Source organism: Ornithinimicrobium pratense, from assembly GCF_008843165.1.
Taxonomy (GTDB): Bacteria; Actinomycetota; Actinomycetes; order Actinomycetales; family Dermatophilaceae; genus Ornithinicoccus; species Ornithinicoccus pratensis.
The window spans coordinates 398,557-454,691 of record NZ_CP044427.1 but is presented as its reverse complement, the minus strand read 5'-3'; the positions used below and the strand labels follow the sequence as shown (position 1 = coordinate 454,691).

The following is a 56,135-nucleotide window of genomic DNA, read 5'->3' as shown; positions in this document are numbered from 1 at the left end:
GACGGGCCAAGGCGTCCCGGGCACGCTGGTGTCGCTCGCGGGCGTCACGTAGCGCTCCCTCCGCCACCCGGACCGCCACGCGCGCTCGCGCATCGTCGACGGGCAGCTCGCGGCCGGCACGGCGGGCGGCCAACCCGTGGGCCACCCGTGAGCGGGCCTGCTCGACCTCCTCCACGAGGCGGCGCGGCAGCACACCGGCGACGGCCTCGGCCGTCACGGTGGAGCCCCAGGGCCGCAGCAGCGCCTCCACGTCGCGGGTCGCCTCGCGCAGCCGGGTTCGGGCAGCCTCGGCGGTCTCGACGAGGGCGTCGACCTCGTCGACGTCGGCACAGTTCAGCTCCGTCAGAGTGTGACGCAGCTCGACCCTGAGCCGGTCGATCTCGGCGACCCGGTGCCGGGCCTCCTCGTGCAGACGCACCCGGATCCGGGCGTGCCCGGGGACCTCCACGGTGGTGTCGTGAGAGGCCTGGACCCGCACTCGCTCCCCGGGTCGCACCGAGTTGACCGCGGTCTGGTCCCCAGTGTCGACCTCGACGACAGAGTCCCACGCCTCGACCTCCACGCTCGGGGTGGCGCCGTCGTGCTGCAGCGTCATGGCGTCCAGCCGGTCCTGGAGGGCCCGTACCCTGCGGGCCAGCTCCCCCCCGACCGGTGGGCCGCCGGAGCCCTCCTGGGCGGCCACCACACCCCGGGCCGCGCAGACGGCCTTGATGAGCTCCTCCGCCCGGTCCAGCACGTCACGGCGAACCTCCAGCTCGCGGACCGCGGCGAGATGATCGGCGTCGGCGCGAGCCGCAGCGACATCGTCGGCCGCCTCCTCCACCTTCGTGGCGGCAGCCTCGGCCGCGGCCTCGGCCATCAAGAGAGCCTGCGCCTGCTCCTCAGCGGCCTCGAGGTCGGCCCGGTTGCCGTGCCGGGCCTGCTGCAGCTCGCGGGAGCACTCCTCGCGCTCGGCTACCAGCGCCTCGCGCTGCCGCAGCGCGCGGCGGGTGAGCCGTTGCCGGTCCTGCGCGTGCGCCAGCCGCTCGAGCGCGACCTCGTGCGCCGTCGCGACCGCCTCGGTCTGACCGGCCACACGCTCGGCCGCCGCGAGCCGCTCGGCCGCTTGGCCTACCTCGGAGTCGGTTGCGGCGGCCCGCTCGCGAGCCTGACCCAGCCGTTCCAGCAGGGCGGCACCCTCCTCGAGCCTGCGGTGCGCCTCGGCCACAGCATCCTGGGCCTCGGTGTGGCGGGTGAGCGCCTCGCGGTAGACCCCGGTGGCCCGGCCGGTCGCCGTGAAGTAGAGGGCCACCTCCGCGGCCACCTTGTCCAGCAGCGCGTCCGCACCGTCGGCGTGCTGCTGCGCTCCGGCCGCGGTGTCGAGCGCTGCGGTGAGCACCGCGCTCGACACCAGCGGGGCCACGCTGCCGTCCCCGGTCTGGGTCAGCCGCAGAGCGTCCCAAAGGGTGCGGTCCAGGTGCTGTTCCACCATCGCGTCCAGCCGCTGCTGGGCGGCGTCGCCGGTGAGGTGCTCGGGGCGGGCACCCAGGATGTCGAGGGTCGTGGAGGGCGTCCTGAGCCACCGCTTGGCGTAACGCACCCGTTGGCCGCCGATGGTCAGCTCGGCCTCGACGAAAGGGGCCACGTCGCGGTCGACCGGCGCCAGCGCCCGGACGGCGGCCGCCTTGGAGGTCGCCTTGAGCATCAGCAGGGCGTCGAACCCGTCGAGCAGAGTGGTCTTGCCGATCTCGTTGGGGCCCTCGATAACCAGCACGCCCCGGTCCGGGAAGTCCACGGTGCGCTCCCGCACCCCTTTGACGTCGCGCAGGGTCAGGCGGTGCAGCCTCATCGCGAACCTCCCCGCGTCAGCCGGTAGAGCAGGGAAAGAGCGTCCCGGGCGCTGGCCTCGTCGTCTGGTAGCCCTGGCCGGAAGGCTTCCTGCTCCGACGGCGGCCCGCTCGCCGCGGCAGCCTCTCCGCGGATCTCCTCCAGCGCGCTGGCCAGGAAACCGCCCAGCCCGAGCTCACCGAGGTCGTCGTCATCGACGAGCACGACGTCGTTGTGTTGCTCGGGCCGGTGCAGGGCCGCCAGCAGGTCGGCGTGCCGCTCGAGGATCTCCTCCAGCCGAGCGTGCTGGGCCAGGCCGAGGGTGCCGCGCAGACCGAGGCGCAGGACCGTGCGCTCCTTGCCCGGCAGCAACCCGAGCTCGCGGTCAAGAGCCTCAAGGTCGTCCTCGGAGTCGACCCGCCGCGCGAGCGCGAGGTAGGTCCATCGGGCGACCCGCTGCGGGCGCACCTCCACCGTCCCCCGGTGCCCGGGCGGGCCGGGCTCGACGTCCACGACCAGCACCTCGCCGGGGCGCTGCTCACGCCAGTCGGTCGGTTCGGGGGCGCCGGAGTACCAGATGGCCGGGTCCCCCACCTGGGTGCAGGAGTGTCGGTCGCCGAGCGCGACGTAGTGGACCCGGCCTCCCGAAAGGGCGCTCACCAGCGGCTCCACGGCGACCGGTACGGTGTTGTGCTGGTCGCGGTCGAGCAGGTCGACCCCGCCGTGACCCACGACGATGCGGACCGTGCCCTCGGGCGACGGCCCTTCGGGCAGCAGGTCAAGGGCGCCGGCCACCGGGTCGGACACCGGGTGCTTGCCCGTCCAGGGGGCCGCGACCAGCTCGACCCCCTCGGCCACCTGCACCACCCCGGCAGTGTCCAGAATGCGCACGTGCTCAGGCAGCTCCTCGCGCAGGAGCGGTGAGGACCAGACCGACATCGGCCCGAGGTGGTCGTGGTTGCCGGGAAGCAGGTAGACCGGGACCGGCACCTCCCGCAGCGCCTCAAGAGCCCGCCTGACGGTCTGCGGCGTCAGCTGGTTGTGCTCGAAGACGTCCCCCGCCACCACCACCAGGTCGCATCCCTGCTCGCTGGCCAGTGCACCGATCCGGCGCACCACCTCGGTGCGCGCCGTGGTGAGCCGCTGCTGGGCCTCCGGCGGCAGGTAGCTCCGGGTCATCCCGATCTGCCAGTCCGCCGTGTGCAGCAGCCGCACCATGACACTCACCTCCGCCTCGCGCCCGTCCCGGCCCGTATGCCGACCTGCCGATCAGGTCGTGGCCCCACCGTAAGAGAGCGCACCGACAGACCCGGGCAGCACGCGCCCAACCGTGTCGCCCACACCGACTGGTTCCTCGACATACCCGAGCCTGCGCATCCCGCAGCACGCCTGCGGCCGTTTACCATTGTGGGATGACTGCGAGTTCTGAATCTCCCTCTGACAGTCCCTGGCCGGGCAGTGCCCGGCTGCACAGGGGGACATCGCTTGGTGGTAGGGGCTGGCGGTGCTGATCGTGACCGGCATCACGGTCATCGTCCTCCTGACCCTGATGACCGGCTACTTCGTGGCCCAGGAGTTCGCCTACGTCAGTGTCGACCGGGGCAAGCTGCATCAGCTGGCCGCCCAGGGCGACGCCGCCGCCGAGCGCGCGCTCAAGGTCACCTCCCGCCTCTCCTTTACCCTCTCCGGGGCGCAGTTCGGCATCACCGTCACCGCCCTCCTTGTCGGCTTCCTCGGTGAGGAGCTGGTCGTCAACGGCCTGTCCGAGGGGTATGCGGACTCCGGCCCGCTGGCCCGGGCGGCGATGATCAGCCTGTTCTCCGCCGGCACCCTGGCCTTCTCGACGGTGCTGCAGATGGTCATCGGGGAGCTGGCGCCGAAGAACTGGGCGATCTCCCGTCCGGTCCCGCTGGCCCGGGCCCTGTCCCGCACGACCTTGCTCTACCTGACCATCCTCGGGCCGATCATCACCCTGTTCGACAAGGCCTCCAACGCACTGCTGCGCTCCGTCGGCATCGAACCGGTGCAGGAGCTGCCCCAGGGCGCCACCCCGGAGGACCTGACCCGCATCATCGCCGAGTCGCACAGCGGCGGGACCCTGGACGAGGAGCTGTCGCTGCTCCTGGGCCGCGGGTTGGCCTTCCGTGAGCGCGTCGCCGAAGAGGTGATGACGCCGCGGACCTCGGTGCAGACCATCCAGGCCGATGAGACCGCGGCCACGGTCCTGGCAGCCCTGAAGTCCGGGCACTCGCGGTTCCCGGTCGTGGGCCGGGACATCGACGACATCGTCGGGGTGGTCGGCCTGCACGACCTGCTCCAGGTGGACCCGGCGGACCGCGCGGACGCCCTGGTCCGTGACATCACGGACGAGGCGCTCATCCTGCCCGAGTCGCTCCCGCTGCCCAAGGTGCTGGAGGCGCTGCGGGAGAGCCACACCCAGATGGCGGTCGTGGTCGACGAGTACGGCGGCTTCGCCGGCGTCGTCACCTTCGAGGATGTCGCTGAGGAGGTCGTCGGCGAGATCTGGGACGAGGACGAGGACGATGAGGCCACCAGCGCTGCCCGCAGCGACGGCACCTGGGAGCTCTCGGCCCGCCTGCGCATCGACGAGGCCGCCGAGGTGACCGGGGTCGAGCTACCCGAGCACGAGAATTACGACACCCTCTCCGGGCTAGTCCTGGAGCACCTTGGCCGCGTCGTGGAGGAGGGGGACAGCGTGGTGGTCCGGTGGACCAGCCGTAACGGCGAGGGCGACGAGTACGCCCACCAGACCCGGATCGACGTGGTCAGCGCACAGCGGCACGTCCCGGACGTGGTCACCCTGCACCCCATGGTCACCCGCACCCTGGAGGAGTGGGCGGCCCTCTCCGAGGAGGAGCGGGACGCGCTCTCCCCGCCGGACGCCGGCCTGGTGATCCCCGCTCCGCGACCCGCCGCCCTCGCCGAGGGGAGTATCCGATGAGCACCGGTATGGCGATGCTGGTCAGCCTCGTGCTGCTCGTCCTCAACGGCTTCTTCGTCGCCGCCGAGTTCGCGATCGTGGCCGCCAAGCGGCACCGTCTGGAGGAGCGGGCTGCCGAGGGCAGCCGCCCCGCACGCGTCGCGGTCGACGCCTCCCGCCAGCTCTCCCTCATGCTGGCGGGTGCGCAGCTGGGGATCACCCTGTGCACCCTGGGGCTGGGCGCCATCGCCAAGCCGGCTGTCGCCCACCTTTTGGACCCGCTCTTCCAGCAGCTGGGTATGCCGGACCAGGCCGCCTACCCGGTCGCCGTGGCGGTCGCGGTGAGCCTCGTCGTTTTCCTGCACATGGTGGTGGGCGAGATGGCCCCCAAGTCGTGGGCGATCTCCCACCCGGAGTCCTCGGCCATGCTGCTGGCCATCCCCTTCCATGCCTTCACCGTCCTGGTCAAGCCGCTGCTGTGGGTGATGAACTCCTTGGCCAACGTGCTGCTGCGGATGGGCGGCGTCGACCCGGTCGACACCCTCGGCAACACCCACACGCCCGCGGACCTGCAGCTGCTCCTGGCCCAGTCTTACGAGCACGGGGTGCTGGAGGACGCGGACCACCAGATCCTCAGCGGCACGCTGCGCCTGGCGGAGGAGACCGTCGCCTCAGTGATGTTCCCCACCAGCGAGGCGGTCACGATCCCGCGGGCAAGCACCGCTGCGGACGTGGAGCGGATCAGCCAGGACAGCGGTCGGTCGCGGCTCTTCGTCGTCGAGCCGGTCGGGAGGTCCGGCCACCAGCGCATCCGTGGGATCGTGCACGTGCGCGAGGCCATCCTGGCCAGCGCCCAGGGGCGCAGCGGCGTTTCCCTAGGCGACCTGCTCCAGCCGGTCGGCTCGCTGCCTGAGTCGATGACCCTCATGGAGGCCGTATCCAGCCTGCGCCAGCAGCGCAGCCAGCTGGCCCTGGTCCGGGACGAGCAGGGCCGGGTCGTCGGGATGGTCTCGATGGAGGACATCCTGGAGCAGATCCTGGGCGAGTTCGACGACGAGTCGGACGAGGCCACCGCCGTGGCCACCGTCTCCTGAGTTCGTTGGCGTCCTGAATCCGTTGGCCTCCGCCATCAGTTGGCCTCCTCAATCAGGTGGTCACCTGGAGCCGTGTGCCCCCTGAGATTTCCACAACCACCCCGAAGACGACGAAGGCCCCCACCGCAACCGGTGGGGGCCTTCGCGCGTCTGGGTGCGCGGGTGTGGGTCAGAGCACCCGGCCGTAGCCGGACACGCCGGAGAACACGGCGCGGTAGACGACACCAGTGCCCGGGTTGCCCGAGTCGTACATCATGCCGCCGCCGGCGTAGATGCCGACGTGGTAGGCCGGGTAGCCGAAGAACACCAGGTCGCCAGGCTGGGGGCTGCTGACCGGGGCGGCCGAGGCCTGCTGAGCGGCCGCGGTGCGGGGCAGCGAGACGCCCACCTGGGCGAAGACGTACGAGGTGTAGCCGGAGCAGTCGAAACCGGTCGCCGGGCTGCTGCCCCCTCTGACGTAGGGGTAGCCGGTGTAGGCCGCTGCGACGCCAAGGACGCCGCCGCCGCCGGGAGCCGGGGCCGGCTCAGGCGCCGGGGCGGGCTCAGGCGCCGGGGCGGGCTCAGGCGCCGGAGTGGACGGAGCCGGGGCGGGCTGAGGAGCCGGAGTGGACGGAGCCGGGGTGGACGGAGCCGTGCGCACGTTGTCGCGGCTCGCGGAGGCCTCGGTCCGGGACTCCACCGCAGCAGCGGCCTGGGACTCAGCCGCGGACTCAGCCACAGCGGGCGCCTCCTCCACCGGGGCGGCCTCAGGCGCAGCCTCGGCGACGGGCTCGGGCGCCCGGGTCACGGCGGTGAAGCCGCTGGTGCCGAAGTCGACACCCTCGACGTCGTCCGGGGCGGCCACGGCGCGGGCCGGAGTGTCGACGGTGGTGGCCCGATCGGTGAGCAGGCCCGCGTCGATCAGGAGCTGCAGGCTCTCGGCCGGGGCCGTCGCCGGCTCCTGAACCCAGGAGACAGGCTCCTGGCCGACCTCAGGGGTCGCGCTCACACTCACGGCGGTGCCGGCGAGCAGGCCCGTCGACGTGGCAGCGATCGCAGCCGAGCGGGTCAGGTTGTTGGTGGCCGTGCTAAGACGACCGGGCCGCCGGTGACGGCCGGTGATGCGCATGGTCATGTGTTCCTCCAACGCCTACGGGGTGAGCTGTCGGGCTCGAGGTGGAGAACCTCTGGACCCGGTGGGCGCCGGATCACTTCGCCCCAAGGAGCCGGGACGGCTCCAAAGGTGGTTCCCCCGTTCCTGTCACGGGTCTGGTGAGTTGTTCTGCCCGGGCACGCCGACAGGATTCAGCAGTTGCGCACCTAGGTAGGTCTTCCAGGGGAGAAGGCCAAGGCTGACCATACACATGAGGCTCCGCCAATGTCACGTATCGATAACGAAACTGTGCACAACCACTAGGTGCCACACCTGTCACAAGGGGACTGACCTGCGACGATGCGGTCCGACTTGACCGAACTCCCAGCCTGCGGGTGACTCATCTCACATGGCGACACGCACCGCCGCAGGGCCGGGGACCGTTCAGTTGCAGAAGACGTGCGCGGCCACGTCGGGGGGCAGGGAGACTGCCGCGCCCCGGTCCGGCTCGATGATGGTCCGGCCCTCCTCACCCCATACCGTGACCGTGGCCCCGGGCCGCACACCAGACTCCATCAGCAGCCCAAGCACCTCCGGGTCGACCTGCACCGGCTCGCCGATGCGGGTCACCGTGGCCCGCAGGCGGCTGTCCTGCTCGGCCAGCTCGCTGCTGGGTCGCCCTCGTGCCGGGGGGGCCGCCGGGCGCCCGAGCTCCTCGAGACCGGGGACGGGGTTGCCGTAAGGCGAGGTGGTGCCGTCCCGCAGCAGGTTCAGGATCTTCTCCTCCACCTGGTCGCTCATGACGTGCTCCCAACGGCAGGCCTCCTCGTGCACGTAGGCCGGGTCGAGGCCGATGACGTCCGCCAGCAGCCGCTCGGCCAGCCGGTGCTTGCGCATGACCCGCACCGCGGCCAGCCGTCCCTCCTCGGTGAGCTCCAGACGGCGGTCCCGGGTCAGCTCCAGCAGCCCGTCCCGCTCCATCCGGGCCACCGTCTGGGAGACGGTGGGGCCGGACTGTCCCAGCCGCTCGGCGATCCGGGCCCGCATCGGCACCACGCCGTCCTCCTCCAGCTCCAGGACGGTCTTGAGGTACATCTCGGTGGTGTCGATCAGCTCGCTCACACCACTCATCCTAGGGGCGGGCCGGTCAGGGCCACCGGCGCGAGCGGCGCCAGGCCGCGGGCTCGTCCAGCCCGCCCGGCGCGACCCGCTCCCACACGATCCGGTCGTGCAGCCGGCTGCGTCGCCCGGCCCAGAGCTCGACCCGGTCCGCGACGACCCGCCAGCCACCCCACCGCGGCGGCAGCGGGACGTCGTCGGGTGACCCGGTGTCCGGCCACCGTCGTGCGCACTCCCCATAGGCCGCTTCGAGCGTCGCCCGATCGGCCAACGGCTCGCTCTGCGGCGAGGCGTGCGCACCGATCCGCGAGCCCCACGGCCTGGTCCGGAAGTAGGCCTCGACCTCCTGGCGGGACAGCTCCTCGGCCCCACCGCGCATCCGGACCGCCCGGAACATCGAGGGCCAGGTCAGCGCCACGGCAACCCGGGGCCGGGCGGCCAACTGTCGACCCTTGGCCGAGTCCAGCCCCCCGAAGAAGGAGGGACCACGTTCGTCAAGGTCGCGCATGAGGACCGTGCGCACGTCCGGGACGCCGTCGGCGTCGACCGTGGCCACCGACAGGGCGGTCGGCTCGGGCACGTCCCCGTGCGCGGCCGACCGCGCCACCGCGGCCTCGACCCAGGCGCGCACGATGGGCAACGGCGCACCCGGGCACCGGTCCTCGGACAGGCCCTCCCCGTCGTAGTCCACCCGGACCACCCCGAGCCGGTCGGCCATCACCGCTCAGCCCTTCTTGCGGCGGGGCACGTGGATCGTGCGCCGCAGGTCATCGGGCCGCATCCGGCGTGCGGGGTCGGCGTTGAGCAGCAGTGTCTCGAAGGGGATGTTGGTGTGCGGGTGCACGCCCACCGGCTCGCTGCGGGAGAACACCACCCAGTAGGGCCGTCCCGTGTGGAAGACCTGCTGCACCGCGCCCTCGATCACGCTGTCGGCGTGGGCCAGCGCGAGCTTGCGGGGGTTGGTGCGCACTCGGGCCTGTCGGTCCTGGATCAGCCGCTGCGCCGGGTCCCGCTGCCGCATGATCTGCTCGACGACGGTCGGACCGTACCTCTGCGCCAGGGCGTACACGACCGGGCCGTACTTGATCGCCAGCGTGGCGAGGTTGACCTTGCGGGGCACCGATCCTCCTGCGGGGTGTCTGCGGCGAACGTCGACGTGGGCATGTGCATGTCTCCGCTGCACCACGGTAGGCGATGTGGCGGGTCACCGTCCCACGGCATACCCCTGCATCCCCCGGGGGTTGGCCGCCGCGCTGAGCAGGCCGGTCCCCGGGTCGCGGGCCACCGCGCTGAGCCGGCCCAGGCTCCACGGGCCAGCATCGAGCACGTCATGGCCTCGGGCACGCAGAGCCTCCAGAACGTCCTGGCCCAGTCGCGACTCGGCCACCATGACGCCGGGCTCGCTGGCGCGCGGGTGGAAGCTGCTGGGGAAGCTGGTGGTGTGAAAAGAGGCCGCGTCGATCGCCTCCTGCAAGCTCAGGCCACCGACCAGGTGATGCAGCAGGAAGACACTCTGCCACTGGTCCTGCTGGTCGCCGCCCGGCGTGCCGCAGGCCAGGACGGGTATGCCGTCCCGCAGCACGAGCGTGGGGGCCAGGGTGGTGCGGGGCCGACGCCCGGGCACCAGGGAGCTGGCCAAGCCCTGCTCCAGCCACATCATCTGCAAGCGGCTGCCCAGCGCCAGGCCCAGCTCGGGCACGAACGGGCTGGACTGCAGCCAGCCCCCGCTGGGCGTGGCTGAGACGAGCATCCCCCACTGGTCGACGACGTCGACGTGGCAGGTGTCTCCCCGGGTGGCGCCGTCGCGGCGCACCGTCGGCTCCCCGGTAGTGGCGTCGGCTGCGCCGGCCCCGTCGGTCAGCAGGGCCTGCGCGGCGATCCTCGGCTCCCGCCCGCCCGGCGACCCGGGACGGAGCTCGCGAGAGGCCTGCTCGCCGATGAGCCCGGCCCGTTGGCGCAGGTAGCTCCGGTCGGTGAGCGCCGCGACCCCGACCGGATCCTCCAGGCTGTCGCCCAGCCAGGCCTCCCGGTCGGCCATCGCCAGCTTCCAAGCCTCGACCAGGGTGTGCACGCCTTCGACCGAGGAGGGGTCGGCCACGGCCGGCGCGGGGACCCGGACCCGTGTGCTGTCACCTGCGCCGTCAGCGGCCCCGGTGAGGTCGCCGGCAAGCTCCTCGACCATGCCCAACACCTGCAGCAGGCCCGGCCCCTGCCCCCAGACGTCGGTCTTGGCGATCGTGTGACCGGCGAAGTCCAACGTGGCGGCCGGCTCCCAGGTCGGCTCGAAGCCGGCAACGTCCTCGGCGGTCAGCACGCCTGGCAGCACGGGCCCGTCGCCGTGCCGGAAAGCCCGACGGGAGAAGACCTCCAGCGCCTCGGCTACGAAACCGTGGGACCAGGCGCGGCGGACGGCGTCGATCCCCTGCTCGCGGCTCCTGCCGTCCCGCACGGCCCCGTCCTCGGCGGCGAGCAGCCGCTCAAGAGTGTCGGCCCAGGCGGTGTTGCGCACGAGCGTGCCGGGGGGCGGGGCGGACCCGTCGACCAGCCATTGGTCGGCGGAGGTGGTCCAGTCCTCGGCGAAGAGGTCGCGCACCCGGTCGATCGTGGCGCTGGCCTGCGCCAGGAGCGGGTGACCCCGCCGGGCGTAGTGCAGGGCGGGCTCCAGCACGGTGCGCGCGCTCAGCGTGCCGCGGTCGCGCAACAACACCAGCCAGGCCTGCACGGCACCCGGGACCGCGGTCGCGAGCGGGCCGCTGCCGGGGACCCGGTCAAGCCCGACCGAGGCGAAGTGCTCGGGGGTGGCCCCGGCTGGGGCAGGGCCCTGACCGCAGAGCACCCGGGGCTCCGGGTCGTCGGCGGAGGCGACGATGATCGGCGCGTCACCGCCGGGGCCGTTGAGGTGCGGCTCGACGACCTGGAGCACGAAGCCAGCAGCCACAGCGCCGTCCGCGGCGTTGCCGCCGAGCTCGAGCATCCGCATCCCGGCCTGGGAGGCCAGCCAGTGCGTGCTGGAGACCATCCCCACGGTGCCGGTCAGGGTGGGTCGGGTAGTGAAGGTCATGGGCTCAACCCAGGGTGGCCAGCACGGGCACCAGGATCAGTGCGGCTAGGGCCAGCAGGACGACGACGCGGCGGGTATTGGCGCTCAACTAGTTCACCTTTTCGGGGACGGGCTCGTTGACGTCGCGCTCCAGGAAGAGCGGGCGTCGCCAGCTGCGGCGGATCCGCAACCGGATGTGGTCGTGGCGCATCAGGTAGATGATGACAAGGATGGCCGTGGCCCCGCACATCCCGGTCGCGATGAGCACGGTCCAGCGGGCCCCGAACTGGTCACCAATCCACCCGAGGAAGGGTGCACCCAGCGGCGTGCCGCCCATGAAGACCACCATGTAGAGCGCCATCACCCGGCCCCGCACGTGCTGATCGGTGGACAGCTGCACCATCGCGTTGGCGCTGACCATGACGGTGAGCGCGAACAGTCCCGTCGGGATGAGCAGCACCGTGTAGACCGTGAAGGTGGGCGCGAACGCCAGGGCCAGGGTGGTCAACGAGAAGAGCGCTAGCGAGCCGAGCAGCAGCCGCCACCGGGGGCGGTCCCGGCGAGCCGCCAGGAGGGCGCCAGCCAGCGAGCCGATAGCCATCACCGACCCGGTCACCCCGAAGTCCTGCACACCCTTGCCGAACACCTCGGTGGACATCAGGGCGTTGAACAGTTGGAAGTTCATGCCGAAAGTGCCGTGCATGAAGGCGATGACCATGACGAGCATGATGTCGGGACGACCCCGGACGTAGGCGATGCCCTCCCGGACCCGTCCTCGCGTCGCGGGCCGCGGTCGGGAGGTCAGCTCGGCCGGGTTCATCGCCAGCAGTGCCACGATCACGGCCACGAAGGTCAGGGCGTTGATGAGCAGCGTGGGGCCGGTGCCGAAGGCGGCGATGAGCAGACCCGCGACGCCGGGGCCGATCAGGCGTCCGGAGTGGAAGGACGCGGAGTTGAGGCCGACCGCGTTGGTCAGCTGGCCCCGGGGCACGATCTCGGAGACGAAGGCCTGGCGCGCCGGGGCGTCGAAAGCGGCGGCTGTGCCGGAGAGGAAGGCCAGCAGGAACATGTGCCACAGCTGCATGTGTCCGCTGAGCACAGCCACGCCCATGACGACGGCGAAGAAAGCCATGAACGACTGGGAGACCAGCATCACTTTCCGCTTGGGGAAGGTGTCGCTCATCGCGCCGGCAATGGGGGTGAAGAGCAGGATCGGCAGGAACTGCAGACCGGTGACGATCCCCAGCGCCTGGGCCGAGTTGTCGGTGAGCTCGGTGAGCACCACCCAGTCCTGGGCGACTCGCCCCATCCAGGTGCCGGTGTTGGAGACGATCGCACCGGTGGCGTAGATGCGGTAGTTGCGCACCGAGAGCGCGGAGAACATCGCGCTCACCGGCGCACCAGCTCCTCAAGCAGGTCGGTGGCGCGGCGCAGCAGGTCGCGGTCGGCCTCGGCGAGCCCCTCCAGCCGGGCGGTCATCCAGGCGTCCCGGTGGGCACGCTCGCGCTCCACGGTGGCCCGCCCCTCCTCGGTGAGGGAGAGCCGGACGAGCCGGCCGTCGTCGGGATCGGCGGAGCGCTCGACATACCCCTGCTCAACCAGTCGACCGACCGCCTTGCTCATGCTCGGCGGGCTGACCTGCTCGATGTCTGCCAGCTCCCCCAGGGTCCGCGGCTCGGGCAGGAGCCGGACCAGCACACTGAAGTGGTGCGGCGCGATGGTGTTGTCGGCGTCGAAGCGCACACGGCGCGCGACGCGCATGCAGGCGATGCGCAGGTCGTGCGCCAGCTCGGCCGTCTCCCGGTGGGGCATCAGCCCTCCCTTCCGCTCCCGTGTCCGCCGACCGGCGGGCACAACTCCTTAGCCTAACTCATTACCCAGGCTAACGATCCGCCACCAGATCGCTCGTTAAGGTGGACCCATGAGCACGCCGAGACCGTCGACGGGCAGCGGGGTCCGGCCCCCCGAGGTCACCCTGCGCACGATCACCCTCGTCGGCTGGGGGCTCCTCGCCTGGGCGGTGGTGCTGGCCGTGCTGCTGCTCGCGCCGTCCCTCCGGGCCGGGGAACGCTCGTGGTGGGTCTGGGTGCCCGTCGCCGGGATGGCGCTGGGCGCGCTCGGCTACGGCTACCTGCGCCGTGGGAAGGGCAACGCCTCGGAGGCGTGAGCAGCCGGCCGTCGGGCACGCCTCGCCCAGCACCCGGCGGGTGCGTGAGCCTCAGCGCTCGACGTAGATGACGTCGTTGTCGTCGTCCAGCACGGGCGGCTCCGTCCGCTCCGCCGGCGCCTTCTCGACGTCGACCTCGCTGTGCGCGCCACAACCAAAGGAGAGGGCCACCACGCTGCCGTCGGCCGGGGACCACTCGTTGGCGCACACGCCGAAGACCGATCGCAGAGCGCCGGACATCGGCACGAAGAAACCACAGGTAGAGCATGGCCTGGGCGCCTTGCGCGCTAGCTCGCTCTCCGGTCCGCGCTCGGCGATCCACCGGGTGGCCGCCGCGTCCCGACCTTCCGCGGAGAGGACGCGCTCGCGGCCCAGACCCAGCTCCCACAGCGCCATCTGGTCAACGTCTTCTTCGCCAGTGGCCTCGAAACCGGCCTCCAGGCGGGGGTCGTCCGCAACGAAGGGCGTCTGGTCGCCGGGACCGACGTCACCGGGGGCGAGCCGCTCGGCGTAGGGCACCCACTCCGGGGACAGCAGTGCCTCCTCCCCGGGCAGCAGGTGCGCCTCGCTGACGGTCGCCTTCCGGGCCCGCGGGGGCCGTGCGAGGGTGACCGCCCACCGCCAGCCGGGGTAGGCCGTCGCGGTGCAGGCGAAGGAGTGGGTCACCACGCGCTCGCCCTCCACCACGGCACCGAGGTGGTCGCCGACCGTGCCGGGTTCGGCAATCTCCTCCGCGGCCGCGCGGGCGACCTCGACCGCGGCGGTCAGCACGGCATCGGTCCTGGCTGCTGGCATGTGCCCTACTTTCCGGCCTCAAACTGGTCGGCGACGCCCCGCAGCGCCTTGGCGATCGCGCCCCCGTGCTGAGGATAGTGGCCCCGCCGCAGGCCAGTGGACGCCTGGTCGAGCAGCGTGATGAGGTCCTCGACCACGACCACCATCTCCTCGGCAGGCTTGCGGTCGCGCAGCGTCATCCCGCGGGAGACCGACGGCGCGGGCTCAAGGAGCCGAACGTGCAGGGCCTGGTCCCCGCGCTTGCCAGCGACGATGTCGAACTCCACTCGGGTGCCGCGCTGCAGGGTGGTCGTCCCGGCGGGCAGCGCGGAGCGCGGGACGAAGACGTCGTCCCCCTCGTCGCTGGACAGGAAGCCGAAGCCCTTGTCCTCGTCGTAGAACCTGACCTTGCCGGTGGGCACGGTGCACCTCGTGATCGTCGGGTGGTGGGAACAGCGGAGGCCACCCAGGATATAGCGCTGGGAGCAGCCGGGCGAATGCGTTCGCCCGGGACCGTGGGCCACGAGGGGCTGGTCGCGCTCTCCTTCTGCCCCGAGTGCCTGGTGGCGCAGACGCACGAGACCCAACACCTGCTCGCCGCAAGCGCCTGGCGCGCCGTGAGCAGGTGTCGGGTCGGGCGCGGGCAGCTGCTCAGACCGAGACGTTCGGCTGCCGGTCCGGATCGAAGTGGTAAGCCGACTCGCTGTGCTCGGAGCGGTCGACGCCCAGAGCTTCGTCCTCGGGGCTGACTCGGAAGCCGATCGTCCGGGCGATGGCCAGCCCGATCAGGGCGGTCAGCACACCGGTGAAGGCCAGGGTGAACACCGTCGCCGCCAGCTGCGCGACGAGCTGACCGACGCCGCCGCCGTAGAACAGGCCGCCCCCCTCGCCGTCGACCGGCAGGGCGAGGAAGCCCAGTGCGACGGTGCCGATGACGCCGGCGACCAGGTGGACACCCACCACGTCGAGGGCGTCGTCATACCCGAACCTGTACTTCCAGCCCACGGCCAGGCAGGAACCGATGCCGGCGAGCAGGCCGATGGCCAGCGCCCCGAGCGGGGAGACATCGGCGCACGCCGGGGTGATCGCGACCAGACCGGCAACGACGCCGGAGGCGGCGCCGACTGAAGTGGGGCGGCCGTCGCGGAGCCGCTCGACCAACAGCCAAGACAGCATCGCCGCGGCCGGGGCGGCCAGGGTGTTGACCCAGATCAGGCCGGCCTCCTCGGCCGAGCCAGCAGCGCCGCCGTTGAACCCGAACCAGCCGAACCAGAGCATCGCGGTGCCGACCATCACCAGGGGGACGTTGTGCGGACGGTGGTAGCCCTTGGCCAGCCCGAAGTCGGCCCGGCTGCCGATGATGTAGACGAGCACCAGCGCAGCCAGGCCGGCGTTGATGTGCACCACGGTGCCGCCGGCGAAGTCGATGGCCTCGCCGAAGATCCGGCCGACCGCCCCGTCCGCCGAAAGCAGACCACCACCCCAGACCATGAAGGCCAGCGGGCAGTAGACGAGGGTGGCCCAGACCGCGACGAAGAGGGTCCAGGGCCCGAACCGGGTCCGGTCCGCGACGGCCCCGGAGATCAACGCCACGGTGATGATTGCGAAGGTGGCGCCGTAACCGATCCCGATCAGGTCGGCGCTGCCGACATGGCCGCTCAGTCCGAGATCGTCGAGCGGGTTGCCGACCAACCCGCCGAGCAGGGACGGGCCGGACGTCATGCCGTAGCCCCACAGCACCCAGACGACGCCGACGACGCCGACGGAGACGAAGCTCATCATGATCATGTTCAGGGCGGCCTTGGCCCGCGCCAGGCCTCCGTAGAAGAACGCCAGGCCCGGCGTCATCAGCAGCACCAGTGCCGCTGCGACGATGACCCAGACGTCACCTGCAGTGAGTTCCATCCGACTACCTCCTGGGGTGCGAAACGTTGCGTGTCTGCAGTCAAGAGCGCTGGTGTTTCGGCAGACGACGCGTTGATGTTTCGGCTCGGTTGCGTCGGTTTCGGCGAGGTAAACTCTGCGCCGGGGCAGGTCTACAGCAGGGCGTAGGTCCGGGCCAGCCGCTGCCGCCACCAGGTGACCCGCTCGGCGGGTGCGGCGTGAGCGGCGAGCAGTGCCGGGTCGACCGCGCACCGCGCCGCGTCCGCCCGGACTGTGGTGAGGGATCCGGCGCGGGGCATGAGCGGCTCCCCGACGACATCGTCCGCCAGCAGGGCCGCGGTCCCCAGGCCGCAGTCGTGGTCCAGCTCCGGCAACGCAGCCGCGAGCCGGACCCCGCCCGCGATCCCCACCGAGGTGTCCAACGCTGAGGACACGACCGCCGGCAGCCCGGCCTCGGCCACGATCTCCAAGGCGCGGCGCACCCCCCCGAGAGGTGCCACCTTCACCACGACCAGATCGGCGGCGCCCTCCCGCGCGACCCGCAGCGGGTCCTCGGCCCGCCGGATCGACTCATCGGCGGCGATCGGCAGGTCTACGCTGGCGCGGGCCAGGGCCAGGCGCAGTACCACCAGCTCCTCGACGGTGGCGCAGGGCTGCTCGGCGTACTCCAGCCCGACCGACGCCAGGACGCTCAGCGCCTCGCGCGCCTCATCCACCGACCAGGCACCGTTGGCGTCGACACGGATGCGGCCGTCCGCGCCGAGCACCCGCCGCACCTCGATGACCCGCTCCAGGTCGTCGCCTAGCGTCTGGCCCCGCTCGGCGACCTTGACCTTGACGGTCCGGCAGCGGTCATAGCGGCCCAGGACACCTTCGACCTGCCCCGCGGGGACGGCGGGGACCGTCGCGTTCACACCCACCTGGCCCCGCACCGGCTCCGGCAGCTCGCCCCAGCCCAGCTCCACGGCGGCGGCGAGCCAGCGGGCGGCGTCGCGATCGGCATACTCCTGGAACGGCGCCCACTCCGCCCAGCCGTGCGGCCCCCGCAGCAGCACCGCCTCGCGCACGTCCACACCACGAAAGCGCACCCGCATCGGCAGCGCCACCACGTGGGCGTCCGCGAGCAGGTCTGGCAGGTCCGGCAGGTCGGTGGGCGCGGTCAGGTCGGGCACGGGGCCAGGGTATGCGGCGCGACGGCGGCGGGTCGCGGACATCACCCGTCCGCGACCGGGCCGGCATCAGGTGCACGCGTGGCCCGACCGGGGCACGCTGGGGCCATGGCACTGAAGTGGTACACGATCGTCGTCGACTGCCGGGACCCCCAGGCCCAGGCCAGTTGGTGGGCAGAGGCACTGGACTGGGAGATCGTCTACGACACCCCGGACGAGGCCGTGGCGGTCCCCCGACACGCCCTGGAGGGCGAGGAGAGGGCTCCCGATCTGGACACCTGGATACGCCGGGGTCAGGGGCTGGTCTTCGTGCCCGTCCCCGAGGGCAAGCAGGTGAAGAACCGGTTGCACATCGACCTGGCGCCGCACGTCTCGCAGGACCGCGACGCGGAGATCCAGCGGTTGTTGGACTTGGGTGCGACCAGGATCGACGTCGGGCAGGACGAGGCGGAGGTCACGTGGACGGTACTGGCCGACCCGGAGGGGAATGAGTTCTGCGTGCTGTCCAGCCGCGACCAGTGAAGGCTGCGCGGGCCAGCAACGCCGCCGCGGCGAGGGCTGCCAGCTGGCCAGCCTGCATGGTCAGGCCGGCGAGCAGCACTGCGAGCACCAGGCCCGCGGCGGCATAGGCCAGCCACCGGGACTGCGCGGTCACCCGGCTGACGATGATCAGCACGAGGGCGGCCACCAGGAAGACCCGGGCCACCGAGGACGCGCCGCTCTGTGCGGGCGCACCCGTGAAGAAACCGGGGGCGACGTAGGAAAAGCTGCAGGACATGGTGCCGTCGAAGCTCGGGTAGCAGAAGGACGGCGTCATCCAGCCCGGGACGTAGGTGAGCGACGACGTCGTCCACGGCAACCCGAGGGAGAGCATGACCAGCAGGCCCGCCGTGAGCACCACCGGCTGACCGCGCACCAGCCGCGAGACCACCTCAGACCCTGCGGTCGGGGCTGAGCAGCACCCCGGCGACCGCGCAGGCCGTGCCCAGGGTGACCAGGAAGGCCATGTTGGTGCTGATCATCGGCAGCATGAGCAGGGTCCAGAAGAGGAGCAGCCCGCCGGCGCCAACCGCACCGATCGTCCACCCCGCCCCCGAGGCGGCCGACCGGGGCAGGAGAGCCGCGATCTGGGCCAAGGCCATCAGGGTCGCGAACCCGGCCCAGGTCCAGGTGTCGCTCCACAGGCCGCCGCCCCGGTCGTCCAGGTCAAGAGAGATGCCCAGCACGACCAGGATCAGCGCCAGGACGTGCAGCACGATGCGCACCACGTCCCGGGTGCTGGTGGTGGTGGTCGCGGCAGGGCCGGCAGTCCCAGGCGGCCGGGGCGCCTGCTGCTGTGGCTGTGGCTGTGGCTGTGGGGCACCTTCGGTCGCCTGGCCCTGGTGGGCCTGCTTCTCATGGCGGCCCTGCTGCCCCGGATGTTCCTCCGGGCTGCGTCCAGTCGAAGTGCTCACCGTGTCCCCTTGATCGCGTGTGCTCGCCAGGCAGCCTAGCCCCGGGGGCCTTGGCAGGGCCACCCCTCGCCCTAACCGCGCGTCGCACCGCCCGTCGGCAGCACCTAGTCTGTCCGCGTGACCGAGACCCAGACCGGCGCTCACCCCTTCGACCCCAGCCAGTGGCAGGAGGTCGAGGGCTTCGAGCAGCTCACCGACATCACCTACCACCGGCACGTGGAGCTCGGCTGCGTGCGGATCGCCTTCGACCGCCCCGAGGTGCGCAACGCCTTCCGGCCGCACACGGTCGACGAGCTCCACCGCACGCTGGACCACGCCCGGATGAGCCCGGACGTGGGGGTCGTGCTGCTCACCGGCAACGGCCCCTCACCCAGGGACGGCGGCTGGGCCTTCTGCTCCGGCGGGGACCAGCGGATCCGGGGGCGCAGCGGCTACCAGTACGCCAGCGAGGGCACCGACGACGTCACCGCCTCCGGCATCGACGAGGCGCGGGTCAAGGCCGAGGGTGGCCGGCTGCACATCCTGGAGGTCCAGCGGCTGATCCGCACGATGCCCAAGGTCGTCATCGCCGTCGTGGGCGGCTGGGCCGCCGGCGGTGGACACTCGCTGCACGTGATCTGTGACCTGACGATCGCCTCCCGTCAGCACGCGCGGTTCAAGCAGACCGACGCCGACGTAGGCAGCTTCGACGGCGGCTACGGCTCGGCCTACCTGGCCAAGATGGTGGGCCAGAAGTTCGCCCGCGAGATCTTCTTCCTGGGCCGGGCCTACGACGCCGAGGCCATGCACCGGATGGGTGCGGTGAACATCGTCGTCGACCACGCCGAGCTGGAGGCCGAGGCGGTGCAGGTGGCCCAGGAGATTCTGGGCAAGTCGCCGACCGCGCAGCGGATGCTGAAGTTCGCCTTCAACCTCACCGACGACGGGATGGTGGGCCAGCAGGTCTTTGCCGGGGAGGCGACGCGGCTGGCCTACATGACCGACGAGGCGGTGGAGGGCAAGGAGGCCTTCCTGGAGAAGCGGGAGCCGGACTGGTCGCCGTTCCCGTGGTACTTCTGACCGGGCCACCCCAGGGTGTCTGTGACGGCGCAACACCTCATACCCCGTGTCACACTGAGGCCTACGCAGGCCGCCATCCGAACGGGGAGAGACCACCGATGCGACGCACTCTGACCGCCGTGGTCGCCAGCGCGGCGCTACTCCTGACCGCCTGCGACGGCGACACCGCAGCCGACGACGCGACCGCTGGGGGCACCGCCACCACCGATGGGGTGGCCCCGACCACCCACACACCCCCGCCCGAGGACCAGGAGGCCACCACGGCCCCCGTGGACGACGCCGCCGCCACCGCGCCCGTGGACAACGCCGCCGTCACCGACGAGGCTCCCGCCACGCAAGCACCCGGCGACGACGCGGTCATGGGCGGTGAGGAGGGCCAGGCGGCTGCTGAGCGCGCCAAGGAGTTCCTCATGGCGCTGGTCACCGCCGACCCCACAGCCTGCGACCTGCTCCTCTCCTTCAGCGACCCCGAGCGGCCGATGACCGCCGTCCCCTCAGACCTGGAGCTGTGCCAGACCCAGCTGCCCGCCACCATGGAGGCGACCGTGGAGGCGCAGGGCCTGGGCGAGGACGGCATCGCGGTGCTGGAGTCCATGCAGATCCGGGGCGCTGACGTCCAGGGCGACACCGCGGTCGTCGGACGCGAGAACTACTCTCCGCTGTTCGCCGAGGCCATGGGCGACTCGACGATCACCCTCAAGCGCATCACCGACGAGTGGTACGTCGACCTCGACGCCTACCTGACCACCGAGTAGCCCCGGCCGGACAAGCGTGACCGACCTGCACGTGCCCGAGGGGGCGACCTGGGCGGACCTGTCCCCGCGGCTGCGGCGCATCCTGCTGGAGCAGCCGGGGGAGGCTGTGGTGGTCGCGACCTCGGGGTCCTCTGGCGTCCCGAAGCGGGTCCGGCTCAGCGGGGCGGCGCTGCGGGCCAGCGGCGAGGCGACGGCTACCTTCCTCGGCGGCGACGGCCGGTGGCTGCTCGCCCTGCCCAGCCACCATGTGGCCGGCCTGCAGGTGCTCGCCCGCTCCGTCCTGGCCGGCACCCACCCGGTGGCCCTCTTCCCCGGTATGCCGTTCACCGCCGCCACCTTCGCCGCGGCGGTCGACGAACTCACCGGGGACGGCCAAGGCCCCCACTACGTCTCGCTGGTGCCGACCCAGCTGCACCGGCTCCTGATGGACGAGGCAGGCGTCCGGGCGGCGGCGAGCCTGGACGCGATCCTGCTGGGCGGCGCTGCGGCCGATCGCGGCCTGCTGGCCCGCGCCCGGGACGCGGGCGCGCGGGTGGTAACCACCTACGGGATGAGCGAGACCTGCGGAGGCTGCGTCTACGACGGCCGGCCGCTGGCAGGGCTGCAGGTCCGGCTCGAGGAGGGGCGGGTCCACCTGTCCGGGCCGATGCTGGCAGACGGCTATGTCGACCCCCAGGGTGACCTCGACGGGCAGCTGACGACAGAGCGATTCGTCGAGGTGGACGGCGCGCGCTGGTTCCGCACCGACGACCGCGGCGAGATGGATGTCGACGGACGGCTGCGCATCCTGGGCCGCGTGGACGACGTCATCATCACCGGCGGGCACAAGGTGGAACCGCGGGAGGTCGAGGTCGCCCTGCGCGCCCTCCCCCTGGTCGACGACGCGGTCGTGGTCGGCCTGCCCGACCCCGAGTGGGGGCAGGTCGTGGCGGCCTTCATCGTCTCCGGAGCGCCGTCGGGTGACCTCATCGAGCGGCCCGACGCCTGGCGCGAGGCGCTCCGCCGCTCGCTCCCGCCCCACGCCCTGCCCGACCACGCCCTGCCTCGACGAGTCGTGGTGCGCGACGCCATACCCCTCCTGCCGTCCGGAAAGCCTGACCTGCCCCGCGTCAGAGGCCTGCTGTCCGCACCCGACCGGTGAGCGGCTGGCCGGACGGGGACACGGGCCGCCGGCGGTCACCTGGGCCCGGCCCAGCGCGGCGGCCACGGGGGCGGGAGGCCGTCCCGATCGTGGATCCAGCCCCTCGCGGTGGCAGAATGGTCCTTCACCCGCCCGACCTGGAAGGGGGCACCTCGTGATCCGCGTGCTGGCCGCCGTGGCGCTGCTGGTCTTCACCGTCTACTGCGTCGTCGACGCGGTGCAGTCGGAGGACGAGAAGGTGCGCGGGCTGCCCAAGATCCTGTGGATCGTGCTCGTGCTGTTCTTCCCGCTCGTCGGGGGGATCGCCTGGCTCATCGCCGGGCGACCCACAAGCATCCTCGATGTCCTCTTCGGCGGTCGCGGCCAGGACGGTCCCAGGGGTCCCCTCGGACCGGACGACGATCCCGACTTCCTGAGAGGCCTCTGACTACGCCCCATGGCTACCCTCGCCCAGTGGATCGGGGGGGCGCGTCCACGCACGCTCCCCGCAGCCGTCGCCCCCGTGATGGTCGGCACCGCCGCCGCGCACGCCGCGGGCAACGCCAACCTCGGGCTGGCGGTCCTGGCCCTGCTTGTCGCCCTCGGTTTCCAGGTGGGGGTCAACTACGCCAACGACTACTCCGACGGCATCCGCGGCACCGACGAGGACCGGGTCGGACCGGTGCGGCTGGTCGGTCAGCGGCTGGCGGCCCCGGCCAACGTGAAGACCGCCGCCTTCGCCTGTTTCTTCGCCGCCTCGGTGGCCGGCCTGGCGCTGGTCGCGCTGGCCAACGCGTGGTGGCTGCTGTTGGCCGGGATCGCCGCGCTCTGGGCCGCCTGGCACTACACCGGCGGCAAGAACCCCTACGGCTACCGCGGCCTGGGCGAAGTCATGGTGTTCATCTTCTTCGGGCTTTTCGCCGTCCTGGGCACCACCTGGACCCAGGCTCAGACGATCACCCTCGGTGCCGTCGGCGGCGCCATCGGCTGCGGCGCCCTGGCCTGCGCCATTCTGGTCACCAACAACCTGCGCGACCTGCGGACCGACCGGGCCGCCGACAAGCGCACCCTCGCGGTGCGGCTCGGCTCCCGCCGCACCCGGCTGCTCTATGCCGCGCTGGTCGTCGCCGCCTTCCTCGCGGTCGGCCTGGCCACCATCACCCACCCCACCGCGCTCGTCGGCCTCCTCGCCGCGCCGCTGGCCATCCGCCCGGTGCGCGCCGTCCTCGGCAGGACCTACGGGCGCCGGCTCATCCCGGCTCTGGTCCAGACCGGCGTCCTCCAGCTCGGGTATGCCGTCGCCCTCACCGTAGGTCTGATCCTCGCCTGAGCCTGAGGTCGTGCACAGGTCTTGCGAGGCGAGGTGCGGGACAGGCCGGGCCGCGCGCCGTGAGGGTGGCGGCGGTTGCCGCAGCGCTCAGTCCTCTGCCGTGCGCTCGGAGTCGATCTGCTCGCGCCGCCTGGTGATCTGCTTCTCCACCCGCTGCTCCAGCCCGGCGGCCAGCCGTTCGCGGTCCGGGCGCAGGATGAAGAAGGAGGCCGCCATGGAGGCCACCAGCGCCGCGATCGCCGCCCACAACGGGTCGAGGAAGAGGACGAAGATCGCGAAGAAACCGACGAAGATCAGGAAGCGCATCGCGGTGTAGCGCGCCAGCAGCATCAGGTTGCCACCCCCGAGTAGGAGTGCAGGCCGGTCATCAGCAGGTTGACGACCGTGTAGTTGATGATGATGCAGGCGAAGCCGACGATCGACACCCAGGTGGCCTTACGGGTGGACCAGCTGGAGGTCGCGCGGGCGTGCAGGTAGGCGGCATACACCACCCAGATGACGAACGACCAGGTCTCCTTGGGGTCCCAGCCCCAGTAGCGACCCCAGGCCTGCTCGGCCCAGATCGCCCCGGAGATCACGGTGAACGTCCACAGCGGGAAGGCCAGGACGTGGATGCCGTAGGTCATCCGCTCCAGGGCGGGCGCGGCCGGGAGCGCGGCCAGCCAGCCGCGGACCCTGCCCTGGGTCTCGGCCCGGTCCTTGAGCAGGTAGGCGGAGGCCAAGGCCGCGCCGATGACGAACAGGGCGATGGACAGGCAGGCGATGGTGACGTGGATGACCAGCCACAGGCTCTCCAGGGCCGGCATCAACTGGGAGGCTTCGGTGTACCACCACAACTTCGCCGCGACCAGCATGAGGGTGACCGGCAGGACCACGAAGATCCCCAGCCACAGCCGCGCCCGGCGCAGGCTCCACCCGGAGTAGACCAGGAGCGCGAACGAGGCGGTCACCAGGACGAACTCGTACATATTGCCCAGCGGCGCCCGGGTCACCGAGAGCATCCGCAGGACGGTGCCGGCGACGACGAGCAAGGTGGCGAGCCAGGTCAGCTGGAGGCCGATGACGCCCCAGCGCCGGGCCGTGCCGGTAGACGCGATGTCGGTGGGGGGTGCCAGGGCGGCCCCCGTGGCGGTCGGCTCGGCCGGGGCCAGCTCCTCGACGCGGTCGCCGGGGAAGGTGCTCCCCAACGCACCACCGGGGATGCTGCCGCCGGCGACCGCGGCTCCCACCTTCGCTCGGGTCCGGACGTCGGCCTTACGCTCGGTGGCCGCTCCGGCCAGGGCCAGGTGCACCGAGAAGGCGATCAACGCGAGAGCCAGCACCGCGATCGCGACCCAGATCGCGACATCGCTGGTCATGGCCATGGTGGGATCGGTCATGCCTCGTCCTTGCTGCTCGTGTGTGCTGCCGTCGTATTGCTCTGCTGCGGGTCGACGGCCTGCGCGATCCGCGCCAGCACGTCCTCGACCACGCCGTCCAGACCCGGGTCGGTACCCTTGGGCAGACCGGCGACGCTGACCCCAGTATGCCGATGCCCGTCCGGTTCCGCCGAGCCCGGCTCGACGCGGACGTAGACCCGGCGGCGCCTGACCCCCAACATCAACGCCAGCCCGGCCAGGGTGATCATCGAGATGACCAGCGCCGGCATCCGGCCCGGGTCGTGCCGCACCAGCAACCCGCCCCAGCGGATGATGTCCTCGAACTGCACGACGGTCCCGTCGGGCAGCTCGTAGAACTCCCCCGGCCGCAGGGCGAAGGCGACCGGCTCGGGCTCCGCGTCCTCGGCGGGGAGCATCATCTGGTCCATGTCCTCGGTGTTGATCGAGAAGACGGACTGCGGGCGGCCACCCGGGAAGAGCTCCCCCTCGTAGGCGGTCAGGATGAGGCGTGGGTCGGCCAGCCCGGGGAAGGCGGACCCCATCGTCTCCTCGGTGGCGGTGAAGGTCGGAACGAAGAAGCCGACCAGACCCAGGCCCGGATCGCGACCGGGCACCTTGATCGCGCCTTCACTGAAGTAGTTGTTGTCCTGCGGCAAGAAGGTCACCGCGTCGGAGAAGAGGATCTCTCCCTGCGCGTCGCGAACGGTGACGACCGGGGCATAGCCGTTGCCGAGCAGGAACACCGAGTCGCCGCCGACCGACAGGGGGTGGTTGACAGCGAAGTCCTGCTGGCGCGGTTCCAGGCCCGGCACCTCCACGGTCGCGACCCCCTCGAACCGTCGGGGCTGGCCGAACTGGGCCCCTTCGGCCTGACTCTCGAACTCGACGTTGAGGGTGTCCAGCTGAATGGTGAAGGTGGGGATGTTGCGTTCGTCCACCAGCGGGCCCAGGTTGAGGGTGTCGAAGGTGCCCGCGTCGGCGGTCCAGCTCTCCCCCTCCTTGAGGATGATCTCCCCCGCCAGCCGAACAGGCTGCCGGCGGCCACCGCGACAATGATACCCAGCAGCGCCAGGTGGAAGACGAGGTTGCCGGTCTCCTTCAGGTAGCCCTTCTCCGCCGAGACGGCCAGCGTGTCCTCATCCTCGCTCCTCAACCGGAAGCGCTTGTCCCCCAGCGCCACCCGCGCCGCGGCCACTACCTCGGACGGACTGGCGTCGAGGGTGGCTTGCCGGAGCACCGGCATCCGATCCAACCGGCGTGGCGCCCTGGGGGGTTCGGCCCGTAGCGAGCCCAGGTGCTGGCGCATCCGCGGGATGATGCAGCCGACCAGGCTGACCATCAACAGCAGGTAGATGGCGGCGAACCACGGCGAGGAGTAGACGTCGAAGAGGTAGAGCCGGTCCAGCCACGGCGCCAGCGTCGGGTTGTTCTCGAAAAAGGTGCGCACCCGGACGGGGTCGACGCTGCGCTGGGGCCAGATCGACCCCGGGATCGCGGCCACCGCCAGCAGCAGGAGCAGGGCCAGGGCGGTCCGCATACTGGTCAACTGCCGCCAGCTCCACCGCACCCAGCCGACCACGCCCAGCCGTGGACCGCCCAGCTCCGTGCGGTCCTTGGGATAGTCCGGCTCGATCCGCTGCTGCTCCCCGGTGGGCGTCGCCACTACAGCACCGTCTCGAAGCCGGAGACGAACCGGGTCTGCACCCACGCGGTGGCCTCGGCCCAGAATCCGGTCAACATCAGCAGGCCGAGCAGGATCAGCAGACCACCACCGGTCCGCTGGATCACCAGGTAGTGGTCGCGCACCCAGCGCGAGGCCCGGCTGACCCAACCCAGGCCGGCCGCCATGAGCAGGAAGGGCAGACCCAGCCCGAGGGAGTATGCCGTGCCGAGCACCAGGGCCCGCCCCACCTGGTCCTGCCCGGGGATGATCGAGGTGCCCAACGTCTGGATGGCCACGAGCGCAGGCCCGGTGCAGGCGGTAAAGCCCAGCCCAAAGGCGACGCCCAGCAGGGGTGCCCCGGCCAGCCCCGCCGCCGGACGCCAGCGCACCTGCCAGCCCGCGCTCGGCTGGAGCATCATGACCAGGCCCAGCAGGACGACCACCGCGCCCGCGACCTGGAGGAGCAGCCCCTGGTGGCGGGTCAGGGCCAGCCCTACCCCCGAGATGACCACGCTCATCGCCAAGAAGACGGCGGTGAAGCCGAGCACGAAGAGCACGGCCCCGAGCATGAGGCGCCCACGGCCGGCGGGGACAGCGGTCCGAGCTCGGGTGGAGGTGGCGGTCGACGCGCCGGCCGAGGGGGATGCCGAGCCGGACGGGGCGGCGGCAGGGCCGGTGCCCCGCGTCGCGGCCGGGGTCATGCCACTGACGTAGCCCAGGAAGCCGGGCACCAGGGGCAGCACGCAGGGGGAGGCGAAGGACACCAGGCCAGCCAGCGCCGCGACGAGGCCGGCCAGGAGCAGCGGGCCGGAGAGGACCACCTCGTTCATCCGGTGGCCTCAGGGGCAGACTCGTCGGCGAGCACGTCCTCGACCAGCCCGCGCAGCGTGCTGGCGTCCACCTGCCCGTTGACGCGGGCGGCGACGCGGCCCTCGCCGTCGAGCAGCATCGTCGTGGGCCTCGAGGTGGCCAGGCCCTGCAGCTGGGACAGGGTGCGGCCGCCGTCGTCGAGGAGCGAGGGGTAGGGCACCCCGTGGCGACGCTCGAAGGCGACGGCGTTCTGGACGCTGTCGCGGTGGTTGACGCCGATGAAGGCCACCGGCTCACCGGCGTCGTCGTAGGCCTCGGAGACTGCCACCAGGTCGGGGGCCTCGGCGTCGCACGGACCGCACCAGGAGCCCCAGACGTTGATGACCACGACTTCACCGCGATGCTCCTGGGAGTCCCACGGCTCATCCTCCAGCGTGGTGCCGGACAGCTCGATGACGGTGCTGCGCTCCTCGGGGGCCAAGCGCTCGATCCGGCCGTCGCCGGCGACGTAACCCTTCTGGTCGCCCTGGCGCATCTGGTCGTTGATGCTCGTGCCGTCGTCGGAGCAGGCCGAGAGCAGCAGGAGCGCGGCCGGGGCTAACGCCAACGCTCTCTTGGCCCTGGCAGGCCCGTGCGTCTTCCGCGCGCTCATCCGGGGATCGCTTCCCGGGAGGCGCCGGTGACATCGACTGCACCGGCGAGCAGGTGGGCGGCGGGCTCGGCATACATCACCCGGACCGGGAAGGTGCCGTGGAAGAGCACGCTGGTCACCGAGGCCAAGCTGCACTCGCGGCGACGAGGGTGGTGGAACAGGCGGCGGCCCTCGAGTGAGCGTCGCAGCATCCAGACCGGCAGCTGGTGGCTGACCATGACCCCCTCGTGACCCTCGGCGTGCTCCCGGGCCTCCGACAGGGCGATCTGCATCCGTGCGGCGACCTGCCGGTAGGGCTCGCCCCACGAGGGACGCAACGGGTTGAGCAGGAGCCGCCACCGGGAACGCAGAGCGGCCGCGTTGACGACCAGCCCCTCCAGGACGTTGCGGCTCTCGATGAGGTTGTCGTCCAGGGCCACGTCCAGGCCGTGCGCAGCCGCGATCGGGGCAGCGGTTTCTTGCGCGCGCTCCAAGGGGGAGCTGGCGACGTAGACCACGTCCCGCTGCGCCAGGTGGTCGGCCGCGGCCTGGGCCATCTGGTGGCCCCGCTCGGAGAGGTGGTAGCCGGGCAGCCGGCCGTACAGGACCCTCTCGGGGTTGTGGACCTCGCCGTGGCGCACCACGTGCACTAGGGTCACCGTCGTCCCGTCGACCAGGGTCCGGCGGGTCGCGGCGCGGTCTCTTCGACTGATGTCGTCGCGCGGGTCGGCCTCACGGTCGGCAGAGGTCATGCCACGATTGTCCCACGACATCCTGGGCGCCCTCTGAGGGCACTGCGGCCCGGCAGCCGGACAGTCTGGGCGGTCAGGCGACCTCGGCCGCGCTGTCCTCGATCGCCGCGATGGCCACCTCGACCGCCTCGTCGCCGTGCGCGGCCGAGACGAACCACGCCTCGTAGCAGCTGGGCGGCAGGTGCACGCCACGGCGCAGCATCGCGTGGAAGAACCTGGCGAAGCGCTCCTGGTCCTGGGCCTGGGCGTCGGTGTAGGAGCGCACGGCGCCCTCGCGGAAGAAGACGGAGAACATCGATCCGGCCCACTGGATCCGGTGGGGTATGCCGTGGCGGGTGAAGGACTCGGTCACCGCACCCGCGAGCGCCTGGCTGACCTGGTCCAGGCGGCGGTAGGTCTGGTCCGTGCAGGCCTGCAGGGTGGCCAGGCCCGCGGCGGAGGCGACCGGGTTCCCGGACAGGGTGCCGGCCTGGTAGACCGGCCCCTCCGGCGCCAGCATCGCCATCACCTCCGCCCGCCCGCCGAAGGCCGCGGTCGGGAAGCCTCCACCCATCACCTTGCCGAAGGTGAACAAGTCAGGGGCGCCGCCCTGCGGCATACCCTCCAGGCCGAACCAGCCGGCGCGCGAGCACCGGAAGCCGGTCATCACCTCGTCGCTGATCAGCAGGGCGTCGTGCTCGAGGGTCACCCGGCGCAGGGCGTCGGTGAAGCCGGGCTCGGGCGGCACGACACCCATGTTGCCCGGTGCCGCCTCGGTGATCACCGCGGCGATCTGGTCGCCGCGCTCGGCGAAGAGCTGCTCCAGGGCCGGGACGTCGTTGTAGGGCAGCACGACCGTCTCCCCGGCCGCGCTCTGCGGCACCCCCGCGCTGTCCGGCAGCGCGAAGGTGGCCACCCCGGAGCCGGCCTGGGCCAGCAGCGCGTCGACGTGGCCGTGGTAGCACCCGGCGAACTTGACCACGACGGAGCGGCCGGTGAACCCGCGCGCCAGGCGCAGCGCGCTCATCGTCGCCTCGGTGCCGGAGTTGACCAGCCGCACCTGCTCGACCGGCTCGACGCGCGAGACGATCTCCTCGGCCAGCGCGACCTCCCGCGCCGTGGGCGTTCCGAAGGAGAAACCCTCCCCCGCGGCCTGGGTGACCGCCGCGAGCACGTCGGGGTGGGCGTGGCCCAGGATCATCGGGCCCCAGGAGCAGACGAGGTCGACGTAGCGACGCCCGTCGGCGTCCCACAGCCAGGGCCCGTGCGCGCGCTCCATGAACCGCGGCGTGCCACCGACCGACCGGAAGGCGCGGACCGGAGAGTTCACCCCGCCGGGGATAACCTGCCTGGCGCGGCCGAGCAGCTGCTCCGAGGCGGGTGCGTCCAGGGGGTATGGGGTGACCGGGCTCGTCATACCGTCCAGGGTAGGCGCGGTGCTACCCGCGCCAGGGGCCGGGGCACCTGCACCCGTGCTCGGCGGAGCGCTCAGACGGCGTCGCTGGCCTCGTCGTCGCTGCGCCGGGTGGCGACCAGGACGCGGCGCATGAGCTGTCCGTGGGCCAGCAGCTCTTCCCGGGTCAGGTGGTCCAGCAACGCGGCGCGCACGCTCTCAACGTGGATCGGGGCCAGCTCGCTGAGCCGGGCATGTCCGGCGTCTGTGAGGGCCAGCTCAACGCCCCGGCCGTCCTGCCGGCTGGGTGCCCGCTCGACCCAGCCCTGCCGCTCCAACCGGGTCGCGGTGTGGCTCACCCGACTGCGGGACTGCACGATGAGGTCGGCCAGGACCGACATCCGCATCCGGCACCCGGGTGCCTCGGAGAGCATGCTGAGCAGCTCGTACTCCCCCAGGGACACCCCGTGTTGGACGAGCGCCTCGTCCATCGCGGCGCGCAGCACGTGGCCCGAGCGCAGGATCGCCCGCCAGGCGTGCTGCTCCTGCTGGTCCAGCCAGCGGGTCATCGGCCCTGGTCCTGCAGCAGACGGGCCGCATGCACGGCGTAATAGGTCAGGACGTTCTGGGCCCCGGCCCGGCGGATCGAGGTCAGCGTCTCCAGGACCATCCGGTCCCGGTCCAACCAGCCCTGGGCGGCGGCGGCCTCGATCATCGCGTACTCCCCGCTGACCTGGTAGGCGGCGACGGGCACGTCAGCAGCCTTGGCTACGTCGGAGAGCACGTCGAGGTAGGGCAGGGCAGGCTTGACCATGACCATGTCGGCGCCCTCGGCGAGGTCGAGCCGCAGCTCACGCAGGCTCTCGGTGCGGTTGGCCGCGTCCTGCTGGTAGGTGGCCCGGTCGCCCTGCAGGGTGGACGCGACGGCCTCGCGGAACGGGCCGTAGGCGGCGGAGGCGTACTTGGCGGTGTAGGCCAGCACGGCGACGTCCTGGTGGCCGGCCCCGTCCAGGGCCTCGCGCACCACGCGGACCTGCCCGTCCATCATCCCGCTGGGCCCGACGACGTGGGTGCCGGCGTCCGCCTGGGCTACCGCCATCTGTGCATACACCTCGAGGGTGGCGTCGTTGTCGACACGTCCGTCATCGGTGAGCACCCCGCAGTGGCCGTGGTCGGTGAACTCGTCCAGGCACAGATCGCTCATCAGGACCGTGCGGTCGCCGAGTTCGTCCCGCAGTCGCCGCAGCGCGGCGTTGAGCACCCCGTCTGGGCGCAACCCGCAGGATCCGCCTGCGTCTTTGTCCTGAGGGCGAGGCACCCCGAAGACCATGATGCCGCCGACGCCGAGCGCGGCCGCCTCGCGGGCGGCCGCGACCAGGCTGTCCGGTGTGTGCTGGAGCACGCCCGGCATGGAGCCGATCGGCGCCGGCTCCTCAAGGCCGTCGCGAACGAAGACCGGAAGGATCAGCTCGGCGGGCTGGACCCGGGTCTGCGCAACCAGCCGGCGCAGGGCCGGCGTGGTGCGCAGCCGGCGGGGCCGCTCGTGCGGTCCCCGGATCACCGGCGGGACCGGGAGCGTCGCGCGGTGGCCTTCCGCTGGCTGGGCCGCACCACCGGTTCACCGGCCGCCTGGGCCGCCTCACCCAGCTGCCGGGCGTGCTCGGCCAGGGCGTCCACGAGCGCGACCGCACTGGCCTCGTCGGCCACCACGTCGACCCGCAGCCCGTGCTCCTGCGCGGTCTGCGCGGTCGCCGGGCCGATGCAGGCCACGACGGTGTTGGGGTGCGGCTTGCCGGCGATCCCGACCAGGTTGCGCACGGTCGAGGAAGAGGTGAAGCAGACGGCGTCGAAGGCACCCCCCTTGATCGCCTCCCGGACCGGGGCCGGGGGCGGCGAGGCACGCACGGTCCGGTAGGCCGTCACGTCGTCGACCTCCCAGCCCATGTCCTGCAGGCCGGCGACAAGGGTCTCGGTGGCGATGTCCGCGCGGGGGAGGAAAACCCGGTTGATCGGGTCCAGGACTTCGTCGTAGGGCGGCCAGACCTCCAGCAGGCCGCGAGCGGACTGCTCGCCGGTGGGCACCAGGTCGGGCTCCAGGCCCCACTCACGCAGGGCGTCAGCGGTGACGCCGCCAACCGCGGCCAGCTTGAGCCCGGCGAAGGCGCGGGCGTCCAGACCCAGCTGCTCGAACTTCTCCCGGATGGCCTTCACCGCGTTGACGGAGGTGAAGCCGATCCACTCGTAGCGGCCGGTGACCAGACCTTTGATGGCGCGGTCCATCTGCTGCGGGGTGCGGGGTGGTTCGACGCTGATGGTGGGCACGACGGAGGACGTGGCGCCGTAGGCCGCGACGCGGGCGGTCATCGAGCCGGACTGCTCCTTGGTGCGTGGCACCAGCACCGACCAGCCGAACAGTGGCCGGCTCTCCCACCAGGACAGCTCGGAGCGCAGCTCCACGGGGTGCCCCACAACCGCGATCGAGGCGTCGGGACAGGCTGCTGCGCCGGAGGCCAGGGCCTCGACGGTCTCACCGAGGGAGAGCACACTGGTCTGCTGGCGCACCGTGGTGCCGTGCTCAGTCAGCGCCACGGGGGTCTTCGGGTCCCGTCCGGCCTCCAGCAGGCCGACCAGGGCCTTCTGCAGCGGGTCGCCGCAGCCCATGACTACCACGGTGATCCCGTCGTCGACGGAGCGACTCCAGTCGGTGCCGGTGGCCTCGGCATCGATGAGGTGCAGGGCACCTCCCTTGCCGACGGTGCCGGCCAGCGGCATCCCGGCGTATGCCGGGACCGACCAGACGGTGGCCACCCCCGGGACGATCTCGAAGGGGATGCCGGCCTCGTGAGCGCCGCTGGCCTCCCGGGTCAGGGCCGGGTCGGCGACCGGGTCACCCTCCAGGAGCCGGACGACCAGATGGGTGGGGTCGGTGAAGCGGGTCGCGGTGCGCACGAGCAGCTTGACGCGCGCCGCATCGGTGCGCTCACGGCCGCTGTCGGTGGTGGTGAGGACGAAGTCGACGTCGTCGCGGGTCCAGGGACCCAGCTGCTCGACCATCTCGGCGTTGTCGAGCACGACGGCGTCAGCGGCCGCGAGATAGTCCCGGGCCCGGACGGTGAGCAGACCGAGGTCGCCGGGTCCGGCGCCGACGAAGGCGACGCGGGCGGCCGCCACGTGGGTAGGCAGGTGCGAGGGGTGGATGGACAGGGCTTCGGTGCTCACAGGTCTGGCTCCGGTTCGAAGGCCCCGCGGACAGCCGCCGGGCGGCTGCGGTCGGCCTCGAGGCCGGCGGGGTCGGGACGGGTCATCAACTGCTCGGTCAACAGCTGCTGGGCCACCTCGTGGCCCAGGGCGACCGGGTCGGTTCCGGTCGCCTCGTGTCGCTGCGTGAGGTCCTGCAGCGCCACGAAGACATGGAGGGACAGCGCGCCGTCGGCGGCGTCCGAGGGGTGGGGGGCCGCGCTGACCGGGGTGGCCAGGGCGGCGATCGGGGCGGTGCAGCCCGCTTCGAGGGCGGCCAGCACGGCCCGTTCGGCGGTCACGGCGGCCCGGGTGGGGGCGTGCTCGAGAGTCCGCTCCAGCAGCGCGACGAGCTCGTGGTCGGCCTCGCGGCACTCGACCGCGAGGGCAGCCTGGCCGGGCGCGGGCAGCATGACGTCCAGCTCAAGGGTGTCCGTGGCGTCCGCGAGCCGGTCCAGGCGGGCCAGACCGGCGCGGGCCAGGACCACCGCGTCGAGCTCGCCATGGCGGACCAGGTCGATCCGGGTGCCGACGTTGCCGCGGATGTCGCGGACCTGCACGTCGGGGCGAGCCAGCGCGAGCTGAGCCGCCCGGCGGGGGGACCCGGTGCCGATGACGGCGCCTGTCGGCAGCTCGGCCAGGGTGAGACCGTCGCGGGCGACGAGAACGTCCCGCGGGTCCTCCCGCTCGGGGACGGCGGCGATCGTCAGGCCAGCCTCGGGCGCGGTCGGAAGGTCCTTCAGGGAGTGCACTGCCAGGTCGACCTCCCCACGACGCAGGGCGTCGCGTAACGCCGAGGCGAAGACCCCTGTGCCACCGATCTCCTGCAGGCTGGCCCGGGAGACGTCACCCTCGGTGCGCACGTGCACCAGCTCCACCTGGTAGCCCGCGGCGCGCAGCCGCTCGGCCACCCAGTCGGACTGGCTCGTGGCCAAGGCGCTGGCGCGGGTGCCGAGGCGTAGCGGTCGCCCGGTCATCCAGCACCTCCCTGGCCGGTCGGCGGCGGCGAGGAGACCACCGCGATGTCGTGCGGGTCGAGGTCGAACAGCTCACGCAGGGCATGGGCGTAGTCGCCGACGCCGCTGGTCTCGGCCGACTGCAGCTGCCGGGCCCGCACGCTAGGTGTGTGCAGCAGCTTGTCCACGACCCGTTGGACCGTGCGTCGGACCTCGGCGCGCTCGTCATCGGGCAGGTGCGGCAGCCGCTGGTCCAGGCGGGTCATCTCGCTATCCACGACCTTGGCGGCGCTGGAGCGCAGCGCAGCCAGGGTGGGGGCGATCCGGGCGGCCCGTCGCTCGGTCAGGTAGTCGGCCACCTCGGCGGTGACCAGGTCGTTCACCGCGGCCAGCGCGTCCCGCTCCTGCGCATCCTGGGCGGTGGGCTGGATGTGCTCGGCCTCCACCTGCAACTCGGCCAGGCCCCACAGGTGCACGCCGGACAGCTGCCCCACCTCGGGGTCGATGTCACGGGGCAGGGCCAGGTCGAGGACGACCTGGGGCGCCCCGGTGCGCCCGGCGTCCAGCCGGGCCTGGGCCAGGGCCGCGGCGTCGAGCACCTGGCCCACCGCGCCGGTCGTGGTGATGAGCAGGTCCGCAGAGCCGGCCCTGGCTGCCATCTCCTCCCAGCCGGCCGCACGCACCCCGTGCCGCTCGGCGAGCCGCCGGGCGGTGGGGCCGGTCCGGTTGACCACGGTGACGTCAGTGATGCCGTCCCGGACCAGGGTGGCGACGGCAAGACCGGACATGGCCCCGGCGCCCAGCACGACAGCCCGCACCTGCGTCAGGTCGCCCAGGACTCGCCTGGCCCGCTCCAGTCCGAGCGTCACCAAGGAGCGGGACACCGCGTCGATCGAGGTCTCGGCGTGGGCCCGCTTGCCGACCCGCAGTGCCTTCTGCAGCAGCGGGTTGAGCGCCGGGCCCAGGCGGGAGTCCCGCTGTGCGGCGGCCAGCGCCGAGCGGAGCTGACCCAGGATCTGGCTCTCCCCGACCGCCATCGAGTCCAGGCCGCAGGCGAGGGTGAACAGGTGGGCCACCGCGCGCTCGTCATGGTGGACGTACAGGTGCGGCGCCAACTGGTCGTGGTCCAGCCCGCTCAGCCCGCACAGCAGCTCACCGATCTCGGTCACCGCGCCGTGGAAGGTGCTGGCCTCCACCACCACCTCGAGGCGGTTGCAGGTCGCCAGCACCATCGCCTCCTCGACGTGACCGGCGGAGTGCACCTGCCGGGCCAGCTGGTCGGCGCCCTGGGTGTCGAGCGCGACCCGCTCGAGCAGGTCGAAGGGTGCGCTGTGGTGGGAGATGCCGACGACCAGGACGCTCACGAGACCACCCCCGTCTCGGCCTCGGCGGCCGTCAGCGAACGCTGGTGCTGGTGGAAGGCCAGGATCTGCAGCTCGGTGCCGAGGTCGACGGCGCGCACGTCGACGTCCGCGGGCACGGTGAGTACCCCCGGCGCGAAGCTGAGGATGGAGCGCACCCCGAGCGCGACCAGTTGGTCGGCGACGGCCTGGGCCTGGTCCCCCGGGGTGGTGATGACGCCGACCGCGACCGGGGTGGTGAGCGGGTCGAAGTCCTCCAGGCGGCAGACCCGCATACCCTCCACCGTGGTGCCGACCACGGCTGGGTCACGGTCGGCCACGGCGACCACCCGGAAGCCGCGGGTCGCCAGACCGCCGTATGCGGCCAGCGCGCGGCCGAGGTTGCCCATCCCCACGATCACGACGGGCCAGTCCTGGGAGAGCCCCAGCTCGGCCGAGATCTGCTCCAAGAGCCGGGCGACGTCGTAGCCGACGCCGCGAACCCCGTAGGAGCCGAGGTGGGACAGGTCCTTGCGCACCTGGGCAGACCGGGCACCGGCCAGGGCAGCGAGCTCGTCGCTGGACACGGAGCGTCGGCCCTGGTCAGCGAGGGCAGAGAGCGCTTGGAGATAGCCCGGGAGTCGTCCGACGGTGGCTTCCGGCACCCCCCGTCGGGTGGACTCGGCCATCACGGCGGCACCGGCTCCTCTCATTGGACGGCGTCGACCGGGAGGGGCTTATATCAGACCCCTGCACGACGGCGACGCGGACCCCCTCACTCTATGGTCGGATCCCCTCAACCTCCAAAACGGCGGGATCGGCGGGATTCAGGGCCCCCGGCACTGCGGTCCCGGAGCGCTGCCACCTGCCCCGGCTGCACGCGGTAGTGGGCCACCTCGCGGCCGTCGACCAGCAGCACCGGCACTAGGGTCGTCCACCGCTTGTGCTGCTCAGCGGTGATCTGCCCGGCGGCCAGGGCGGCGTCCAGGTCGAGGGTGCCGGGACGGGCCTCGGGACCGAGCTCTGCCCCCACCATTGCCAGCATCTCCTCGCAGAGGTGGCAGCCGGTGCGGGTCACGACGACCACCTCGGGCGCGCGCCGCGCCTCAGGGCGCCGCCGCCGGAGCCGTTCCCACATCCACCCTCCTCCTGCTGGGCCCGGCCTACCGCCCGAGCCTGTTCCTGCCCATCCCGCCTCACCCGACCCCTCACCCGGCCTAGGCACCCGAGCACCCCGGGCACGACGATGGCGCCCGACCCGGGCGGGTGGGGCGCCATGCCTCTGCGACAGGCCGGCCGCCCAGCGGCGACCGGACCTGGGTCACTTCTTGTTGCGACGCTGGTGACGCGTCTTGCGCAGCAGTTTGCGGTGCTTCTTCTTCGCCATGCGCTTGCGGCGCTTCTTGATCACAGAGCCCATAGGCCGTCCTTCGTTCGTCGGTCGTGGTGCATGCGCTCTCGACGGGGGTCGGTGCGCACAACGGATTGGATCAGCCTAACGCGGCGGGACAGACCCGCCCAAACGCGCCCGCCCAACCGCCACGGTGCGGGGGCAGGGATCGGCTAGTGGTCACGGCCCTCAGGCGGTGCCGTGGTAGGAGTCCTGGAGGTAGTCGTGCACCGCCTGCTCCGGGACCCGGAACGAGCGGCCCACGCGCACGGCGGGAAGCTCTCCAGAGTGCACCAGTCGGTACACCGTCATCTTGGATACACGCATCACGGCGGCCACCTCGGCCACGGTCATAAACGTCATCTCGGCGAGCTGTCGCTCATCTGCCATAGGACGAATCCCGTCTCTTCATGAGCGCGGGCGTGCGAACTCGGCTTCCCCTCCGGTCGCTGCCCGACTCTCTGGTTGTCGGGCCTAACCATAGGGGCAGATGTGGTGCTTGCGAAAGTCGTTGCCCTAGAAATGTCCAGCCTGACACGCCGAACGTGACCAATGAGTTGGGTGAGACGGGGGTGTCGCGGCGTTCTAGTCGAGGTACGGATCCAGGCCCCAGCCGGGGAAGATGGCACGGCGCGTGGCCATGATCGCCGAGTCGACGGGGTCCTCGGGCTGGTAGCCGTCCTCCCAGCGGCCGTACCGGATGGGCCGGCCACCGCGGTCCCCCATCAGAGCAGGCGTCTCACGGCCGTAGACCTCCCGTACGTAGTCTCGCCAGGACTGGGGCACGGGTGCGGCCGGGTCGACCGGACGGCCGGTGACCACCCCGATGAGGTGCGCCCAGGCTCGGGGCACGACGTCGATCAGCTCATAGCCCCCGCCGCCCAGAGAGACCCAGCGCCCCTCGGCGGTGTCTTCGGCCAGGTCCGCCACCCAACCGCAGGCCACCGCCAGCGCTTCCATCGAGACGGTGAGGTGGGCCAGCGGGTCGGCGTAGTGGCAGTCGCAGCCATGCTGGCTGACGATGACCTGCGGGTTGAAGGCCCGGACCATGGTGGGGACCACCGCCTGGTAGGCGCGCAGCCAGCCCTCGTCCCCCGTGCCGGGCGGCAGCGCGATGTTGACGGCCGTGTCCTGCGCCTTGGGGCCGCCGGTGTCGCCGGGGAAGCCGGTGCCGGGGAACAACGCCCGGCCGCTCTCGTGGAGGGACACCGTCAGCACCCGGGGGTCGTTCCAGAAGACGCGCTCCACCCCGTCGCCGTGGTGGACGTCCAGGTCGAGGTAGACCACGCGCTCCGCGCCCCGGTCCAGCATCCGCTTGATCCCCACGGCGATGTCGTTGTAGACGCAGAAGCCCGCGGACGCCTCGGGCATCGCGTGGTGCATCCCGCCCGCGATATTCACCGCACGCCTGACCTGTCCCGACCACACGGCCTCGCAGGCCGCAAGGGTGCCGCCCACGCCGTAGGAGGAAGCCTCGTGCATGCCGGCGAAGGCGGGGGTGTCCTCGGTGCCCACTCCGTGCCGTCCGCGAGCCAGGCTCGGGTCGGCCGAGACTTTCTTGACCTCGGTCACGTGGTCGGGGCTGTGCACGGTGAGCAGGTCCGCGACACGGGCCGGCTCCACGGGCACCACCGTGACGTCGTCATGGTCGAGCAGACCCAGGGCGGCGGCCAACCGGTAGGTAAGGTCGAGCCGGCTGGGGTGCATGGGGTGGCCCGGCCCGAAGTCGTAGGCCGTGTAGCGCTCGTCCCACATGACCCATGAGCCGCTCATGGCCCCAACGTAGTCCACGGCCTATGCCGTGCCCACCTGCGGCCAGCACCTGCCCGCGGGAGATCCTGGCCGGGCTCAGGGGTGGGAGGTCACAGGGAGGTGGGCACCCCGGCCGCGTCGGCCAAGGGGTAGACCATCTTCATCTCCTCGGACTCGGCGTCCTCCGCGTCAACGCCGCGGATCCGCATCGGGCGGCGGTCGTCGGTGGGGCGGAAGCCGAAGCTGGAGGCGAAGGCGACCGCGCGCCCGTTGTCCGTGCCGACCCAATAGACCAGCTGCTTCAGGCCGGCCCCGCGGGCCACAACCGCGGCCTGCTCGAGCAGCCGCCGGGCCACGCCGGAGCCGCGGCGGTCCGCCTGGACCCACAGGCCGAAGAGCTCACCGATGTTGTCGGACTTGGTGCGGTGGACGCCACCCACGCTGGCCACACCGATGGCGTCACCGTTCTCCTCGGCGAGCAGCCGTTGGGAGCGCGCGAGCCGTTCCTGCCAGTCCGCATCCTCGAAGGACTCTTCCTCCTCGGCCGAGGCGACGAACGCCTCGGGAGACTCACGCAACGCCCGCAGGCGGACACTCTTGTAGGTCTCCCACTCGTCCTCGCCCAGGACGCGCACGTGAATCTCGCTCATGTTCCCTACTCTGTCATACGGGTTCCGGCGTCCCTCGCCCGGCAAGGTGAACTCTGAGGTGCTCTGCACCCTGACTCACTCGGGCCGAGGAGAAAGCTCCCGGGACCGGACCGCGGCCGCCTCCATCGCGGTGAGGAAAGCAGCCCTGACCTTGTGATCCTCGAGCGCCCGGAGCGCAGCCACGCTGGTGCCGCCGGGGCTGGAGACCTGCTCCCGGAGCACCGTGGGGTGGTGTCCCGTCTCGCGGATCATCGTGGCGGCACCATACAACGTCTGGACGACGAGCTCGGTGGCGGTGTCGCGGGGCAGCCCGAGCAGGACCCCCGCCTCGATCATCGCCTCGACCACGTAGAAGATGTAGGCCGGGCCGCTGCCGCTGATCGCGGTGACCGCGTCCTGGTGGCTCTCGTCGAGGACGATGACGCGGCCCACGTGCTCCAGCAGGGCCCTGGCCTGGGCCAGGTGCTCAGGGGTGCAGTGCCGGCCCGGGCTGAGCGCCGACATGCCCTGGTCCACCAGGGCGGGGGTGTTCGGCATCACCCGCACGACCGAGGTGCCCTCGGCCAGCCGCGCCTCCAGGAAGTCAGTGCTGATCCCCGCGGCGATCGACACGACGAGGGTCCCCGGCCGCATCCGGTCGCGGACCTGGTCGATGAGGCCACGCATGTCCTGCGGCTTGACCGCCAGCACGACGGTCTGTGCCCCGGCGACGGCCTCCTCGGCGCTGTCGTGCCGGGTGCCGTGCCCCAACGCCACCTGCGCGGCCCGCTCGGGGGACTTGTCGGCGACGATGATGTCGGAGGGTCGGTGACCGGAGCGGGCCAGTGCGGCCACCAGCGTCCCGCCCATCACCCCTGCGCCCAGGATGGCGATCGTCATACCGTGCTCACCCCCCTGCTCACCCCTGCTCACCCCCGGGTCGCCAGGCCGCGCAGGAAGAAGCTCAGGTTGGCTGGGCGCTCGGCCATCCGCCGGACCAGGTAGCCGTACCAGTCCTGGCCGTAGGGCAGGTAGACGCGCATCTGGGCCCCCGAGCCGGCCAGGCGCAGCTGCTCGTCCGGACGGATGCCCAGCAGCATCTGGAGCTCAAAACTGTCCGGGGAGCGCTGCGCCTTGGCGGCGAGCACGCTGGTGATCTCGATCAACCGCGGGTCGTGGGTGGCCACCATCGGGTAGCCCTGGCCCTGCAGCAAGACCTTCAGGCAGCGCACGTAGGCCCGGTCGACGTCGCCGGCGTCCTGGAAGGCCACGCTCTCCGGCTCCTTGTACGCGCCCTTGCACAGGCGCACCCGTGAGCCCTCATGGGCCAGGTCGCGGCAGTCCTCCTCGGTGCGGTAGAGGTAGCTCTGCAGCGCTACCCCCACCCACGGCCAGTCCTGGCGCAGCTCGCGCACCGTCGCCAGGGTCAGGTCGGTGGTGGTGTGGTCCTCCATGTCGACGGTCACGGTAGTGCCGACGTTGGCAGCGGTCTGACAGATCGAGCGGGCGTGGTACAGCGCGATGCGGTGACCGTCGCGGCCCAGGGCCTGGCCGAGCGCGGAGAGCTTAAGACTGACCTCGACGGTCCCGTCGACGGTCAGACCGGCCTCGGCCAGCGCGCCGAGCAGCTGCAGGTAGGCGTCTGTGGTGGCGGCCGCCTGCTCGGGGTCCAGGGTGTCCTCGCCCAGGTAGTCGATGGTGACCCGGCGCCGCGTCTCCACCAGCTCCCCCGCGACGCGCACGGCGTCTGGCGTCTGGTCACCGGCAACGAAGCGCTTGACCACGTCACGGCTGACCGGCGCCTGCTCGATGATCTGCCGGAGCTGGTCGTTGCGGCTCATGCCCAGCAGCGTCTGCCGGAGCACGGCCGAGGGGTTGAGATCGGCGAGGTCCATGAGGGCAAGGCTACGCCTGCGGGCGCGCGGACCCGCGCGCGAGGCTGCTCCCGGACGGCGCCTGGCCAGCGACTTTCTAGGAGGTATGCCGCCGCGCCCCGGGAAGGTCGTGCTGGCCAAGGTGCTCGCGGGCGAAGGCGAGCGACTCTGCAAGCGCCTCTTCCCGCACCGGGGAGGACATCCGCCGGGTGCCCACCTCGAGGCTGACCACGCCGGTGAACTCCTGCTCGACGAGGAACTCCAGCACCTCCTGGCAGCGCTGACGCCCCCGGCCGGGCACCAGATGCTCGTCCTTGAACGAGCCGAACGAGTCGCCGAGGTGCAGGTGACGGATCCTCGGGCCCAGGTCCCGGGCCAGCTCCAGGGCGTCAGTGCCGGCGGTCGCGGCATGGCTGATGTCCAGGGTGACGTTGGCGTAGGGGTAGGGCCGGGGGTCGGGCCCGGGTAGATAGGCCTGCATCGCCGAGGCCCCGGTGCGCCAGGGAAACATGTTCTCCACCCCGATCGGGACCCCCCAGCGCTCCTCCCGCTCGGCCACCCCCTCGACGAACCCCTCGGCATACCCGCGCTGCCACCGGAACGGGGGGTGGGCGACGACACACTGGGCGCCGACCTCGGCGGCCAGGTCCAGCGCCCGCTCGATCTTGCCCCAGGGCTCCCAGCCCCACAGCCGCTGGGCGAGCAGCAAGGTGGGTGCGTGGATTGCGCCGATCTGCAGCTCGTGCAGCTCGGCCAGCGCGTTGAGCGCGCCCGCCTCCTGGGTGACCGGGTCGGTCCAGACCATGATCTCCACACCGTCGTAGCCCAGCCGCTGGGCCAGGTCGAAGGCGTAGGCGGCGTTCTCGGGGTAGACCGAGGAGGTCGACAGGTGCACGGGGATGTGGTTCATGCCCGGTGTCCGTTCACGGAGTCGTCGCGGCCGGTGAGGGAGTCCAGGAAACGCAGGATCAGACCCTCCCGCAGGGCCCAGGGACAGACCGTGAGTGTGTCCAGCCCGAGCAGGTCCATGGACGCCTCGACGACTACCGCACCGGCGAGCAGCTGCGGGGCTCGGGCGGCCGAGACCCCGGGCAGGCTGGAGCGCTTGGCCGCCGGCATCGAGGCCAGCTTCTGGACCAGCTCGGTGAGGTCGGCCAGGGCCAGGGTCCGGGGCACATAGGGGCCTTCGGCCCGCGGTGCGGCGCCGCAGGCCCGGGCCAGGGAGCGGATCGTCTTGCTGGTGCCGACGGCCAGCTGCGGCTCGCCCACCCGGGCCAGCCGGGGCTGCACGCTGGCGATCTCGGAGCGGACCCGTTTGCGCAGCGTCTTGAGCTCACCGGCGCCGGGCGGATCCTTGATCAGCTCCCGGGTGAGCCGGCCTGCGCCCAGGGGCACCGACACGGCGACGTCGGGGTCCTCGTCCAGGCCGGCGGCCAGCTCCAGGGAGCCCCCGCCGATGTCGATGAGCAGCAGCCGGCCCGCCGACCAGCCGAACCAGCGCCGGGCCGCCAGGAAGGTCACCCGCGCCTCCGCGTCCCCCTCCAGCACGTCCAGGGCCACCCCTGAGGAGTCCTTGACCTGGGCCAGCACGTCCCCGGTGTTGCCCGCGTCACGGATCGCGCTGGTCGCGAAGCCCATCAGCTGCTTGACCCCACGCTCCTCGGCGACCTCGACGCACTCGCTGACGAACCCGGAGAGCAGCTGCGCCCCCTTGGCGGAGATGTCGCCGTCGGGGGTCATGTGCTCGGCGAGCCGCAGCACGGTGCTGTGCGAGTAGTCAGGCATCGGATGCGCACCCGGGTGGTAGGCATCCACGACCAGCAGGTGCACCGTGTTCGAACCCACGTCGATGACACCTAGGCGCATGACTGCATTATCCCCTCTACCCTTGACCCGGTGACCGAGACCCCGCTCGACACCCCCCGCGTCTGGGTCGAGCTGACGGATCCGGCCGAGCCCGCCCAGCGGTTTCGCCTGGACCTGACCTGGCTCACCTCGCGCTGGCACTGCCTGTTCGGCGAGGGTCGGTGCCCGGGCATCGACGCCGATCAGCCCGACGCCGGCTGCTGCACCCTCGGCGCCCACTTCACCGACGCCGACGACGTGGCCAGGGTGTCGGCCGTGGTCGATCAGCTGGGACCCGACGAGTGGCAGTTGCACGGGCCCGGCCAGGACGAGGGGTGGTGCGCGGAGGACGGGGAGGCCGTCACGACCCGCGTGGTGGACGGCGCCTGCGTCTTCCTCAACCGGCCCGGCTTCCCCGCCGGCGCGGGCTGCGCGCTGCACCAGCACGCAGTGGCGACGGGTGTCCCTCCGCACACGACCAAGCCGGACGTGTGCTGGCAGCTGCCGCTCAAGCGGGACTACCGCGACGTGGAGCTGCCGGACGGCACGTCCTACCTGGAGATCTCCATGGGCGAGTTCGACCGGCGCGGCTGGGGGCCCGGCGGGCACGACCTCGACTGGTATTGCACCGGCCACCCCGATGCCCACACCTCCCCTGAGCCGGTCTACCTCTCGCTGCGGGATGAGCTCGTGGAGCTCCTCGGGCCGCAGGGGTATGCGGAGCTGGTCTCCTTGTGCGAGGACCACCTCGCCGCGGTCGCCGCGCTACGGGCTGCTCCCGGCGGGCGCCGGCTGCTGGAGCTCTACGTCCACCCAGCCACCCGCGCCGCCGGCTACTGAGGACCCGGACGGAGTCCGGCAAAGACGGTCTGGCCTGGCGGCGGGTCCCCCCTACGTCCGTCCCGCTGGCGCGGTGTGCCTGCCCCGGACCGGTTGTCGGTGGCACCGCATACCCTCGGGGTCGTGGCGAGCAAGAGCGGGACCAGGCCCTCCTACCGGTGCACCGAGTGCGGGTGGACAGCCGTGAAGTGGGTGGGCCGATGCGGGGAGTGCCAGGCGTGGGGGACGCTCGCCGAGGTCGGCGCCCCCACCTCGGCGCGTACCAGCGCGGTCGCACCCGCGCGGCCGGCCGTGCCGATCGGCGAGGTCGACGCGGAGCAGGCGCAGGCCCGCTCGACCGGGGTGGATGAGTTCGACCGGGTGCTCGGCGGCGGGATCGTGCCGGGTGCGGTCGTGCTCATGGCCGGGGAGCCGGGTATCGGCAAGTCCACACTGGCCCTGGACGTCGCCGCACGGGCGGCCCGCACCGGCGAGCGGGTGCTCTACGTCTCCGGGGAGGAGTCCGCTGCCCAGGTCAAGCTGCGGGCCGAGCGGATCGGCGCGGTCGCCGACACCCTCTACCTCGCCTCCGAGACCGACCTGGCCACCGTCCTGGGTCAGATCGGGTCGGTGTCCCCCCGGCTGTTCATCATCGACTCTGTCCAGACCGTCGCCAGCGCCGACGTCGAGGGCTCCCCCGGCAACGTCAGCCAGGTCCGCGAGGTCGCCGCCGCGCTCATCCAGGCGGCCAAGTCCTCCGGCACCGCGGCGATCCTCGTCGGCCACGTCACCAAGGACGGCAACATCGCTGGCCCCAGGGTGCTTGAGCACCTGGTCGACGTCGTCGTGGGCTTCGAGGGCGAGCGGCACAGCCGGCTACGGATGGTCCGGGCGGTGAAGAACCGGTTCGGCCCCACCGACGAGGTCGGCTGCTTCGACCTGGGCGACGGCGGGATCCGGGGGCTGGCCGACGCCAGCGGCCTGTTCCTCACCAGCCGCGACCGGCCGGTGCCCGGCACCTGCGTCACCGTCACCCTGGAGGGCCGTCGCCCGCTGGTGGCCGAGGTGCAGGCCCTGGTGAGCTCCGAGGAGACCGGCTCCCCCCGGCGCACCACCAGCGGGCTGGACTCAGCCCGGCTGGCGATGGTGCTGGCCGTGCTCAGCCAGCGCGGCGGGGTGCCACTGGCCAAGCACGACTGCTACGCCTCGACCGTCGGCGGTGTCCGGCTGAGTGAGCCGGCCGTCGACCTCGCCCTCGCGCTCGCCCTGGCCAGCGCCCGGGCCGACCTGGCGCTGCCTCTCAGCACGATCGCCGTCGGCGAGGTGGGACTCTCCGGCGACCTGCGGCCGGTGACCGGCCTACCTCGACGGCTGAGTGAGGCGGCCCGGATCGGCTTCACCGAGGCCGTGGTGCCCGAAGGCTCGCTCACCGAGGGTCAGCCACCAACCGGGATGCGGATCCACGAGGTCGCCACCCTCGCCGACGCGGTCGGCGTCGTCCTGGCGGCGGCGCACGCCACCGCGACCATCGCAGGGCCGAGCACCGGGACGATGACGACAACACCCTGATCGCAGGGAGCGGGCCATAGACCGCGACGGTCCGGGCGTCGACCGGGCCGGACGCGGCCTGTGCCGAAGATCAAGAATCTGTAAAGAATCTGCCGGACGGGCCGTCCGGCCCGCCTCCCGGCCTATCATCGGGGCGCAGGGTGGGCCGCACGCCGGTCGGGCGCACCCACGGGAAGGCTGGTGACACGTGGCGCAGCGCCTCGACGACGAGATTCTGCAGACCCTGGCCGCCGTAGCGCCCGGCACCGAGCTGCGTGACGGTCTGGAACGGGTGTTGCGCGGGCGCACAGGTGCGCTTATCGTCCTCGAGGCCGACCGGTCGGTGGAGACGCTGTGCTCCGGCGGCTTCCAGCTGGACGTGGAGTTCTCCGCGCCCCGGCTGCGCGAGCTGGCCAAGATGGACGGCGCCATCCTCATCAGCAAGGACGGCCGGTTCGTCCGCGCCGGCACCCAGCTGACGCCGGACCGCAGCCTGGAGACCCAGGAGAGCGGCACCCGGCACCGCACCGCGGAGCGCACCGCGAAGCAGACGGGCGCCCCGGTGATCTGCGTCAGCCAGTCGATGTCGACGATCTCCCTCTACGTCGGGCACGCGCGGCACATCCTCGAGGACCGGATCCAGGTGATGGCCCAGGCCAACCAGGCGCTGCAAACGCTGGAGCGCTACCGCACCCGCCTCGACGAGGTCAACGCCAGCCTGTCCGCCCTGGAGATCGAGGACCTCGTCACCGTCCGCGACCTGGCCACCGCGCTGCAGCGGCTGGAGATGGTGCGGCGGATCAGCGCGGAGATCGAGCAGTACGTCATCCAGCTCGGAGTGGACGGCCGGCTCATCGGGCTGCAGCTCGACGAGCTCACCGGCGGGGTCACCCGGGAGCGGGAGCTACTGATCCGCGACTATGTCGCCGACGACGACGGCCCGCGCGCGCCCGACCAGGTGCTGGAAGGCCTGGCCAGCCTGGACGCGACCGAGCTCATCGACCTCGCCGCCGTGGCCCGCGCTCTGGGCATTCACGTCATCGGCGACGGCATGGACCACCAGCAGCTCAGCCCCCTGGGTTTCCGGCTGCTGCACCGCATCCCCCGCCTGCCCGGCGCCATCGTGGACCGCCTGGTCGCCCACTTCGGCAGCTTCCAGGCCCTGCTGTCGGCGAGCCTGGATGACCTGATGCAGGTGGAGGGCGTCGGCGAGACCCGGGCCCGGGCCGTGCGCGAGGGCCTGTCCCGGCTGGCGGAGAACTCCATCCTGGAGCGCTACTCCTGATGCCCGACCCCCGGGGGGAACTGCTCCATACCCCCCTGCTGCAGTGGTATGCCGAAGCCCGCCGCGACCTGCCCTGGCGCCACCCGGACTGCTCGCCGTGGGGGGTGCTGGTCTCCGAGGTGATGCTCCAGCAGACGCCCGTCGCCCGGGTCCTGCCCGTCTGGACGCGCTGGATGGCGCTCTGGCCCACCCCGTCCGCGCTGGGTGGCGCCTCCCCCGGGGAGGCCGTCCGGGAGTGGGCACGCCTCGGCTACCCCCGCCGGGCGCTGCGCCTGCACGCCGCGGCCACCGCTATCCGGGACGAGCACGACGGAGAGGTGCCTGCCGACGAGGGGACCCTGCGCACCCTGCCCGGCATCGGCGACTACACCGCAGCCGCTGTGGCGGCCTTCGCCTTCGGCCAGCGCGCCACGGTCGTGGACACCAACGTCCGCCGGGTGCAGGCCCGTGCGGTCACCGGCGTAGCCCTGCCCGCGCCGAGCCTGACCCGGGCCGAGGTCGAGCTGGCGTCGGCGCTGCTCCCCGGCTCCGACGGCGACGCCGCGACCTGGAACGTGGCCGTCATGGAGCTGGGCGCCCTGGTGTGCACCGCGCGCGCACCACGCTGCGGCGAGTGCCCGATCGCCTCGCGATGTGCCTGGCGGCTGGCCGGATACCCGCCCTATGCGGGCCCACCGCGTCGCGGCCAAGCCTGGGAGGGCACGGACCGGCAGTGCCGCGGCCGCATCGTGCAGGCGTTGCGCGAAAGCAGTGGCCCGGTGGCCGGTGCCGAACTTCGGGCCCGGTGGCCGGACGCCGCCCAGCAGGAGCGCTGCATCGACGCCTTGGTGCACGAGGGTCTGGTCGAGCCTCTGGACGGCGAGCGTTTCCAGCTGCCCTCCTGAGCGACGCGCTCAGGCGCGCCCGGCGGCGACCCGCTTGCGGGCCTGGGAGACCTTCCCGGCGAGATCGCGGCGAGCCTTCTGGACCCGGGGCACCAGGCGCTGGAGCACAGCATACAGGGCCTTGTTGTGCACGATGTCGACCTCGCCGATGAACTCGGTGGCGCCGCCGTCACCCTTGCAGAAGGCCCGCTTGAACAGGTAGAGCCCGTCGGAGCTGTCCAGGGTGAAGACGCCGCCCATGTCGTAGGACTCCGCGCCAGTGGACAGCCCCCACGCCATCAGCTCGTGGTTCATCACCTGGTTTGCGCTGAGGTTGCGCTTGACGTCGGTGGAGCCGGCGTAGAGGTAGTAGAGCTTGCCCCAGTAGTCGATGGTGACCGAGGCCGCCAGCACGTCGTCCTCGTGCCGTGCATGGGTGATCCGCATTCGCTCGCCGAAGGCTTCCCGCATGCGGTGGAAGTAGGGCAGGCCACGGGCGGTGATCTCGTTGCGGCGGGCCATAAAGGTGTAGATCTCGTGGAAGGTGTCCAGGCCCTCCGGGGTGTCCACCACCTCGGTGCGCACGCCCTTCTTGCGGCCGGTGCGGACGCGGTTGCGCGCCTTGCCGTCGTACTTGGCGAGCAGCTCGTCCTCGGTCAGCGGCTCGCCGGCCTCGTCCTGCAGTCGGACGATCATGCAGTAGCGCGGCTGGACCAGGTCGTCCTTGCCTGCGCCGACGTTCTTGACGACCCAGCCGGGCTGGGCGCGCAGCCAGCGGTCCAGCTCCTCGCTGAAGCCCACCTCGGGGTCGAACTTGGTCATGATCGCCCGGTGCCTACGGGCCAGCGGCTCGGCCTCGGCCAGGACCCGGCGCACCAGATCTTTGTCGTCCCAGTCCACGAGGGGCCCTCGCGGCGCGTAGAGCACCGAGAAGCCGCCGGGCAGCCGGCGCACCAGCAGGGTCATCGCCGCGACGATCCGCCCGTCGTCCTCGACGTAGACCGCCTCCTGCCCCCAGTCGTCCTTGACGATCCCCCACCGGGGGTCCTGGCTCACCGCCCGCAGCGGATGGGAGCGGACGAAGTCGGCATACCGCTCGACGGCGGCGGTGTCGGTGAGGTCGAGGACGGGCACCGGTCCAACCTATCCCCGCGACCGGCGGGTCACCGCGCGTGGTCGCCGACGACCGTCACTGCGCGGCGGGCCATCTCCTCGGTGACGAACGGCGCGGTGGGCAGGTTGAGGATCCGGCTGCTGACGTCCTCGGCGACCGGGCAGGTGGCCGGGTCGTAGGCGAACGGCGCGGGGTCGGTCGGCCCAGGGAAGAGCAGGGGGCGGTACCACAGGCCCGGCACCAGGCCCGCCTTCTGGAGGGCGGTGAAGCAGGCCTGCGCCTGCGCAACGGAGGGCAGGAGTATGGGGTAGCGCACGAGGGTGCGCTCCGGCGCGTCGAGCGCCGCGGGCCGGGTGACCTCTGCGACCTCGGCCAGTCCCTCCCGGTAGATGCCCGCGATCCGTCGCCGGTGCCGCTGGGAGGCCGCCAGCCCTGGGAGCTCGCGACCTACGGCGGTGAGGGCGGACCCGGTGAGCCGGCTCGGTGTCCCCGCGATGTGTCCGTCCCGCTCGGAGGCCATGATGACCTCTTCGACCAGACCGGTCCGGGCGGCGAGGGCGACTGCCTTGGCACCGGGCGCGCCCAGCTTGCGGGCCACGCGGCGGACCTGCGGGGAGATGACGTCGGCAACCCGCTGCCGTCGCCCGGCATCGTCCAGACCGCGCAGGACCGCCACGAGCGGAGCGTGCCAGGGGCGGTCGGCCGTGTCCGGGCTGACCCAGACCGCGGCGCCGGTGCGGGTGGGCAGCATTTTCTCCAGGCCGAAGCTGTGGATGGACACATCGGCTACCGGCGCCCCGTCGGAGCCCCGGGCGATCTCGCCCAGGCAGTGCGCGGAGTCCTCCATGAGCAGCACCCCGTCGGGCAGCAGCGCGCGCAGCGCCTCCATGGGGGCCGCGGCGCCGAAGGTGTGCTGGCCCACGACCACGCGCGTCTGCTTCGTGACCGCCTCGGCGGCCCGGGTCGGGTCGAGGGCCAGGGTGTCGGCGTCGATGTCGGCGTAGGTGGGCCGGTGCCCGGCCGAGATGGCCGGAGCCACCGCGGTCAGGCAGGTCAGCGGCTGGCCCAGCACCTCACCGGCCGGTTGCTGGGCCATCGCCAGCATCATCGCGTGCCGGCCCTTGGAGACCAGGTGCCAGTCGGCGGGGTCGGTGCCGGAAAGGCCCGCCAGCTGCACGCGGACGTCGGCGGAGAGTTGTTCGGTCTTGGCGGAGCTCACCGGGCCAGTCTAGAGAGGTGTCCCATGACCGCCCTGACCTCACCACGCGGGCCTACTCCTGCGCAGCGGCCCCGGACACGCTGCTGACCCGTCAGTCGTTCTGGTAACGCTTGGTGCGATAGGTCTCCAGCAGGTAGAGCGCAGAGCGGCGCAGCGGCCGGTAGACGAACTCCCGAGCCCGGATGTACTCCACCTTGTAGCCGCCGAAGCCGCGCTTGAACTCGGAGTAGCCGTGCCGCGGGTGCTCGGGGCGCCGGTTCTCCTCGGAGACGATGCCCCAGAAGTTGTAGCGGGTCACCTCGGGCCGGTGCTGCGCCAACCAGGCCATCGTCTCCAGGTGCAGCAGGTAGCTCGGCGCGAGCTTGCGGAAGTCCTCCTCAGCCGAGCTGGCACCGTGCAGGAAGCTGGCCTCCTGGCCGTAGATGGCCATCAGCGACGCCGCCCCGACCCGTCCGTCCTTCTCGGCCAGGAACACCTTCTGGTGCCCGGCCGGCGCCATGTGCGCGAACTGGGTCCGGTAGTGCTCGTCGTCGTGCTTGCCGATGCCGCCCTTGCGCGCGTCCAGCTCGCGCAGCATGGCGATCAGCGTCTCCAGGTCCTGGGGGTCGTCGCTGGCCCGGACAGTGACGCCGGCCTTGCGGGACTTGTTGAACAGCCGACGGGTGTTGCTCCTCAGCCCACGCTCCTTGAGCCACTCCAGCTGCGCCTCGGGGGTGGGCTGCACCTCGGCGACCCAGCACCGCTCGACCTGGGTGAAGATCGCGGCCCGCTTGCCGCCGGCGGCGTCGAGGGCCGCCTCGGCCGGCGCTCCCTGGAGCACGTTCGGGTCGACCCGCAGGAAGGCGGCACTCTCCCGGCCGCGGAAGTGGTCGCGCAGGACCCCGTAGGCCGCCGCCACCCGCTGTGGGTCGGAGTGGTCCATCGCCAGGCCGCGGGGGGCGTACCAGAACACCACCCCGTGGTCATCGTGCAGCCCGACCTGCGCGACGGCGACCAGCTCTGCGTCGTGCTCGAGCGCCACCCGCTCCAGACGAGCGGTCCGCTCGCCCATGACCTCGCCCCACTCCCAGGAGTGGTAGAAGGTCAGCTGCTCGCACGGCCCGAGCGAGGCCACAAAGTCCTCGTAGCGGCCGCGGTCGTCCGGTCCGATGTGGTGCACGTGCCAGGTCACGGTCCCCGAGTCTAGGCCTCCGGGACCGGGACCGTCTGCGCGCCGGGGGTTCGTCCGTGCCTAAGGGGGCCGTGACCGGATCGTGCCCTGCCCGGGATCGCCTGCGTCTTCGCGCCCAACTAGCATCCTGACCCATGACCTCCCCCGCCCGGGCCGGCTCGACCGGTGCCGCCGCCGCGCCCTTCCACCCCGTGCTGCTGGGCACCGACCAGGGCATCTACGCCCTGGCCCGCGCCTTTCACGAGTCCTACGGGGTCCGCTCGACGATCGTGGCCCGGGCGGTCACTGGTGGCATCGCCTGGTCCCGCATCGCTGACGTTGTCGAGCTCACCCCGGACGGCGGACGGGACGAGGTCATCTCGACTCTGCTCGCGCGCGGGCGGATGCTGCGCGAGCAGTCCCCGAGCGTGCCCTTGCTGCTGCTGTGCAACGCCGACTCGCACGCCCAGCTGTTCGCGGAGCACGCCGAGGAGCTGGGCGAGCTCTACGTCTTCCCCTATCTGTCCGAGCAGACCCTGGCGCAGGTGGCCGACAAGACCCACTTCGCCCAGATCTGTGAGCGACTGGGCCTGGCCACCCCGCGCACTAGCGTGATCAGCTTCGCCGGCGCCGACGAGCCCGGCTGGGCCCCCGACCCCGTGCAGGTCCCCTTCCCGGTCGTGGCCAAGCCGGACAACGGCGCCTCCTACGAAAACTTGCGCTTTCCCGGCTACCGCAAGATCTGGTTCCTCGACACCCCGGAGGAGTGGGCCCAGCTGGCGCGCACACTCGCGGAGGCCGGCTACCGCGACGACTTCCTGGTGCAGGAGCTGATCCCGGGCGACGACACCCACCAGCTCTCCGTGGTGGCCTACGTCGACCAGCACGGCACCGTCACCGCGATGGCCACCGCCCAGGTGCTCCTGGGCGAGCATCACCCGATGGCGCTGGGCAACCCGGCCGCGATGATCACCACCCCGATGAGCGAGCTGATGGATGCGGCCGAACGGATCCTGGGTGAGGTCGACTACTGGGGTTTTGCCAATATCGACGCCAAGATCGACCCGCGGACGGGCACCACCTGCTTTATGGAGATGAACCCGCGGATGGGTCGCAACAACTACTACGCCACCGCCGCCGGTGCCGACATCGTCGGCGCCGTGGTCGACGACGTGGTGCATGGCCTGCAGCGCGCGCCGCGCCGCGGGATGCGCGAGATCCTCTACTGCATCGTCTCCCCGCTGATGCTGCTGCACTACGTGCGCGACCCCCAGTTGCGCCGCCGGGTGCTGGCTGCCGCCCGCCGCCGCACGGTCCACCCGCTGCTCTACGAACGCCTCAACCTGCGCCGCCGCGCCTACGTCCTGGTCCAGCAGGCCAACCACGTGCGCAAGTTCGCCCGCTACTACCCCCGCCCCACCGCCTCCGGGTTCTAACCGAGGGCCGTCGCCTCCGGGTTCTAGCCCCGTGCCGACGGCGGCTGCCGGGCCCCGGGCGCGCACGCGAGCGGGCCGCATACCCAAGGGGTATGCGGCCCGCTGACGTTCGCCGGCCGGCAGGTCAGCCGGTCTGCTCCTCCACGGGCAGCGTGTCCGGGACCTCCGCGGGCTTCTCCTGGCCGCGGAAGGTGAAGACCTTCTCGGAGGTCTTGTCCCGGCCGCCGGTGTCCTCGACGTCCACCAGGACGATCTCGCCGGCGCGGATCTCGCCATAGAGGATCTTCTCGGACAGCTGGTCCTCGATCTCGCGCTGGATCGCGCGGCGCAACGGCCGGGCACCCAGCACGGGGTCATAGCCCTTCTTGGCCAGCAGCTCCTTGGCCGCCTGGGTGAGCTCCAGCGCCATGTCCTTGTCCTTGAGCCGCTCGTCGAGACGGGCGATCATCAGGTCCACGATCTGGACGATCTCAGCCTGGCTCAGCTGCGGGAAGACGATCGTGTCGTCCACGCGGTTGAGGAACTCAGGGCGGAAGTGCTGCTTGAGCTCATCGATGACCTTGTTCTTCATCCGCTCATAGCTGCTCTGGGTGTCGGGCCCGGCGGAGAAGCCGAGCGAGACCCCCTTGGCGATGTCGCGGGTGCCCAGGTTGGTGGTCATGATGATGACGGTGTTCTTGAAGTCGACGACCCGGCCCTGGCTGTCGGTCAGGCGACCGTCCTCCAGGATCTGCAGCAGGCTGTTGAAGATGTCCGGGTGGGCCTTCTCGACCTCGTCGAAGAGGACGACCGAGAACGGCTTGCGCCGCACCTTCTCGGTGAGCTGGCCACCCTCGTCGTAGCCGACGTAGCCGGGCGGGCTGCCGAACATCCGGGAGACGGTGTGCTTCTCGGAGTACTCGGACATGTCCAGGGTGATGAGCGAGTCCTCGTCACCGAAGAGGAACTCGGCCAGCGTCTTGGCCAGCTCGGTCTTGCCGACACCCGTGGGGCCGGCGAAGATGAACGAGCCGCCGGGGCGGCGCGGGTCCTTCAGGCCAGCGCGGGTGCGGCGGATCGCCTGGGACAGGCCGGTGATGGCGTCGTCCATGCCGATGATCCGCTTGTGCAGCTCGGCCTCCATGTTGAGCAGCCGGCTGGACTCCTCCTCGGTGAGCTTGAAGACCGGGATGCCGGTGGCTGCGGCGAGGACCTCGGCGATCAGCTCCTCGTCGACCTCGGCGACCACGTCCATGTCGCCGTTCTTCCACTCCTTCTCCCGCTCCGCCCGCGCCTGGGTGAGCTTCTGCTCCTCGTCCCGCAGCCGGGCCGCCTTCTCAAAGTCCTGGCCGTCGATCGCGGCCTCCTTCTCGCGGCGGGCATGGGCGATCTTCTCGTCGAACTCGCGCAGGTCCGGCGGCGCGGTCATCCGGCGGATGCGCAACCGTGCGCCCGCCTCGTCGATAAGGTCGATCGCCTTGTCCGGCAGGAAGCGGTCGTTGATGTAGCGGTCGGCCATCGTGGCGGCCGCGACGAGCGCCTGGTCGGTGATGGTCACCCGGTGGTGCGCCTCGTAGCGGTCGCGCAGGCCCTTGAGGATCTCGATGGCGTGCTTGAGCGTGGGCTCAGACACTTGGATCGGCTGGAACCGGCGCTCCAGCGCGGCGTCCTTCTCGATGTGCTTGCGGTACTCGTCCAGCGTTGTGGCACCGATGGTCTGCAACTCGCCGCGGGCCAGCATGGGCTTCAGGATGCTGGCGGCGTCGATCGCGCCCTCGGCCGCCCCGGCGCCGACCAGGGTGTGGATCTCGTCGATGAACAAGATGATGTCGCCGCGGGTGCGGATCTCCTTGAGCACCTTCTTCAGGCGCTCCTCGAAGTCACCGCGGTAGCGGCTGCCCGCGACGAGCGCGCCGAGGTCGAGGGTGTAGAGTTGCTTGTCCTTCAGCGTCTCGGGCACGTCGCCGCGGACGACGTCCTGGGCCAGACCCTCCACGACGGCGGTCTTGCCGACACCGGGCTCACCGATCAACACCGGGTTGTTCTTGGTGCGGCGGGACAGGATCTGCATGACCCGCTCGATCTCCTGCTGCCGCCCGATGACGGGGTCCAGCTTGCCCTCGCGGGCGGCCTGGGTCAGGTTGCGGCCGAACTGGTCCAGGACCAGCGAGCCCGCCTGCTGGCCCTCGGCGCCGCCAGAAGGGCCCACGCCGGCGCTGGCCGTCTCCTTGCCCTGGTAGCCGGACAACAGCTGGATGACCTGCTGCCGGACCCGGTTGAGGTCGGCGCCCAGCTTGACCAGCACCTGGGCGGCCACACCCTCGCCCTCCCGGATGAGGCCGAGCAGCAGGTGCTCGGTGCCGATGTAGTTGTGGCCCAGCTGGAGGCCCTCGCGCAGCGAGAGCTCCAGCACCTTCTTGGCCCGCGGGGTGAAGGGGATGTGGCCGGTCGGGCTCTGCTGGCCCTGGCCGATGATCTCCTGGACCTGCTGACGCACGGCGTCCAGAGAGATCTCCAGCGACTCCAGTGCCCGGGCGGCGACGCCCTCACCCTCGTGGATCAGGCCGAGCAGCAGGTGCTCGGTCCCGATGTAGTTGTGGTTGAGCATCCGCGCCTCTTCCTGCGCGAGCACCACCACCCGCCGTGCGCGGTCGGTGAACCTTTCGAACATTGTGGAGTCTCCTTCGGCCGAGTCGTCCTGCACGCCACTCTACGTTGCGTCTGGTGGGCACAACGTCGCCGTCGGTCGCTCGTGTTCCGCCCGGGCCGTCGTGTTCGCCTCCGGCGCAACGTGCAGGCAGACCCCGGCGTGGCGACCTTGGACGACCTAGCATGTGTCCCCACCCGCACCCGTTCAATGATCGTCGCGGCCCTGACCGCGCCGCGGTCAGCCGGCCTTCTTGGCCCGGCTTGACGTGCTCTTGCTCGCGGACGTCTTCTTGGCAGCGGCCTTCTTCGCAGTGCTCTTTGTGGCAGTGCTCTTCGTGGCCGCCGGTTTCCTCGCGGGGGTCTTGCTGGCCGTCTGCTCCTTCTCCGCGTCGTCGTCCTCCTCCTGCTCCTCGTCCGCATCCGACCCGGCCGCCGTGCCACGGCTCTTCTTGGCCCGGTCGACGGAGCGCTGCAGCGCGGCCAGAAGGTCCACCACCTCGCCGGACTCCGGCTCGTCCTCGGCGTCGGGGCTCTCGGTGACCTCGCCGCCCTCGATCTTGCTCGCGACCAGGGCCTCCACGGCCTCCTTGTAGTCGTCGACGTGCCCCTCAGGCTCGAAGTCGCCGGCCATCGACTCCACCAGCATCCGAGCCATCTCGACCTCGGCCTTCTTCGGCTCGCTGACCTCACCGAGGTGGTCGAGCTGGCCGGCGTCGCGGACCTCGTCGGGCCACAGCAGGGTCTGCAGCAGGATCGCATCGCCCATGACCCGCAGCACGGCCATCGTCATCCTGGTCCGCACCGAGACCGTGACCACAGCCACCCGGTCGGACTCGCGCAGCGCCTCACGCAGCAGTCCGTAGGCCTTGGCGCCCATCGCGTCCGGCTCCAGGTAGTAGGCCTTGTCGTACAGGATGGGGTCGATCTGGTCGGCAGGCACGAACCGGTCGACGCTGATCTCCTTGCTGCTGCGGTTGGGCAGGCTGGCCAGGTCCTCGTCGGTGAGGACCACGGTCTTGCCGTCGTCGGTCTCGTAGGCCTTGGCGATGTCCTTGTAGGCCACCTCCTCACCGTCGGCCTGGGCCACCCGCTTGTAGCGGACGCGGCTGCCGTCCGAAGCCCGCACCTGTCGGAAACTCAGGTCGTGATTCTCGGTCGCGGAGTAGAGCCGCACGGGCACGTTGACCAGCCCGAACGACACGGCACCCTTCCAGATCGCTCTCACGCCCACCAGGATGGACCCATGCGCCCCATGCTCGCCACCTCTGGTGACCCCCGGACCGGACCACCCACCGGCCCGGGCTGGGCGCACGAGATCAAGTGGGACGGCATCCGGCTGCTCGCGGAGGTGCGGGACGGGAGCCTGCGCCTGCTCACCCGTAGTGGCCGGGACATCGCCGCAGCCTTCCCGGAGCTGAGGGCTATCACGGGGGTGGGCCAGGACCTCCTCCTGGACGGCGAGGCAGTGGCAATGGTCGATGGTCGGCCGTCCTTCGGGCACGTGGTGGACCGCGTCCACACCGCCTCGCCCACCGTCGCGGCCCAGCTGGCCGCTGCCCGGCCGGCCACCTACATCGCCTTCGACCTGCTCCGCCTGGACGGTATGCAGCTCACCGGCCTGCCGTGGTCGGCCCGCCGGGCAGCGTTGGAGGACCTGCT

The 56,135-nt window shown here is 71.8% G+C and carries 56 protein-coding genes, 1 pseudogene and 1 riboswitch (2 of these 58 only partly in view); of the genes and pseudogenes, 15 read left to right on the top strand and 42 right to left on the bottom strand.

Annotated elements, in window-relative coordinates:
• Together FY030_RS02095 and FY030_RS02090 are read right to left on the bottom strand one after the other, a co-directional pair.
• Nucleotides 1-1,828: the 5' portion of an AAA family ATPase gene (locus tag FY030_RS02095; RefSeq protein WP_158060074.1), read on the bottom strand. The gene continues 881 nt to the left of window position 1, outside the view; 1,828 of the gene's 2,709 nt are visible here — the first part of the coding sequence; it begins with the start codon at nt 1,826-1,828; its stop codon lies beyond the left edge, outside the window.
• On the bottom strand, nt 1,825-3,024 hold the full coding sequence (locus FY030_RS02090) for a metallophosphoesterase family protein (protein ID WP_202879744.1): 1,200 nt from the start codon (nt 3,022-3,024) through the stop codon (nt 1,825-1,827). Before FY030_RS02090 ends, FY030_RS02095 begins: the two co-directional genes overlap by 4 nt.
• A 295-nt stretch (nt 3,025-3,319) precedes the next feature.
• Here FY030_RS02090 and FY030_RS02085 point away from each other — a divergent pair, with 295 nt between their 5' ends.
• Both FY030_RS02085 and FY030_RS02080 read left to right on the top strand, forming a co-directional pair.
• Complete coding sequence (locus tag FY030_RS02085; protein WP_238348508.1) at nt 3,320-4,768, top strand: hemolysin family protein; 1,449 nt, start codon at nt 3,320-3,322, stop codon at nt 4,766-4,768.
• A complete protein-coding gene (locus FY030_RS02080) occupies nt 4,765-5,841 on the top strand; it encodes a hemolysin family protein (protein ID WP_158060072.1) in 1,077 nt (358 codons plus the stop codon). The genes FY030_RS02085 and FY030_RS02080 overlap by 4 nt, the downstream gene beginning before the upstream one ends.
• A gap of 169 nt (nt 5,842-6,010) precedes the next feature.
• Here FY030_RS02080 and FY030_RS16695 read toward each other — a convergent pair whose 3' ends face one another.
• The 7 genes from FY030_RS16695 to FY030_RS02045 form a co-directional block, all read right to left on the bottom strand.
• On the bottom strand, nt 6,011-6,955 hold the full coding sequence (locus tag FY030_RS16695) for a C40 family peptidase (RefSeq protein WP_238348507.1): 945 nt from the start codon (nt 6,953-6,955) through the stop codon (nt 6,011-6,013).
• Nucleotides 6,953-7,105, bottom strand: a riboswitch (cyclic di-AMP (ydaO/yuaA leader). It overlaps the preceding gene by 3 nt.
• Nucleotides 7,106-7,357: 252 nt before the next feature.
• Entirely contained in the window at nt 7,358-8,035 is a 678-nt protein-coding gene (locus FY030_RS02070) for a metal-dependent transcriptional regulator (protein ID WP_202879743.1), read from the bottom strand.
• Between the two features lie 25 nt (nt 8,036-8,060).
• Entirely contained in the window at nt 8,061-8,750 is a 690-nt protein-coding gene (gene pdxH / locus FY030_RS02065; RefSeq protein WP_158060070.1) for a pyridoxamine 5'-phosphate oxidase, read from the bottom strand.
• 6 nt (nt 8,751-8,756) lie between these two features.
• Nucleotides 8,757-9,152: a hypothetical protein gene (locus FY030_RS02060; protein WP_158060069.1), complete on the bottom strand. Its 396-nt coding sequence runs from the start codon at nt 9,150-9,152 to the stop codon at nt 8,757-8,759.
• Nucleotides 9,153-9,236: 84 nt separating this feature from the next.
• Nucleotides 9,237-11,093 carry a gamma-glutamyltransferase family protein gene (locus FY030_RS02055; RefSeq protein WP_158060068.1) on the bottom strand — a complete coding sequence of 619 codons (1,857 nt, stop codon included), beginning with the start codon at nt 11,091-11,093 and terminating at the stop codon, nt 9,237-9,239.
• 88 nt (nt 11,094-11,181) lie between these two features.
• Nucleotides 11,182-12,456 (bottom strand): MFS transporter, encoded by a 1,275-nt coding sequence (locus tag FY030_RS02050; RefSeq protein WP_158062581.1) that lies wholly within the window; start codon nt 12,454-12,456, stop codon nt 11,182-11,184.
• Nucleotides 12,457-12,461: 5 nt separating this feature from the next.
• Nucleotides 12,462-12,884 (bottom strand): MarR family winged helix-turn-helix transcriptional regulator, encoded by a 423-nt coding sequence (locus FY030_RS02045; RefSeq protein WP_158060067.1) that lies wholly within the window; start codon nt 12,882-12,884, stop codon nt 12,462-12,464.
• A gap of 109 nt (nt 12,885-12,993) precedes the next feature.
• Here FY030_RS02045 and FY030_RS02040 point away from each other — a divergent pair, with 109 nt between their 5' ends.
• On the top strand, nt 12,994-13,239 hold the full coding sequence (locus tag FY030_RS02040) for a DUF2530 domain-containing protein (RefSeq protein ID WP_158060066.1): 246 nt from the start codon (nt 12,994-12,996) through the stop codon (nt 13,237-13,239).
• Between the two features lie 51 nt (nt 13,240-13,290).
• Here the strand turns inward: FY030_RS02040 and FY030_RS02035 are convergent, their stop codons facing one another.
• The 4 genes from FY030_RS02035 to FY030_RS02020 all read right to left on the bottom strand — a co-directional run bounded on the left by FY030_RS02035 (nt 13,291) and on the right by FY030_RS02020 (nt 17,060).
• Complete coding sequence (locus tag FY030_RS02035) at nt 13,291-14,034, bottom strand: DUF3027 domain-containing protein (protein WP_158060065.1); 744 nt, start codon at nt 14,032-14,034, stop codon at nt 13,291-13,293.
• 5 nt (nt 14,035-14,039) lie between these two features.
• Nucleotides 14,040-14,435, bottom strand: coding sequence for a cold-shock protein (locus FY030_RS02030; RefSeq protein ID WP_158060064.1), 396 nt, complete (start codon nt 14,433-14,435; stop codon nt 14,040-14,042).
• A gap of 229 nt (nt 14,436-14,664) precedes the next feature.
• Nucleotides 14,665-15,918, bottom strand: a complete 1,254-nt coding sequence (locus tag FY030_RS02025) for an ammonium transporter (RefSeq protein ID WP_158060063.1) — start codon at nt 15,916-15,918, stop codon at nt 14,665-14,667.
• 131 nt (nt 15,919-16,049) lie between these two features.
• Nucleotides 16,050-17,060: an o-succinylbenzoate synthase gene (locus FY030_RS02020; RefSeq protein ID WP_420371891.1), complete on the bottom strand. Its 1,011-nt coding sequence runs from the start codon at nt 17,058-17,060 to the stop codon at nt 16,050-16,052.
• Nucleotides 17,061-17,174: 114 nt separating this feature from the next.
• Here FY030_RS02020 and FY030_RS02015 point away from each other — a divergent pair, with 114 nt between their 5' ends.
• A complete protein-coding gene (locus tag FY030_RS02015; protein WP_158060061.1) occupies nt 17,175-17,588 on the top strand; it encodes a VOC family protein in 414 nt (137 codons plus the stop codon).
• Here the strand turns inward: FY030_RS02015 and FY030_RS02010 are convergent.
• Nucleotides 17,521-17,997: a hypothetical protein gene (locus FY030_RS02010; RefSeq protein ID WP_158060060.1), complete on the bottom strand. Its 477-nt coding sequence runs from the start codon at nt 17,995-17,997 to the stop codon at nt 17,521-17,523. The two genes, FY030_RS02015 and FY030_RS02010, sit on opposite strands and share 68 nt — an antisense overlap.
• Before the next feature lies 1 nt (nt 17,998).
• Nucleotides 17,999-18,520, bottom strand: a complete 522-nt coding sequence (locus FY030_RS02005; protein ID WP_158060059.1) for a hypothetical protein — start codon at nt 18,518-18,520, stop codon at nt 17,999-18,001.
• A 117-nt stretch (nt 18,521-18,637) separates the two neighbouring features.
• Here FY030_RS02005 and FY030_RS02000 point away from each other — a divergent pair, with 117 nt between their 5' ends.
• The 5 genes from FY030_RS02000 to FY030_RS01980 all read left to right on the top strand — a co-directional run bounded on the left by FY030_RS02000 (nt 18,638) and on the right by FY030_RS01980 (nt 22,784).
• A complete protein-coding gene (locus FY030_RS02000) occupies nt 18,638-19,579 on the top strand; it encodes a 1,4-dihydroxy-2-naphthoyl-CoA synthase (RefSeq protein WP_158060058.1) in 942 nt (313 codons plus the stop codon).
• A gap of 98 nt (nt 19,580-19,677) precedes the next feature.
• A complete protein-coding gene (locus FY030_RS01995) occupies nt 19,678-20,334 on the top strand; it encodes a hypothetical protein (protein WP_158060057.1) in 657 nt (218 codons plus the stop codon).
• 16 nt (nt 20,335-20,350) lie between these two features.
• Nucleotides 20,351-21,475 (top strand): AMP-binding protein, encoded by a 1,125-nt coding sequence (locus FY030_RS01990; RefSeq protein WP_158060056.1) that lies wholly within the window; start codon nt 20,351-20,353, stop codon nt 21,473-21,475.
• Between the two features lie 154 nt (nt 21,476-21,629).
• Complete coding sequence (locus FY030_RS01985; protein ID WP_158060055.1) at nt 21,630-21,902, top strand: PLD nuclease N-terminal domain-containing protein; 273 nt, start codon at nt 21,630-21,632, stop codon at nt 21,900-21,902.
• 9 nt (nt 21,903-21,911) lie between these two features.
• The gene (locus tag FY030_RS01980) at nt 21,912-22,784 is read left to right on the top strand and encodes a 1,4-dihydroxy-2-naphthoate polyprenyltransferase (protein WP_158060054.1); all 873 of its coding nucleotides are present in this window, start codon (nt 21,912-21,914) and stop codon (nt 22,782-22,784) included.
• 87 nt (nt 22,785-22,871) lie between these two features.
• Here the strand turns inward: FY030_RS01980 and FY030_RS01975 are convergent, their stop codons facing one another.
• The 22 genes and pseudogenes from FY030_RS01975 to FY030_RS01870 all read right to left on the bottom strand — a co-directional run bounded on the left by FY030_RS01975 (nt 22,872) and on the right by FY030_RS01870 (nt 42,435).
• Nucleotides 22,872-23,114, bottom strand: a complete 243-nt coding sequence (locus FY030_RS01975) for a DUF4229 domain-containing protein (RefSeq protein WP_158060053.1) — start codon at nt 23,112-23,114, stop codon at nt 22,872-22,874.
• Nucleotides 23,114-24,163, bottom strand: a complete 1,050-nt coding sequence (ccsB, locus tag FY030_RS01970; RefSeq protein WP_158060052.1) for a c-type cytochrome biogenesis protein CcsB — start codon at nt 24,161-24,163, stop codon at nt 23,114-23,116. Before ccsB ends, FY030_RS01975 begins: the two co-directional genes overlap by 1 nt.
• A pseudogene (gene resB, locus FY030_RS01965) lies at nt 24,160-25,700 on the bottom strand (cytochrome c biogenesis protein ResB). The gene ccsB and the pseudogene resB overlap by 4 nt, the downstream one beginning before the upstream one ends.
• Before the next feature lie 125 nt (nt 25,701-25,825).
• Nucleotides 25,826-26,656 (bottom strand): cytochrome c biogenesis CcdA family protein, encoded by an 831-nt coding sequence (locus tag FY030_RS01960; RefSeq protein ID WP_158060051.1) that lies wholly within the window; start codon nt 26,654-26,656, stop codon nt 25,826-25,828.
• Nucleotides 26,653-27,288: a TlpA family protein disulfide reductase gene (locus tag FY030_RS01955; RefSeq protein ID WP_158060050.1), complete on the bottom strand. Its 636-nt coding sequence runs from the start codon at nt 27,286-27,288 to the stop codon at nt 26,653-26,655. The genes FY030_RS01960 and FY030_RS01955 overlap by 4 nt, the downstream gene beginning before the upstream one ends.
• Nucleotides 27,285-28,019 (bottom strand): histidine phosphatase family protein, encoded by a 735-nt coding sequence (locus FY030_RS01950; protein ID WP_158060049.1) that lies wholly within the window; start codon nt 28,017-28,019, stop codon nt 27,285-27,287. Before FY030_RS01950 ends, FY030_RS01955 begins: the two co-directional genes overlap by 4 nt.
• A gap of 73 nt (nt 28,020-28,092) precedes the next feature.
• Nucleotides 28,093-29,415 carry a glutamate-1-semialdehyde 2,1-aminomutase gene (gene hemL / locus FY030_RS01945; RefSeq protein ID WP_158060048.1) on the bottom strand — a complete coding sequence of 441 codons (1,323 nt, stop codon included), beginning with the start codon at nt 29,413-29,415 and terminating at the stop codon, nt 28,093-28,095.
• Nucleotides 29,416-29,486: 71 nt separating this feature from the next.
• The gene (locus FY030_RS01940) at nt 29,487-29,960 is read right to left on the bottom strand and encodes a MarR family winged helix-turn-helix transcriptional regulator (RefSeq protein ID WP_158060047.1); all 474 of its coding nucleotides are present in this window, start codon (nt 29,958-29,960) and stop codon (nt 29,487-29,489) included.
• Nucleotides 29,957-30,949 carry a porphobilinogen synthase gene (gene hemB, locus FY030_RS01935; protein WP_158062580.1) on the bottom strand — a complete coding sequence of 331 codons (993 nt, stop codon included), beginning with the start codon at nt 30,947-30,949 and terminating at the stop codon, nt 29,957-29,959. Before hemB ends, FY030_RS01940 begins: the two co-directional genes overlap by 4 nt.
• Nucleotides 30,949-32,610, bottom strand: a complete 1,662-nt coding sequence (locus tag FY030_RS01930; RefSeq protein ID WP_158060046.1) for a bifunctional uroporphyrinogen-III C-methyltransferase/uroporphyrinogen-III synthase — start codon at nt 32,608-32,610, stop codon at nt 30,949-30,951. Before FY030_RS01930 ends, hemB begins: the two co-directional genes overlap by 1 nt.
• On the bottom strand, nt 32,607-33,605 hold the full coding sequence (gene hemC / locus FY030_RS01925) for a hydroxymethylbilane synthase (protein WP_158060045.1): 999 nt from the start codon (nt 33,603-33,605) through the stop codon (nt 32,607-32,609). Before hemC ends, FY030_RS01930 begins: the two co-directional genes overlap by 4 nt.
• Complete coding sequence (locus FY030_RS01920; protein WP_158060044.1) at nt 33,602-34,948, bottom strand: glutamyl-tRNA reductase; 1,347 nt, start codon at nt 34,946-34,948, stop codon at nt 33,602-33,604. The genes hemC and FY030_RS01920 overlap by 4 nt, the downstream gene beginning before the upstream one ends.
• Nucleotides 34,945-35,613: a redox-sensing transcriptional repressor Rex gene (locus FY030_RS01915; RefSeq protein WP_158060043.1), complete on the bottom strand. Its 669-nt coding sequence runs from the start codon at nt 35,611-35,613 to the stop codon at nt 34,945-34,947. The genes FY030_RS01920 and FY030_RS01915 overlap by 4 nt, the downstream gene beginning before the upstream one ends.
• A 107-nt stretch (nt 35,614-35,720) precedes the next feature.
• A complete protein-coding gene (locus FY030_RS01910; protein WP_158060042.1) occupies nt 35,721-36,062 on the bottom strand; it encodes a glutaredoxin family protein in 342 nt (113 codons plus the stop codon).
• A gap of 183 nt (nt 36,063-36,245) precedes the next feature.
• Complete coding sequence (locus FY030_RS01905) at nt 36,246-36,344, bottom strand: 30S ribosomal protein bS22 (RefSeq protein WP_003792170.1); 99 nt, start codon at nt 36,342-36,344, stop codon at nt 36,246-36,248.
• A gap of 159 nt (nt 36,345-36,503) precedes the next feature.
• Entirely contained in the window at nt 36,504-36,704 is a 201-nt protein-coding gene (locus FY030_RS01900; protein ID WP_131103537.1) for a helix-turn-helix domain-containing protein, read from the bottom strand.
• 195 nt (nt 36,705-36,899) lie between these two features.
• Nucleotides 36,900-38,087, bottom strand: a complete 1,188-nt coding sequence (locus FY030_RS01895; RefSeq protein WP_158060041.1) for an acetoin utilization protein AcuC — start codon at nt 38,085-38,087, stop codon at nt 36,900-36,902.
• 89 nt (nt 38,088-38,176) lie between these two features.
• Nucleotides 38,177-38,716: a GNAT family N-acetyltransferase gene (locus FY030_RS01890; protein WP_158060040.1), complete on the bottom strand. Its 540-nt coding sequence runs from the start codon at nt 38,714-38,716 to the stop codon at nt 38,177-38,179.
• Between the two features lie 75 nt (nt 38,717-38,791).
• Entirely contained in the window at nt 38,792-39,595 is an 804-nt protein-coding gene (gene proC, locus FY030_RS01885; RefSeq protein WP_158060039.1) for a pyrroline-5-carboxylate reductase, read from the bottom strand.
• Between the two features lie 29 nt (nt 39,596-39,624).
• Nucleotides 39,625-40,590, bottom strand: a complete 966-nt coding sequence (locus FY030_RS01880; protein WP_192498676.1) for a proline dehydrogenase family protein — start codon at nt 40,588-40,590, stop codon at nt 39,625-39,627.
• Nucleotides 40,591-40,666: 76 nt separating this feature from the next.
• Complete coding sequence (locus FY030_RS01875) at nt 40,667-41,479, bottom strand: sugar phosphate isomerase/epimerase family protein (RefSeq protein WP_158060038.1); 813 nt, start codon at nt 41,477-41,479, stop codon at nt 40,667-40,669.
• Nucleotides 41,476-42,435 (bottom strand): Ppx/GppA family phosphatase, encoded by a 960-nt coding sequence (locus FY030_RS01870; protein WP_158060037.1) that lies wholly within the window; start codon nt 42,433-42,435, stop codon nt 41,476-41,478. Before FY030_RS01870 ends, FY030_RS01875 begins: the two co-directional genes overlap by 4 nt.
• A 30-nt stretch (nt 42,436-42,465) precedes the next feature.
• Here FY030_RS01870 and FY030_RS01865 point away from each other — a divergent pair, with 30 nt between their 5' ends.
• The 4 genes from FY030_RS01865 (at nt 42,466) to FY030_RS01850 (ending at nt 46,950) form a co-directional block, all read left to right on the top strand.
• Entirely contained in the window at nt 42,466-43,254 is a 789-nt protein-coding gene (locus FY030_RS01865; RefSeq protein WP_158060036.1) for a DUF3109 family protein, read from the top strand.
• A gap of 123 nt (nt 43,255-43,377) precedes the next feature.
• The gene (gene radA / locus FY030_RS01860; protein WP_158060035.1) at nt 43,378-44,802 is read left to right on the top strand and encodes a DNA repair protein RadA; all 1,425 of its coding nucleotides are present in this window, start codon (nt 43,378-43,380) and stop codon (nt 44,800-44,802) included.
• 187 nt (nt 44,803-44,989) lie between these two features.
• Nucleotides 44,990-46,066: a DNA integrity scanning diadenylate cyclase DisA gene (gene disA / locus FY030_RS01855; RefSeq protein WP_158060034.1), complete on the top strand. Its 1,077-nt coding sequence runs from the start codon at nt 44,990-44,992 to the stop codon at nt 46,064-46,066.
• Nucleotides 46,066-46,950 (top strand): HhH-GPD family protein, encoded by an 885-nt coding sequence (locus FY030_RS01850; RefSeq protein ID WP_158060033.1) that lies wholly within the window; start codon nt 46,066-46,068, stop codon nt 46,948-46,950. The genes disA and FY030_RS01850 overlap by 1 nt, the downstream gene beginning before the upstream one ends.
• Nucleotides 46,951-46,959: 9 nt before the next feature.
• Here FY030_RS01850 and FY030_RS01845 read toward each other — a convergent pair whose 3' ends face one another.
• The 3 genes from FY030_RS01845 to FY030_RS01835 form a co-directional block, all read right to left on the bottom strand.
• Nucleotides 46,960-48,063: a lipid II:glycine glycyltransferase FemX gene (locus tag FY030_RS01845; protein WP_158060032.1), complete on the bottom strand. Its 1,104-nt coding sequence runs from the start codon at nt 48,061-48,063 to the stop codon at nt 46,960-46,962.
• Between the two features lie 29 nt (nt 48,064-48,092).
• Nucleotides 48,093-49,262: a DegT/DnrJ/EryC1/StrS family aminotransferase gene (locus FY030_RS01840; RefSeq protein WP_158060031.1), complete on the bottom strand. Its 1,170-nt coding sequence runs from the start codon at nt 49,260-49,262 to the stop codon at nt 48,093-48,095.
• A gap of 91 nt (nt 49,263-49,353) precedes the next feature.
• Nucleotides 49,354-50,433: a lipid II:glycine glycyltransferase FemX gene (locus FY030_RS01835; protein ID WP_158060030.1), complete on the bottom strand. Its 1,080-nt coding sequence runs from the start codon at nt 50,431-50,433 to the stop codon at nt 49,354-49,356.
• Nucleotides 50,434-50,567: 134 nt separating this feature from the next.
• On the opposite strand from FY030_RS01835, the gene FY030_RS01830 reads away from it, so the two are divergent.
• Entirely contained in the window at nt 50,568-51,848 is a 1,281-nt protein-coding gene (locus tag FY030_RS01830) for a carboxylate--amine ligase (protein ID WP_158060029.1), read from the top strand.
• 124 nt (nt 51,849-51,972) lie between these two features.
• On the opposite strand, the gene FY030_RS01825 is transcribed toward FY030_RS01830, so the two are convergent.
• Nucleotides 51,973-54,498: an ATP-dependent Clp protease ATP-binding subunit gene (locus FY030_RS01825; RefSeq protein WP_158060028.1), complete on the bottom strand. Its 2,526-nt coding sequence runs from the start codon at nt 54,496-54,498 to the stop codon at nt 51,973-51,975.
• A 216-nt stretch (nt 54,499-54,714) separates the two neighbouring features.
• Nucleotides 54,715-55,701: a non-homologous end joining protein Ku gene (gene ku / locus FY030_RS01820; protein ID WP_158060027.1), complete on the bottom strand. Its 987-nt coding sequence runs from the start codon at nt 55,699-55,701 to the stop codon at nt 54,715-54,717.
• A gap of 18 nt (nt 55,702-55,719) precedes the next feature.
• Here ku and FY030_RS01815 point away from each other — a divergent pair, with 18 nt between their 5' ends.
• On the top strand, nt 55,720-56,135 hold the beginning of the coding sequence (locus tag FY030_RS01815; RefSeq protein ID WP_158060026.1) for an ATP-dependent DNA ligase. 568 nt of this gene lie beyond the right edge of the window; the window shows 416 of its 984 coding nt (coding positions 1-416); the start codon lies at nt 55,720-55,722; its stop codon lies off the right edge, out of view.

Bases quoted from the DNA above. Each gene is read 5' to 3' on its own strand.
- FY030_RS02090 (WP_202879744.1), bottom strand. From the start codon at position 3,024: ATGGTGCGGCTGCTGCACACGGCGGACTGGCAGATCGGGATGACCCGG.
- FY030_RS02080 (WP_158060072.1), top strand. From the start codon at position 4,765: ATGAGCACCGGTATGGCGATGCTGGTCAGCCTCGTGCTGCTCGTCCTC.
- FY030_RS16695 (WP_238348507.1), bottom strand. From the start codon at position 6,955: ATGACCATGCGCATCACCGGCCGTCACCGGCGGCCCGGTCGTCTTAGC.
- pdxH (WP_158060070.1), bottom strand. From the start codon at position 8,750: ATGGCCGACCGGCTCGGGGTGGTCCGGGTGGACTACGACGGGGAGGGC.
- FY030_RS02055 (WP_158060068.1), bottom strand. From the start codon at position 11,093: ATGACCTTCACTACCCGACCCACCCTGACCGGCACCGTGGGGATGGTC.
- FY030_RS02050 (WP_158062581.1), bottom strand. From the start codon at position 12,456: ATGTTCTCCGCGCTCTCGGTGCGCAACTACCGCATCTACGCCACCGGT.
- FY030_RS02045 (WP_158060067.1), bottom strand. From the start codon at position 12,884: ATGCCCCACCGGGAGACGGCCGAGCTGGCGCACGACCTGCGCATCGCC.
- FY030_RS02040 (WP_158060066.1), top strand. From the start codon at position 12,994: ATGAGCACGCCGAGACCGTCGACGGGCAGCGGGGTCCGGCCCCCCGAG.
- FY030_RS02035 (WP_158060065.1), bottom strand. From the start codon at position 14,034: ATGCCAGCAGCCAGGACCGATGCCGTGCTGACCGCCGCGGTCGAGGTC.
- FY030_RS02025 (WP_158060063.1), bottom strand. From the start codon at position 15,918: ATGGAACTCACTGCAGGTGACGTCTGGGTCATCGTCGCAGCGGCACTG.
- FY030_RS02015 (WP_158060061.1), top strand. From the start codon at position 17,175: ATGGCACTGAAGTGGTACACGATCGTCGTCGACTGCCGGGACCCCCAG.
- FY030_RS01995 (WP_158060057.1), top strand. From the start codon at position 19,678: ATGCGACGCACTCTGACCGCCGTGGTCGCCAGCGCGGCGCTACTCCTG.
- FY030_RS01980 (WP_158060054.1), top strand. From the start codon at position 21,912: ATGGCTACCCTCGCCCAGTGGATCGGGGGGGCGCGTCCACGCACGCTC.
- FY030_RS01975 (WP_158060053.1), bottom strand. From the start codon at position 23,114: ATGCTGCTGGCGCGCTACACCGCGATGCGCTTCCTGATCTTCGTCGGT.
- ccsB (WP_158060052.1), bottom strand. From the start codon at position 24,163: ATGACCGATCCCACCATGGCCATGACCAGCGATGTCGCGATCTGGGTC.
- FY030_RS01960 (WP_158060051.1), bottom strand. From the start codon at position 26,656: ATGAACGAGGTGGTCCTCTCCGGCCCGCTGCTCCTGGCCGGCCTCGTC.
- FY030_RS01955 (WP_158060050.1), bottom strand. From the start codon at position 27,288: ATGAGCGCGCGGAAGACGCACGGGCCTGCCAGGGCCAAGAGAGCGTTG.
- FY030_RS01950 (WP_158060049.1), bottom strand. From the start codon at position 28,019: ATGACCTCTGCCGACCGTGAGGCCGACCCGCGCGACGACATCAGTCGA.
- hemL (WP_158060048.1), bottom strand. From the start codon at position 29,415: ATGACGAGCCCGGTCACCCCATACCCCCTGGACGCACCCGCCTCGGAG.
- FY030_RS01940 (WP_158060047.1), bottom strand. From the start codon at position 29,960: ATGACCCGCTGGCTGGACCAGCAGGAGCAGCACGCCTGGCGGGCGATC.
- hemC (WP_158060045.1), bottom strand. From the start codon at position 33,605: ATGACCGGGCGACCGCTACGCCTCGGCACCCGCGCCAGCGCCTTGGCC.
- FY030_RS01915 (WP_158060043.1), bottom strand. From the start codon at position 35,613: ATGGCCGAGTCCACCCGACGGGGGGTGCCGGAAGCCACCGTCGGACGA.
- FY030_RS01910 (WP_158060042.1), bottom strand. From the start codon at position 36,062: ATGTGGGAACGGCTCCGGCGGCGGCGCCCTGAGGCGCGGCGCGCGCCC.
- FY030_RS01905 (WP_003792170.1), bottom strand. From the start codon at position 36,344: ATGGGCTCTGTGATCAAGAAGCGCCGCAAGCGCATGGCGAAGAAGAAG.
- FY030_RS01900 (WP_131103537.1), bottom strand. From the start codon at position 36,704: ATGGCAGATGAGCGACAGCTCGCCGAGATGACGTTTATGACCGTGGCC.
- FY030_RS01895 (WP_158060041.1), bottom strand. From the start codon at position 38,087: ATGAGCGGCTCATGGGTCATGTGGGACGAGCGCTACACGGCCTACGAC.
- FY030_RS01890 (WP_158060040.1), bottom strand. From the start codon at position 38,716: ATGAGCGAGATTCACGTGCGCGTCCTGGGCGAGGACGAGTGGGAGACC.
- proC (WP_158060039.1), bottom strand. From the start codon at position 39,595: ATGACGATCGCCATCCTGGGCGCAGGGGTGATGGGCGGGACGCTGGTG.
- FY030_RS01880 (WP_192498676.1), bottom strand. From the start codon at position 40,590: ATGGACCTCGCCGATCTCAACCCCTCGGCCGTGCTCCGGCAGACGCTG.
- FY030_RS01875 (WP_158060038.1), bottom strand. From the start codon at position 41,479: ATGAACCACATCCCCGTGCACCTGTCGACCTCCTCGGTCTACCCCGAG.
- FY030_RS01870 (WP_158060037.1), bottom strand. From the start codon at position 42,435: ATGCGCCTAGGTGTCATCGACGTGGGTTCGAACACGGTGCACCTGCTG.
- FY030_RS01850 (WP_158060033.1), top strand. From the start codon at position 46,066: ATGCCCGACCCCCGGGGGGAACTGCTCCATACCCCCCTGCTGCAGTGG.
- FY030_RS01830 (WP_158060029.1), top strand. From the start codon at position 50,568: ATGACCTCCCCCGCCCGGGCCGGCTCGACCGGTGCCGCCGCCGCGCCC.
- FY030_RS01825 (WP_158060028.1), bottom strand. From the start codon at position 54,498: ATGTTCGAAAGGTTCACCGACCGCGCACGGCGGGTGGTGGTGCTCGCG.